Annotated in this window: 56 protein-coding genes, 1 tRNA gene and 1 pseudogene (2 of these 58 only partly in view); 24 read left to right on the top strand and 34 right to left on the bottom strand. The window is 59.8% G+C overall.

The features are described 5' to 3' along the window. On the top strand, positions 1-970 hold the 3' portion of the coding sequence (locus EL18_RS15385; protein WP_081871258.1) for an aspartate kinase. Its footprint begins 521 nt before the window's first position; 970 of the gene's 1491 nt are visible here — the last part of the coding sequence; its start codon lies beyond the left edge, outside the window; the stop codon is at positions 968-970. A gap of 11 nt (positions 971-981) precedes the next feature. On the opposite strand, the gene EL18_RS18315 is transcribed toward EL18_RS15385, so the two are convergent. From EL18_RS18315 to EL18_RS15370, 4 genes and pseudogenes are all read right to left on the bottom strand, one after another. After that, entirely contained in the window at positions 982-1251 is a 270-nt protein-coding gene (locus EL18_RS18315; RefSeq protein ID WP_425277159.1) for a GNAT family N-acetyltransferase, read from the bottom strand. A gap of 21 nt (positions 1252-1272) precedes the next feature. Continuing rightward, positions 1273-1881, bottom strand: a pseudogene (locus tag EL18_RS15380) (alpha/beta hydrolase); the annotation flags it as partial. Continuing rightward, positions 1881-2813, bottom strand: coding sequence for a VOC family protein (locus EL18_RS15375; RefSeq protein ID WP_036486147.1), 933 nt, complete (start codon positions 2811-2813; stop codon positions 1881-1883). The gene EL18_RS15375 and the pseudogene EL18_RS15380, both read right to left, overlap by 1 nt. A 178-nt stretch (positions 2814-2991) precedes the next feature. After that, positions 2992-4161: a PRC-barrel domain-containing protein gene (locus EL18_RS15370; RefSeq protein WP_036486504.1), complete on the bottom strand. Its 1170-nt coding sequence runs from the start codon at positions 4159-4161 to the stop codon at positions 2992-2994. A gap of 224 nt (positions 4162-4385) precedes the next feature. Here EL18_RS15370 and EL18_RS15365 point away from each other — a divergent pair, with 224 nt between their 5' ends. Next, positions 4386-5294 carry a diacylglycerol/lipid kinase family protein gene (locus EL18_RS15365; protein ID WP_036486145.1) on the top strand — a complete coding sequence of 303 codons (909 nt, stop codon included), beginning with the start codon at positions 4386-4388 and terminating at the stop codon, positions 5292-5294. Between the two features lie 55 nt (positions 5295-5349). On the opposite strand, the gene EL18_RS15360 is transcribed toward EL18_RS15365, so the two are convergent. Genes EL18_RS15360 through EL18_RS15345 form a run of 4 tightly spaced genes read right to left on the bottom strand, consistent with a single transcriptional unit; the run spans position 5350 to position 6865 of the window. Beyond that, positions 5350-5853, bottom strand: coding sequence for a Dps family protein (locus tag EL18_RS15360; RefSeq protein WP_036486136.1), 504 nt, complete (start codon positions 5851-5853; stop codon positions 5350-5352). Between the two features lie 9 nt (positions 5854-5862). Beyond that, positions 5863-6099, bottom strand: a complete 237-nt coding sequence (locus EL18_RS15355; protein ID WP_051914350.1) for a hypothetical protein — start codon at positions 6097-6099, stop codon at positions 5863-5865. Between the two features lie 18 nt (positions 6100-6117). Beyond that, positions 6118-6558, bottom strand: coding sequence for a hypothetical protein (locus EL18_RS15350; RefSeq protein WP_051914348.1), 441 nt, complete (start codon positions 6556-6558; stop codon positions 6118-6120). A gap of 13 nt (positions 6559-6571) precedes the next feature. Continuing rightward, entirely contained in the window at positions 6572-6865 is a 294-nt protein-coding gene (locus EL18_RS15345; protein ID WP_036486134.1) for an ElaB/YgaM/YqjD family protein, read from the bottom strand. Positions 6866-6979: 114 nt separating this feature from the next. Between EL18_RS15345 and EL18_RS15340 the strand changes: the two genes are divergently transcribed. Together EL18_RS15340 and EL18_RS15335 are read left to right on the top strand one after the other, a co-directional pair. Next, positions 6980-8086, top strand: coding sequence for an AI-2E family transporter (locus EL18_RS15340; protein ID WP_036486498.1), 1107 nt, complete (start codon positions 6980-6982; stop codon positions 8084-8086). Between the two features lie 109 nt (positions 8087-8195). After that, complete coding sequence (locus EL18_RS15335; protein WP_081871257.1) at positions 8196-8624, top strand: response regulator; 429 nt, start codon at positions 8196-8198, stop codon at positions 8622-8624. Here EL18_RS15335 and EL18_RS15330 read toward each other — a convergent pair whose 3' ends face one another. Then, positions 8625-9176 (bottom strand): sigma-70 family RNA polymerase sigma factor, encoded by a 552-nt coding sequence (locus tag EL18_RS15330; RefSeq protein ID WP_036486129.1) that lies wholly within the window; start codon positions 9174-9176, stop codon positions 8625-8627. Between the two features lie 3 nt (positions 9177-9179). Continuing rightward, positions 9180-9383, bottom strand: coding sequence for a NepR family anti-sigma factor (locus EL18_RS15325; protein WP_036486496.1), 204 nt, complete (start codon positions 9381-9383; stop codon positions 9180-9182). A gap of 222 nt (positions 9384-9605) precedes the next feature. Here EL18_RS15325 and EL18_RS15320 point away from each other — a divergent pair, with 222 nt between their 5' ends. From EL18_RS15320 to EL18_RS17990, 3 genes are all read left to right on the top strand, one after another. After that, complete coding sequence (locus EL18_RS15320; RefSeq protein ID WP_036486127.1) at positions 9606-10403, top strand: response regulator; 798 nt, start codon at positions 9606-9608, stop codon at positions 10401-10403. A gap of 114 nt (positions 10404-10517) precedes the next feature. Then, on the top strand, positions 10518-10685 hold the full coding sequence (locus tag EL18_RS17670; protein ID WP_036486125.1) for a DUF1328 domain-containing protein: 168 nt from the start codon (positions 10518-10520) through the stop codon (positions 10683-10685). 35 nt (positions 10686-10720) lie between these two features. Next, a complete protein-coding gene (locus EL18_RS17990; RefSeq protein WP_161782009.1) occupies positions 10721-10894 on the top strand; it encodes a hypothetical protein in 174 nt (57 codons plus the stop codon). A gap of 56 nt (positions 10895-10950) precedes the next feature. On the opposite strand, the gene EL18_RS15310 is transcribed toward EL18_RS17990, so the two are convergent. Genes EL18_RS15310 through xylF form a run of 4 tightly spaced genes read right to left on the bottom strand, consistent with a single transcriptional unit; the run spans position 10951 to position 14221 of the window. After that, positions 10951-11739 carry an ATP-binding cassette domain-containing protein gene (locus EL18_RS15310; RefSeq protein ID WP_036486116.1) on the bottom strand — a complete coding sequence of 263 codons (789 nt, stop codon included), beginning with the start codon at positions 11737-11739 and terminating at the stop codon, positions 10951-10953. A gap of 19 nt (positions 11740-11758) precedes the next feature. Further along, positions 11759-13063, bottom strand: coding sequence for a sugar ABC transporter permease (locus EL18_RS15305; protein ID WP_036486494.1), 1305 nt, complete (start codon positions 13061-13063; stop codon positions 11759-11761). Beyond that, positions 12987-13151, bottom strand: coding sequence for a hypothetical protein (locus EL18_RS18240; protein WP_244444629.1), 165 nt, complete (start codon positions 13149-13151; stop codon positions 12987-12989). The genes EL18_RS15305 and EL18_RS18240 overlap by 77 nt, the downstream gene beginning before the upstream one ends. Positions 13152-13177: 26 nt before the next feature. Further along, positions 13178-14221, bottom strand: a complete 1044-nt coding sequence (gene xylF, locus EL18_RS15300; RefSeq protein WP_036486114.1) for a D-xylose ABC transporter substrate-binding protein — start codon at positions 14219-14221, stop codon at positions 13178-13180. Between the two features lie 158 nt (positions 14222-14379). On the opposite strand from xylF, the gene EL18_RS15295 reads away from it, so the two are divergent. Genes EL18_RS15295 through EL18_RS15285 form a run of 3 tightly spaced genes read left to right on the top strand, consistent with a single transcriptional unit; the run spans position 14380 to position 18856 of the window. Continuing rightward, on the top strand, positions 14380-15594 hold the full coding sequence (locus EL18_RS15295) for an ROK family transcriptional regulator (protein WP_036486112.1): 1215 nt from the start codon (positions 14380-14382) through the stop codon (positions 15592-15594). 23 nt (positions 15595-15617) lie between these two features. Beyond that, on the top strand, positions 15618-17042 hold the full coding sequence (locus tag EL18_RS15290; protein ID WP_036486110.1) for a di-heme oxidoredictase family protein: 1425 nt from the start codon (positions 15618-15620) through the stop codon (positions 17040-17042). Continuing rightward, complete coding sequence (locus tag EL18_RS15285) at positions 17042-18856, top strand: FG-GAP repeat domain-containing protein (protein WP_244444615.1); 1815 nt, start codon at positions 17042-17044, stop codon at positions 18854-18856. The genes EL18_RS15290 and EL18_RS15285 overlap by 1 nt, the downstream gene beginning before the upstream one ends. Before the next feature lie 157 nt (positions 18857-19013). On the opposite strand, the gene phoB is transcribed toward EL18_RS15285, so the two are convergent. The 10 genes from phoB to EL18_RS15235 form a co-directional block, all read right to left on the bottom strand. Continuing rightward, positions 19014-19700, bottom strand: coding sequence for a phosphate regulon transcriptional regulator PhoB (gene phoB / locus EL18_RS15280; RefSeq protein ID WP_200875546.1), 687 nt, complete (start codon positions 19698-19700; stop codon positions 19014-19016). Between the two features lie 16 nt (positions 19701-19716). Next, positions 19717-20424, bottom strand: a complete 708-nt coding sequence (gene phoU / locus EL18_RS15275; protein WP_036486105.1) for a phosphate signaling complex protein PhoU — start codon at positions 20422-20424, stop codon at positions 19717-19719. Between the two features lie 38 nt (positions 20425-20462). Continuing rightward, a complete protein-coding gene (pstB, locus tag EL18_RS15270) occupies positions 20463-21278 on the bottom strand; it encodes a phosphate ABC transporter ATP-binding protein PstB (protein ID WP_036486104.1) in 816 nt (271 codons plus the stop codon). Positions 21279-21293: 15 nt separating this feature from the next. Continuing rightward, a complete protein-coding gene (gene pstA, locus EL18_RS15265) occupies positions 21294-22883 on the bottom strand; it encodes a phosphate ABC transporter permease PstA (RefSeq protein ID WP_036486102.1) in 1590 nt (529 codons plus the stop codon). Next, positions 22876-24264: a phosphate ABC transporter permease subunit PstC gene (gene pstC / locus EL18_RS15260; RefSeq protein ID WP_036486101.1), complete on the bottom strand. Its 1389-nt coding sequence runs from the start codon at positions 24262-24264 to the stop codon at positions 22876-22878. Before pstC ends, pstA begins: the two co-directional genes overlap by 8 nt. Positions 24265-24423: 159 nt before the next feature. Next, a complete protein-coding gene (locus EL18_RS15255; protein WP_036486099.1) occupies positions 24424-25422 on the bottom strand; it encodes a PstS family phosphate ABC transporter substrate-binding protein in 999 nt (332 codons plus the stop codon). 250 nt (positions 25423-25672) lie between these two features. Next, positions 25673-30286 (bottom strand): PAS-domain containing protein, encoded by a 4614-nt coding sequence (locus tag EL18_RS15250; protein ID WP_161782008.1) that lies wholly within the window; start codon positions 30284-30286, stop codon positions 25673-25675. 157 nt (positions 30287-30443) lie between these two features. Continuing rightward, positions 30444-30518, bottom strand: a tRNA-Glu gene (locus EL18_RS15245). Positions 30519-30590: 72 nt separating this feature from the next. Next, on the bottom strand, positions 30591-30983 hold the full coding sequence (locus EL18_RS15240) for a VOC family protein (protein ID WP_036486090.1): 393 nt from the start codon (positions 30981-30983) through the stop codon (positions 30591-30593). Beyond that, positions 30980-31354: a hypothetical protein gene (locus EL18_RS15235; RefSeq protein WP_036486088.1), complete on the bottom strand. Its 375-nt coding sequence runs from the start codon at positions 31352-31354 to the stop codon at positions 30980-30982. Before EL18_RS15235 ends, EL18_RS15240 begins: the two co-directional genes overlap by 4 nt. A 23-nt stretch (positions 31355-31377) precedes the next feature. On the opposite strand from EL18_RS15235, the gene EL18_RS15230 reads away from it, so the two are divergent. Both EL18_RS15230 and rpoH read left to right on the top strand, forming a co-directional pair. Beyond that, positions 31378-32409, top strand: coding sequence for an RluA family pseudouridine synthase (locus EL18_RS15230; RefSeq protein WP_036486086.1), 1032 nt, complete (start codon positions 31378-31380; stop codon positions 32407-32409). Positions 32410-32591: 182 nt separating this feature from the next. Next, complete coding sequence (rpoH, locus tag EL18_RS15225) at positions 32592-33506, top strand: RNA polymerase sigma factor RpoH (RefSeq protein WP_036486084.1); 915 nt, start codon at positions 32592-32594, stop codon at positions 33504-33506. 85 nt (positions 33507-33591) lie between these two features. Here the strand turns inward: rpoH and EL18_RS15220 are convergent, their stop codons facing one another. Next, entirely contained in the window at positions 33592-35214 is a 1623-nt protein-coding gene (locus tag EL18_RS15220) for a hypothetical protein (protein ID WP_036486070.1), read from the bottom strand. Positions 35215-35323: 109 nt separating this feature from the next. Next, on the bottom strand, positions 35324-36622 hold the full coding sequence (locus EL18_RS15215; RefSeq protein WP_036486490.1) for an adenylosuccinate synthase: 1299 nt from the start codon (positions 36620-36622) through the stop codon (positions 35324-35326). A 197-nt stretch (positions 36623-36819) separates the two neighbouring features. On the opposite strand from EL18_RS15215, the gene EL18_RS15210 reads away from it, so the two are divergent. Next, positions 36820-37746, top strand: coding sequence for a DMT family transporter (locus EL18_RS15210; RefSeq protein ID WP_036486066.1), 927 nt, complete (start codon positions 36820-36822; stop codon positions 37744-37746). Between the two features lie 51 nt (positions 37747-37797). Here the strand turns inward: EL18_RS15210 and serA are convergent, their stop codons facing one another. Together serA and EL18_RS15200 are read right to left on the bottom strand one after the other, a co-directional pair. Beyond that, on the bottom strand, positions 37798-39393 hold the full coding sequence (gene serA, locus EL18_RS15205) for a phosphoglycerate dehydrogenase (protein ID WP_036486065.1): 1596 nt from the start codon (positions 39391-39393) through the stop codon (positions 37798-37800). Between the two features lie 142 nt (positions 39394-39535). Beyond that, complete coding sequence (locus tag EL18_RS15200; RefSeq protein ID WP_036486064.1) at positions 39536-40705, bottom strand: phosphoserine transaminase; 1170 nt, start codon at positions 40703-40705, stop codon at positions 39536-39538. Positions 40706-41158: 453 nt separating this feature from the next. Here EL18_RS15200 and EL18_RS17400 point away from each other — a divergent pair, with 453 nt between their 5' ends. From EL18_RS17400 to EL18_RS15185, 3 genes are all read left to right on the top strand, one after another. After that, positions 41159-41884, top strand: coding sequence for a helix-turn-helix domain-containing protein (locus EL18_RS17400; RefSeq protein ID WP_051914343.1), 726 nt, complete (start codon positions 41159-41161; stop codon positions 41882-41884). Next, complete coding sequence (locus EL18_RS17395) at positions 41877-42200, top strand: HNH endonuclease (RefSeq protein ID WP_051914341.1); 324 nt, start codon at positions 41877-41879, stop codon at positions 42198-42200. The genes EL18_RS17400 and EL18_RS17395 overlap by 8 nt, the downstream gene beginning before the upstream one ends. Before the next feature lie 90 nt (positions 42201-42290). Beyond that, positions 42291-43916 (top strand): terminase large subunit, encoded by a 1626-nt coding sequence (locus EL18_RS15185; protein ID WP_051914339.1) that lies wholly within the window; start codon positions 42291-42293, stop codon positions 43914-43916. Here the strand turns inward: EL18_RS15185 and EL18_RS15180 are convergent. Next, positions 43913-44146, bottom strand: a complete 234-nt coding sequence (locus tag EL18_RS15180; RefSeq protein WP_036486061.1) for a hypothetical protein — start codon at positions 44144-44146, stop codon at positions 43913-43915. The genes EL18_RS15185 and EL18_RS15180 overlap by 4 nt on opposite strands. Next, complete coding sequence (locus tag EL18_RS17665) at positions 44143-44367, bottom strand: helix-turn-helix domain-containing protein (RefSeq protein ID WP_036486058.1); 225 nt, start codon at positions 44365-44367, stop codon at positions 44143-44145. The genes EL18_RS15180 and EL18_RS17665 overlap by 4 nt, the downstream gene beginning before the upstream one ends. 67 nt (positions 44368-44434) lie before the next feature. Between EL18_RS17665 and EL18_RS15170 the strand changes: the two genes are divergently transcribed. The 8 genes from EL18_RS15170 (at position 44435) to EL18_RS15135 (ending at position 50599) form a co-directional block, all read left to right on the top strand. Then, positions 44435-44887 carry a hypothetical protein gene (locus EL18_RS15170; RefSeq protein ID WP_036486056.1) on the top strand — a complete coding sequence of 151 codons (453 nt, stop codon included), beginning with the start codon at positions 44435-44437 and terminating at the stop codon, positions 44885-44887. A 7-nt stretch (positions 44888-44894) separates the two neighbouring features. After that, the gene (locus tag EL18_RS15165) at positions 44895-45629 is read left to right on the top strand and encodes a hypothetical protein (RefSeq protein WP_036486054.1); all 735 of its coding nucleotides are present in this window, start codon (positions 44895-44897) and stop codon (positions 45627-45629) included. Continuing rightward, positions 45626-45922, top strand: a complete 297-nt coding sequence (locus EL18_RS15160) for a hypothetical protein (protein WP_036486052.1) — start codon at positions 45626-45628, stop codon at positions 45920-45922. The genes EL18_RS15165 and EL18_RS15160 overlap by 4 nt, the downstream gene beginning before the upstream one ends. Before the next feature lie 156 nt (positions 45923-46078). Then, complete coding sequence (locus EL18_RS15155; RefSeq protein ID WP_161782007.1) at positions 46079-47323, top strand: phage major capsid protein; 1245 nt, start codon at positions 46079-46081, stop codon at positions 47321-47323. Between the two features lie 3 nt (positions 47324-47326). Continuing rightward, positions 47327-47602, top strand: a complete 276-nt coding sequence (locus EL18_RS15150) for a head-tail connector protein (protein ID WP_036486048.1) — start codon at positions 47327-47329, stop codon at positions 47600-47602. Further along, positions 47599-48132 (top strand): HK97 family phage prohead protease, encoded by a 534-nt coding sequence (locus EL18_RS15145; RefSeq protein ID WP_036486046.1) that lies wholly within the window; start codon positions 47599-47601, stop codon positions 48130-48132. Before EL18_RS15150 ends, EL18_RS15145 begins: the two co-directional genes overlap by 4 nt. Next, positions 48129-49361 carry a phage portal protein gene (locus tag EL18_RS15140; RefSeq protein ID WP_051914337.1) on the top strand — a complete coding sequence of 411 codons (1233 nt, stop codon included), beginning with the start codon at positions 48129-48131 and terminating at the stop codon, positions 49359-49361. The genes EL18_RS15145 and EL18_RS15140 overlap by 4 nt, the downstream gene beginning before the upstream one ends. A gap of 242 nt (positions 49362-49603) precedes the next feature. Further along, on the top strand, positions 49604-50599 hold the full coding sequence (locus EL18_RS15135; protein ID WP_036486044.1) for a tyrosine-type recombinase/integrase: 996 nt from the start codon (positions 49604-49606) through the stop codon (positions 50597-50599). Between the two features lie 171 nt (positions 50600-50770). Here EL18_RS15135 and EL18_RS15130 read toward each other — a convergent pair whose 3' ends face one another. The 4 genes from EL18_RS15130 to ftsH form a co-directional block, all read right to left on the bottom strand. Then, positions 50771-51613, bottom strand: a complete 843-nt coding sequence (locus EL18_RS15130; protein ID WP_051914334.1) for an outer membrane protein — start codon at positions 51611-51613, stop codon at positions 50771-50773. A gap of 194 nt (positions 51614-51807) precedes the next feature. Continuing rightward, positions 51808-52650, bottom strand: coding sequence for an outer membrane protein (locus EL18_RS15125; protein ID WP_081871255.1), 843 nt, complete (start codon positions 52648-52650; stop codon positions 51808-51810). Positions 52651-52853: 203 nt separating this feature from the next. Further along, positions 52854-54206 carry a phosphoglucosamine mutase gene (gene glmM / locus EL18_RS15120; RefSeq protein WP_036486042.1) on the bottom strand — a complete coding sequence of 451 codons (1353 nt, stop codon included), beginning with the start codon at positions 54204-54206 and terminating at the stop codon, positions 52854-52856. A gap of 232 nt (positions 54207-54438) precedes the next feature. Beyond that, a protein-coding gene (gene ftsH, locus EL18_RS15115; RefSeq protein ID WP_036486040.1) for an ATP-dependent zinc metalloprotease FtsH crosses the window boundary here: on the bottom strand, positions 54439-56000 show its 3' portion. It continues 376 nt past the right edge of the window; only the last 1562 of its 1938 coding nucleotides appear in the window; its start codon lies off the right edge, out of view — the gene reads right to left on this strand; it ends in the stop codon at positions 54439-54441.

Below are 56000 nucleotides of genomic sequence, written 5' to 3'. Positions count from 1 at the left end.
TCTGACGCTGCTTCTGCGTCGTCGCGGCGTCAATGCGCGCTTTATCGATCTGACTGGCTGGCGCGACGAAACGCAGCCGGATCTGCATGAGCGGATCGAACGCGCCTTCGCCGACGTGAAATTCGAACGGGAACTGCCCATTGTCACCGGCTATACCCAGTGCCGCGAGGGCCTGATGCGCGAGTTTGACCGTGGCTACTCCGAAGTGACGTTCGCAACCATCGCTGCCCTGACGGCAGCACGCGAGGCGATCATTCACAAGGAGTTCCACCTCTCCAGCGCGGATCCTCGCCTGGTGGGCACAGACAATGTCCGCAAGATCGGTCGCACGAATTATGACGTGGCCGATCAGTTGTCCAATATGGGCATGGAGGCAATCCACCCCAACGCGGCCAAGACCCTGCGTCAGGCCGGCGTGCCGCTGCGCGTTGCCAACGCCTTCGAGCCGCATGATCCCGGCACCCTGATCGATGCGGAGCCTGCAACCGAAGCCGGTGTCGAGATGGTCACCGGACTGCCCATCACCTCCTTCGAGCTGTTCGAACAGGATATGGTGGGCGTAAAGGGGTATGACGCTTCCATTCTGGAGATGCTGACCCGCCACCGTGTGCGCATCGTCTCCAAGACCTCCAATGCCAACTCGATCGTCCACCACGTCGAGGCTCCGCTGAAGGCGGTTCGTCGCGTGGAGCGCGATCTGAAGGAGCGTTATCCCTCAGCCCGCATCACGACGCGCCGCGCAAGCATCGTGTCGGTCATTGGCCGCGAGCTGAAGGGCCTCGGCGTTATGCTGAAAGGTCTGCAGGCGCTGGACAAGGCCGGCATCGAGCCGATCTCGTCCCATGAGACCGGACGCTGCGTTGATGTTCAGTTCGTGGTGCGCAGCGAAGACTGCGACGAGGCCGTGAAGGCGCTGCACAGCGCCTTCATCGAGAGCCAGGAAGAAGCACCAATCAGGAAGGCGGCGTAAAAGCCGCCTCCTCAGGCCAATAGGTCCTGCCATTCCCTGTGCCGCCGGAACTGTGCGGCGGCATAGGAGCAAAGGGGCGTCACCTTCAAGCCCCTCTCCCGCGCATCTTCGACCGCACGCTCGACCAGCTTCAGTGCGATTCCCTTCTCTCTGAGATCAGGTGGCACATAGGTGTGGTCGATAATCATGCGTCCGTCGCTGAGCGCGTAGGTCAGTTCGGCTTCGTCGCCCTCAATGGAGTAGACATATCGTCCGCGCCGAGGCCCGCTTTCCTGCCGGATAGGCGCGGGCTCCTGCTGACCTGCCGCAGAGGCGAAAAAGCTACGCGCTGCATCCACCTCGCTTTCGCGCAGTTCATGCCCGCCTTCGTGCCATTCCGTAACGACATCACCTTCTGCTGCTTCCAGCCAGCTGACGAGACGGTTGGTCAAGTCCGGGGGGCAGATCGGGTCACGCCGCCCTGCGGTGAGCAGAATGCGCGTCGCCAGGTTTCCGCCTATCTCGGGCTTGAACGGAATGAGCGGATGCATCAGCACCGCCTGATCGAACATGTTCGGCTGCGCGAAAATCACGCTCGCCAGGATATTCGCACCATTGGAATAGCCAAGCCCCAGCACCCGTTTGGCCTGCGTCTCCCCGATATGCGCCGCGATGAACGCTCCCATCTTGTCGACTGCGCGGCGCAGATCGTCCATGTCATAAACACCCTCGCCCGTACGCCGGAAGAAGCGTGCAGCCCCGTGCTCGCTCACATCCCCAAGTGGGGCGATGATCGTTGCGCCGGGCACAACCTGCTGCCCCAGCGCGACTAGCTGACGCTCGTCTCCACCAGTGCCGTGAAAGAGAAACAGAAGCGTCTCCCCGGCCGCATCGCCGGGGAGCTTGACATGTTCATAGAAGCTGACGGCCATCAGTTGTCTCCAATTGCGGGCAGCACTTTCTCGAGATGAGGTTTCAGATGAGCGTGCTGGGCGGGAACGCGCAACTGTTCGCCCAGATGCTCGGGATCTTCATCGCGGGCGAAGCCCGGCTGATTGGTGGCAATCTCGAACAGGACTCCGCCAGGCGCCCGGAAATAGATCGAATGGAAATAGTCGCGATCAATCACCGGAGTTATGCGCATCCCCGCTTCGACGAGTGCCGCGCGGACCTGGAGCTGCGCCTCATCGTCGGCCACGGCGAACGCGATGTGGTGGACCGAACCGGCCCCTTCGCGCGAGCGCGGCAGATCAGTGCGTGTCTCCACGTCAATGATTTCGGCAGCGTTGCCGTCACGACGCTCGAAGCGCTCCACGGCGCCTTCGGTGCCCACTGATTCAAACGACATGTACTTGAGCAACTCCTTGGTTGCTGTACCGTCGGCAAGCACCATCTTCGCACCGTGGAAACCCCGTATCGCCTGGTCCCCACCGACACCGCCGCCCAGCCATGCTTCGCGTGGGTCTTCTGCCTGCTCCATGAGGACGAAGCCATCACCGTCAGCGCCGGTGAATGTCAGTGCCTTCCGATCGAACCGCGTGGCAAGTTCCGGGTTCGCGTCCGCCTCCTGCAGGCGTTGTTGCCAGAAGTCGAGAGCGCCTTCAGGCACGGCAAAATAGGTCTCGCCCACCTCGCCGGTCCCGCGCACTCCCTTGATGATGTTGGGAAACGGGAAATAGGTCATGACACTGCCCGGCTGACCTGAACTGTTTCCATAATAAAGGTGATAGATATCTGGAGCATCGAAATTCACTGTCTTCTTGACCCTGCGAAGGCCAAGAATCCTGGTGAAGAAGCGATCTGTCGTATGCGCGTCACGGGACATCGACGTCACGTGATGTATTCCCTGGATCTGGTTGAGCATTTGATACGCTCCCTGTTGCTGATTTTCATCAGATCACATGGCGTGGATGTGGCAAGAGGTACAGATCGATAAGCGGCGATGGATTGTTCACGATCACGAAACAATGGGCTGCTCAGAACAAACAAAAGCCCCACGCAGGGATGCGCGGGGCCTTTGCCTTGGCTAAGTCGGTAACCGATTATTCAATGCGCATCAGCTGTTCTTCGCGCTTCTCGGCATAGCTCGTTTCATCATACTCAGGCTGACCTTCGAGCTGCTCCTCGGTGAACTCGGTGTAAAGATAGAGTTCGCCATCGTCATCGGCCATGAAGACAAGGTTCTCCATGCTGATGGCAACTTCCTTCTCACCAAGACCCAGGAAACCGCCCACGTCAACGATGATGGCTTCCACCTGGCCGTCGCTCGAAAGGATCACGTCACCGATCTCGCCGACATCTTCCTCATTGGCACCATAGACGCTCGTGCCCATGAGATTATCGGCGCTGATCTGGTCGCTGGAAGCCTCAGCAAGGCTGTTGCGGTCGATCGCAGCGGTCTGGGTCTCGTCGGTCTGAGCGTCCTGCTCAGCCTCTGCAGCCTCCTGATCGACGCGGTCCTGGGTTGGCTCCGCTACTTCAGCAGTCTGATTCAGATCGCCGGACTGATCCTGATCGCGACCCGCCATCTCCTCATCAGCAGCTTCGTCACCGGTGACCGTCTCACCGTCAGCTTCCGCCATCTGCTCGTCATCATTCACGGCATCGCGAGCTGGCTCGGCGTCGGCAGCCTGCTGCTCTTCAGCCTGCTCCGGACGATCGGTCGGAACGGCAGCCATCTCGCCATCCGTACCTTCCGCATTCTCGGCATCCTCAGGCTGGGGAGCATTTGCCAGGTCTTCCTTCGTGGCCGGCTTCGTCTCTGCGACATCGGCGTCAGCCGGCATCGGACGATAGGCAGCGCGGTCGAACTCTTCCTGCGCCTTCAATGCGTCAGCGGTGGTTTCAACAACCATGAAGCGGTCACCCTCGCGCTCGACCCATTCAACGAGGTCGTACTCAAGGGCCACTTCCTTCTGGCCAATGCCGAGGAAGCCGCCTACGCCAACGACGATGGCCTGTACCTTGCCTTCCTGGTCAAGCACCAGATCGTTGACTTCACCGATGCTCTCGGCTTCATCGCCGGAACCGTTATACACATTCTCGCCCATCAGGTTGGAGGCGAGGTGCCCTTCGGCACGAACAGTCATCTGCGTTTCCTGCTGAGCAGGCGCGGTTGTGGCAGCCGGGTCGGCAGGCTGGGACGTCTGAGCGAATGCGCCGGTGGAAACCAGCGTAGCAATCGCGGTAGTCGCCAAAAGGTTACGGATCATGATATAGGTCTCCATGTGCAGCGTTTATCTGTACAAAGGCCGTGCCACTTTCTGATCTTGGCAGTGACGTTCAGCGGCGCGGCCATCACCTGCCTACAACGCGGCCATATGAAAACAGTTCCGCCACTTACTTTCGCAGTGCGTGCATCGTGGAGAGTCGGCGCGGGAACCTAATTGTTCCATGCCCCATTGTGTGGCGTCTGCACCCGATACAAAGTAGCGCCATGCAAATTCTGGCTATTCTCAACCGCGACGGCGGCACACTCTCTTCACTGGACATCGAGATCTTTTCCACCCGCCTTACGGAGCTGTTGCGGGAAGAAGGACACGAGATCGAGGTTCGTGCCGTGGCCGGACGCGACATCGTCTCGGCAATCGACGAAGCCGCGGTGGCGCCGGATGTCGAGGTGGTCATCGCCGGTGGGGGTGATGGAACGATTTCACTGGCCGCAGGAAAACTTGCCGGCACCGAGAAAGCCTTGGCGGTCCTGCCGGCGGGCACCATGAATCTTTTCGCACGCAGCCTGGGCATGCCACTCGACCTCGACCTTGCGATCAAGGCCTTCGCCAAAGGACAGGTCAAGCAGGTCGACCTTGCAAGCATGAATGGCCGATATCTGGTGCATCAATTCTCGATCGGAATGCATCCGCAACTCATAGACCTGCGCAAGAAGCTCTCATTCCGGGGCCGCATCGGGAAAATTCTCGCCTCCTCGCGTGCGGCACTGACCACGCTGAAGCATCCGCACAACATTCTGGTGAAGGTGGAAACCAACAAGACCAGGTTTGAGGCCGTGACCCAAAGCCTCAGCGTTACCAACAACCTCTATGGTGAAGGCCATCTGCCCTTTACGGATCAACCCGACGGGGGAACGCTCGGCGTCTATGTGACGCGAGCGGCACGCCGCAGTGATCTTTTCTTCTTTTTCGCGAATATGGCGATCGGGCGCTGGCGCAGGAATGACAAGGTGGAAATTCACGAGGCCACCGAGGTGAAGATCACGCTGCCTTATCTCGATCCACGGTTCAAATGTGCGATCGACGGCGAACTTGAACCGCTCTCAGAAGAGATCGTCGTGAAGCTGCATCCGAAGGTGCTGCGCGTTTTGGTGCCCGACACGAAGCAGGAATGAAAAAACCGCCGGACTTGTCCGGCGGTTTGCACTTGGCAGGCGCTTTAACACCTGCTCAGTCGGCAATCGTGGCACGCAGCATCCACAAGGCCTTTTCGTGAAAGGTCAGACGCGCGGTCAGCATGTCTGCAGTGACGAGGTCGCCCTTGTCATCGGCGGCAGTGCCGACTTCGCGCATCTTCCGCACTGCTTCTTCATGGTCTGAAATGAGGTCTTCGACCATCTCTAGTGCCGAGCGGCCTGAGGCGTTAAGCGTGACAGTCTGCTCCTTGCCTTTGCCCAGGGGGGCATGATGGCCAAGAGCGCGTATCCGCTCCGCAATGATGTCGGTGGCCTCGAAAAGCTCGTTGTACTGCTCTTCGGTCAGCGTATGGATCGTGTGGAAGAGTGGCCCCACCACGTTCCAGTGATAGACATGGGTCTTGATCAGAAGCTGATAGGTATTGGCCAGGATCTCGGACAGCCCCTGTGCCAGCTCCTTGCGATCACCATCCGTAAGGCCGACATTCATCTTCTCACGACGCGTCTTAGGCTGGAGAACTTCTACAGCATCACTCATGTTAAACTCCTACTGGTTCGGTTCAGGATCGAGCTCTGCGTCGACCTCGTTATCAACTTCGGCGCCGACCGGCGTGTCTTCCGATGCCGGCGTCTCAACGGGCTGGGATTCGTCAATCGCCACGCCGTAGATTTCGGCACCCCACCACGCGATGGCGGCCAGGATCAGTGCGGCGATAAGCACGATCAGCACGGGAAAGCCCCTGCGGCCCTGTCGAGCCTTGTTCTCCGACAGCTTCTCTCTCATTTTCTGCTCCTTGCAGATCTAACGACGATTATGGGAGCGCCGCTCATATTCGCGCCATGCCATATAGCCGGCAAAGCCGGCCATCGTGACCAGGGCGGCGCTGAAGCCGCCTTTCTTGCTCATGAGGGTCGGCAACATTGCCATCGCCGAAGCACCGGCAACCATGTTCCGATCCGCAGCGAGCTTTCGGCGCTGCGCGCGACGCATCATTGCGGAAGCAATCCGCAAAACAATCAGCGTCACGACAACGAGGGCAAAGAAGCCGATCCCGAAATAGATGGCTGCTGCCATCGGACCGATTTGTTCAGCCGTCCACATGAAGCCTGCCATTACCAGAAAGACGAGGCCGAAGATCGCAAAGATGCCCGCCAGCCCATAGGCAATGGACGACACCATGATGCGGCGCTTCAGGATCGACACTTCGCCTGTAGTCAGCAGCGTCAGGAGTCGTGCAAGCATAAGATCGTGTCCGTCAGCGGCGGAACATCATGGCGAGAAAAAAGCCGGCTCCTGCCGCCATGGCAAGCGCATGGAGAGGCTTTTCGCGCACCCGGTTTTCCAGATCACGCTCAATGCTATTGACCTGCGCCTTGGCCGCGTCCGTTGCCCGAGCGATCGAATTGTCGCCGGTCTCCTTGAGATGGGCCGTCAGTTGGCTGATATCATCGCGCAAACGCTGGATATCGCTCTCAAGGTCGCGCGTCCGCGCATCGCTGGTTGCGGCTTCAGATGCTGAGGATTTCGCGGTGGAAGTCGTGTTCGGCATGAAAGAGCTCCTTTGAAAAGCTGCCTCATCAACGCCTGACGCTCGCCCTGGTTCCCTCTTCTGGAACCGGTTGCAGATGAAGCCGTTGATGAGTAGCTCTAGATGGAAGCGTTCATGCCAGCTCAATCCCGCAAGAAACCGCCAGTTGTAAGACTCCCGCCCAAGTCCAACCTCGAACTGGTACTGACACGCGGCGCCCAAATCGCAATAATCTTCATTGCGCTGTTGGCGGTCATCTTCATTCTGCAGGCGGGCCGTTTCCTGCTCGCTCCCTTCGCCCTGGCCATCGTGGTTGGACTGATGATGGGGCCCGTGGCGAACAAGCTCGAAAGCTGGCGGCTGCCGCCAACCGTATCAGCCGCCATTTCGGTCCTGTTGTTCATCTTCATCATCATAGTTGTCGGCGCAGCCGTGGTGGCCCCGTTGGCCTCATGGAGTGAACGCATTCCTCAGCTCTGGGGCGAACTCCAGCTCAAATTGAGCAGCCTGCGCGAGCCCCTTGAGACCGTGCGCAATCTGCAAAAGGAACTGCAGAGCGTGACGGGTGCGAGTGAAGGCATGACAGTGAACGTCGACGAGGAAACAGCCGTTGAAAGTGTCGCAGTGCTGGCACCTACGCTCCTGGCACAATTGCTCATCTTTCTTGCAAGCCTCTATTTCTTTGTGGCAACACGCCACCAGACGCGCGCCGCGATCCTGACAATCTTCATCGACCGCAGGCTGCGCTGGCGTGCCGCCCATATCTTTCGTGAGGTCGAAGACCTCGTCTCGGGTTATCTGCTCGCCATAACCCTCATCAATATCGGCCTCGCAATCGCTGTCGGGCTCGGGCTGCTTATGATCGGCGTACCCTCGGCACTGCTATGGGGTGCATTGGCCGGAATATTGAACTTCGTCATCTATATCGGCCCGGCAATCATGGCGGTGATCTTGTTCGGCGTTGGTCTCATGAGCTTCGACACATTCGCCGGAGCGTTTCTCCCGCCGCTCGTCTACCTGACCATCAATGCGATCGAAGCGCAGTTCGTGACACCCACGGTGATCGGCAGGCAGATGACCATGAACCCGTTCCTCGTGTTCCTGGCCGTAGCGTTCTGGCTGTGGCTTTGGGGACCGGTTGGTGGCTTCATTGCAATCCCGGCATTGCTCATATTCATCGCAATAGCGCGCAACCTGATGCCCGGCATCAATTGGGGCTTGCCGCCTGAAAGCGAGCGCTGACGCGGCTGCCATCAGCAGCCCACCGGGGTCGCGATTCAGGCTTTTCGGTGATGGTCACATCACAAAACAGTTCGGCGATAGTATTATTGTTAAATGACATACTGCGCGAATGGTGAAATGCAGCGAGGTAAGCCATCTCGTTCTTGCTAAGGATTCAGTATTGAATAACCCACCGCTCTCCGGAATGCGCGTTCTGATCGTGGAAGAAGAGGCCATCGTCGCGATGGACATCGAAGAACTGTGCAAGGAGTGCGGTGCCGAAGCTGTGACGATCGTCACCAATCGTTCGCACCTGACCGAAGATCTGCTGCAGCCAAGGCCTCATGTCGCCATTCTTGACACGAAGATGAACGGTAATTCGACGCACGAGTTTGCGTCTTTGCTCCATGCGGCCTCGGTGCCCTTCGTCTTTGCTTCAGGCTACACGGCCGACCAAGCCTATTTTCAGGAATTTCCGGATTCGCCGGTACTCGAAAAACCATTTGCAAACGAGCACCTGCTTGAGGTGCTCGTTTCACTGACAGCTGTACGCAGCTGATCAGGCGACACTGGCTGCGCTGGTCACCTGCGCGGCGATGGGATCCGGGCCGAATTCACCCTCACCCTCGATTGAGAGGATTTCCTGCAGACGCGTACGCGCGCGGCTTACGCGGCTCTTGATGGTGCCCACCGCGCAGCCACAGATCTCGGCAGCTTCCTCATACGAGAAACCATTTGCACCAATCAGGATGATTGCTTCGCGCTGATCTTCAGGAAGACGTGCGAGCGCTTTCTTGAAGTCGTTGAGATCTGACGAACCGTCCTGGCTGGGATGAATGGACAGGCTCGCGGTGATCGAGCCATCACTGTCTTCCACCTCCCGCTTGCGCTTGCGCATCTGGGAGTAGAATTCATTGCGAAGAATGGTGAAGAGCCATGCCTTGAGATTGGTGCCCGGCTGGAAGCTTTCCTGCTTGTCCCATGCCTTCACCAGGGTCTCCTGCACGAGATCATCTGCACGATCGGCATTCTTGGAGAGAGAAAGCGCGAAAGCGCGCAGAACCGGAACCGCTGCAAGCAGTGATTCACGGAAACCTGGAGCGTCACTCATGCGCTACTCCTTCTCCGGTGCTTGAGGCTTCTCTTTTTGCTCCAGCTGGCTCAGCAACGACGCAAACCGGTCGGGAATATCTTCGGAAACCAGGTCGTCGTAATATTGCTTCAACTTACGACCGATTTCGGAATTGGCGCCCAGCGGATCGCCATCTCTACTGTCTGCACCTGCCTTGCGGCCTTTCTCAAATGACTGATACTTCATTTCGTTCGCTTCTTTTGCAGCGTCTCGCCCCAGTTCAGTTGGCATTATAGCGGAGCCTTCCTGCGCGCGCAGCTTTGCCTGTTTCGATCATTGCATCCGAGCCTAAACGGCAGGGGCAGAATTATGTTCCAAACTTTTCGGAACTTTTTTCTCGCCTACCCGTTCCTCAGTTCGCTATTTTCATAAAACACGGTGTTCATTGCCGAGGGAGATTGAAAGAAAATGAGTCTGTCAGCCCGTATTACCCCGCACTTGCCCTATCTGCGCCGCTTCTCGCGTGCAGTATCCGGCTCGCAGACGAGCGGGGATGCTCTGGTGGCTGCCACCTTGGAAGCGCTCATCGCCGATCCTTCGGTGTTCCCGGAAGCCTCGACCGACCGGATAGCGCTCTTCAAGCTGTTCGCCAAACTGTTCGGCTCACTCGATCTGCGCATCCCGGAAGAAGCGCCTACCTCCGCGTGGGAGCAGCGCGCGCTGACCAATCTGTCATCCATGGCTCCTCTGCCGCGTCAGGCATTCCTGCTCGTGGCTGTCGAAGGCTTCGATGTCACGGAATCAGCCGAGATCCTCGATGTCGAGGAAAAGGAACTCAACGAGCTTCTCCGCCAGGCCAGTGACGAGATTTCCAAGACCGTCGCGACCGATATCATGATCATCGAGGATGAGCCGCTTATCGCGATGGATATCGAGGAACTGGTGGAAAGCCTTGGCCACAACGTGGTGGGCACGGCGCGTACACACAAGGAAGCGACCGAGCTCTTCCAGAAGACCAATCCCAGCATGGTTTTGGCAGATATCCAGCTGGCCGATGGCAGCTCGGGTATCGACGCAGTAAACGAGATCCTTGCATCGCATCCGGTGCCGGTGATTTTCATCACCGCTTTCCCCGAGCGGCTGTTGACCGGCGAACGTCCTGAACCGGCCTTCCTGGTGACGAAACCCTTCAACCCCGACATGGTGAAGGCACTTATCAGTCAGGCCTTGTTTTTCGATCATCAGGCGAAGGCTGCCGCCGCCTGATCGATTGCTTCCACTGCAGTGGACCTGAAAAGCCGCCTCCGGGCGGCTTTTTTCTTGCCTCGGAACCAACGGTTGAAGCTGGCGTTGTACGCTCAGTTAACAAGGAGAGGTATCATGCTTTATTGGGCACTCGTATTTCTGGTCGTTGCCTTGATTGCAGGCGCACTGGGCTTCGGTGGCATTGCAGGCGCATCTGCCGGCATCGCGCAGATCCTGTTCTACATCTTCCTCGCACTGCTCATCATTTCGCTCGTGCTCGGCCTGTTCAGGCGCGCACGGTAATGCATGGCGGTGTTTGAGACCGGGAGGGAAAGCTGATGGAAAAGCTGCTGCAGAATGCCGAGGAGGCAGCCCGCATGGCGATGGTCAATATCGAGGAGCGCGACCCTCTGCCGCCGGGACCGAATTACGGGCCCTTCGGCTATTTTCGCCTCGCGCTGCTTATACTGGCAGCACTGATAGCAGCGCTCCTGATCTTCAGCATCCTATAGAATTGACAGCACAGAACTGATGAAGCCGCTGGCATTGCTGCAGCGGCTTCTTTTTTTCAGGCGGCAGCAGCCTGTATGGCACCGGGCCCGGGTATGGCTCCGGGCGGGCACTTGCCCAGAATGATCATGCCCAGGACCTCGTCCTCGGTTACATCCTTCGTGTGAGCGGTTCCGACCACCTGACCGTTCTTCATCACGACCACCCGATCGGCGAGATCAAACACGTCATGTATGTCATGGCTGATCAGGAAGATGCCGATTCCATCCTTCTTGAGCTGGCGTACCAGGTCAGAGACCTGCGCCGTTTCCTGAGGACCAAGTGCTGCAGTCGGCTCGTCCATGATGAGCACACGCGCATCGAAGTAGATCGCACGGGCAATTGCCACCGACTGGCGCTGGCCACCCGACAGGCGGCTCACCGGCTCCTTGAAGCGCTGGAAGCGAGGGTTCAGACGAGCCATCACCTTGCGCGTCTCCGACTCCATCGCGACATCGTCAAGCGTGCCCCACGGTGTCATCAGTTCACGCCCCAGGAACAGATTGGCCGCCGCATCGACATTATCCGCCAGCGCAAGCGTCTGGTAGATGGTCTCGATGCCATACTTCTTGGCATCGCGCGGATTGGTGATCTGTGCCTCTTCGCCATTGACGAAGATCTGTCCGTTGTCGCGCTTGTAGGCGCCGGACAGGATCTTGATCAGCGTGGATTTGCCCGCCCCGTTATGGCCGAGCAGCGCAACGACTTCGCCCTCATGCAAGTCGACAGACGCGTCTTCAACCGCGTGAATACCACCAAACGCGATCGAGATATTCTTCATCTCGACGAGGGGTGTCTTGTTTTCCATTGCTTTCACTCCCTCTGCTTTACGCGACGCGTTTGCGGTAGATCGTGTCGAGCCAGACGGCCACCACAAGCACGAGACCCACGACGATGTTCTGCAGTGGAGTGTCCACGCCAAGCAGGATCATGCCCGTTGCGAGCGACTGCATGAGTACCGCGCCGATCATCGCACCGGCGATTGTGCCCACACCTCCGCCAAGCGAAGTGCCTCCGATAACCGCAGCGGCAATGACCAGAAGCTCATCGAGCGTGCCTTGCGCATTGGTTGCCGCATTGAGGCGTGCCGTCGAAATGGCTGATGCGATGGCTGTGAGGATGCCCATGAGGATGAAGATCTTCATGATCACCCAACGCGTGTTGATACCCGCCAGTTCTGCGGCTTCCTGGTTGCCGCCAATAGCGAAAACATAGCGACCAAAGCGCGTGCGGGTCGCAATGAAGGTCATCACGATGCCAACACCGATGGCAACCAGAACCGGTATGGCAATGCCATGGGCGATGAAAAGACCACCTTCGGGCACGGTGATGTTGTTCGCTTCGGCATAGCGGCGAACAATACCGCTCGGCCACGGATATGAATTTGCAATCGCCACGGCGCCGAGCACCAGCCCGCAGCCGACGAGGCCCAGAAAACCTTCGGCCCACAGGGGGCGCAGCGGGAAATTGAACTTGCGACGCTGTTTGCGGCCGCTCACCAGCATGGCGATGATGGCCAGGCAAAGGATGATGCCGAGGATCCAGCTCCAGGTGGCACCGATGGCTCCTTCGGGTCCGCCCCCGATCAGGCGGAAAGTGGGGTCCATCGGCGCAACCGTACGCCCGCTCGTCACCCACCAGGCTGCCCCGCGCCAGACGAGAAGCCCGCCCAGCGTGACGATGAAGGCAGGCACACCGAGAAAGGCGATGATGTAGCCTTGAAATCCGCCAACAATGGCCCCCACGATGATGCCGACAATGAGCGCCAGCACCCAGATCATTGGATGACCGAAACCGAGCAGTTCGGGCAGATACTGCGCCTGGGTCACGCCGACGATCATGCCGATGAAGCCGAGCAGCGAACCGACGGACAGGTCGATGTTCCGCGTCACGATGACAAGCACCATGCCGGTGGACATGACGGCGATCGATGCCGACTGTACCGACAGGTTCCAAAGATTGCGGGGTGTGAGGAACAGTCCGCCCGACAAGAGGTGGAAACCGATCCAAATAACGACCAGCGCGCCGAGCATTCCCAGCATGCGCGTGTCGAGTTCAGTAGCTTTCAAGAAGCGTGCCACGGGCCCTGTGGCAGAAGCCGATGCGCCCTGCGGCGCGGCCTGGATTGCCATATCCGTCATCCCAATATTCTCCCTCGCCGGGCGCGTCACCTGCCCCCGACCTGGCCGCGATGTGAAGAACGCCGCGACTGGAGGTCACGGCGTTCATCCTATCACATTCGATGATCAGTCGCAGGCTGCGACCTTGCCGGCTTCAACGCCCTGGCAGACAACGTCCTTCGACACCCAGCCAGCATCGATGACAACGTCGAGATTGTCGGCGGTGATCGGGATTGGCTTGAGGAACGTTGCGGTCATCTCAACGCCGTTCGGGCCGTCCGACCACTTTTCCGCACCTTCGACCTCATCCATGGCCGCACCGTCTGCAAGCTGCGCGGCAATCTTGGCGGCAGCCTTTCCAAGCTCACGGGAGTCCTTCCACACGGAGACGGTCTGCGTGCCGAGAGCGATGCGGTTCAGTGCAGCGTGATCGCCATCCTGGCCGGAGACAGGAACGGTGCCAGCCAGACCCTGTGCTTCAAGAGCGGCAATTGCGCCACCGGCAGTGCCGTCATTGGAAGCGACAACGGCATCAACCTCGTTGTTGTTGGCCGTCAGGATCTGCTCCATGTTCTTCTGCGCATTGGCCGGAAGCCACGCATCCGTATAGGCCTCGCCCACATTCTTGATCTTGCCGGAATCGATGGCTTCCTTCAGCACTTCCATCTGACCGGAGAAGAGGAAGTCCGCGTTCGGATCGGCCGACGAGCCCTTGATGAAGGCGTAGTTGCCTTCCGGCTGGGCCTCGAACACGGCGCGAGCCTGCATGCGACCGACTTCCTTGTTGTCGAAGGTCAGGTAGAACGCATCCGGGTTCTCGATAAGGCGGTCATAGCCAACAACCGGAATGCCTTCGTTTGCAGCCTTTTCAACTGCCGGGCCGATTGCCGAGGAATCCTGCGAAAGAATGATGAGAGCGTCGGCGCCCTGGGCGATCAGCGATTCAACATCCGTCAGCTGCTTGGAAGCAGAGGACTGTGCATCCGCGGAGATATAGGTGTTGCCGTCAGCCTCGATCTGCTCCTTCATCGCGGCTTCATCGGTCTTCCAGCGTTCTTCCTGGAAGTTGGACCAGGAAACGCCAATGACCTTGCCTTCGGCAAGCGCAGCAGTCGAAAGGGTGAGCGAAAGGGTAAGACCTGCCAGAACGGCAGTCACAGACTTCTTCATGATTTCCTCCCGGGCGCCGGAACGGCGCGACTAGTACCGAGGTCGATTTTTTCGAGCCTCGAAAAAAATAATGACTCAACCTCGGGGGCGTGTCAATATTGCTGATAGGCGGTATCGGCTAGGGAACAAGAAGGCGCCGAACTGCGGGAGGAGTATGCATGACGGCAGGTATCCGTCACGACGAGATGCGCAAGCGCAATCGTACCATGGTGATCTCTGCCGTGCGTCAGGCGGGTCGCGCGTCGCGTACCGAAATTGCGCGCATGAGCGGCCTGAGCCACTCTACCATCTCGGCAATTTCATCCGATCTGATCGAAGAAGGCATCATGCGCGAATTGCGCGACGAGGAGGCAGCGCCCGCCCGTCGCGGACGTCCGCAGGTGGCACTCAGCCTGTCGCCGGATGCGGGACGCATAGTTGTGCTGGTCCTCATCTTCAACAGGCTCACTGCCTCCCTGGTTGACTACTGCGGCAACAAGGTCCGCGAAAAGACATTCCGCCTCGAAACTCTCGAAATGTCGCGCCGGGAACTTTGTGACGCAGCAATCAGGGCTGTTCGGGAGATAGCGGGCGACGAAGGTCCGATCCTGCATATCAGTTTCGGCGTCCAGGGCCTGACGGATTCAGCCGGACGCGAAATGCTCTGGTCACCGATTACGGTCCACCGGAACATCGCCTTCGCCGAAGCCCTGGAAAACGCTTTCGGCGTGTCCGTCAGCATCAACAATGACTGCAACCTGATCGCGCTTGCCCTTCGCTGGCGAAAACCCGATCGCTACCGCGACAATTTCGTGGCGATTCTGCTTTCCCACGGCATAGGCATGGGCCTGATGGTCGATGGCCGCATGTTTACCGGAAAGAACTCGTCCGGCGGAGAGCTTGGTCACATGACCTACATGCCTCGCGGAGCTCTTTGCCGCTGCGGTCGCCTGGGCTGCGTGGAAGCCTATGCGGGAAACTATGCGATCTGGCGCAAGGCGACCGGGCAAAGCCCCATGGCCATGCCGGTTACCGATATGCGAGCCGCCGAGATGGAGAAGCTCGCCGCAGAAGCGCGCGAGGAAGATGGTCCGGCCCGCCAGGCCTTTCGCGAGGCAGGCGAGGCCATTGGCTATGCCATCGGCAACCTCTTCGCGCTCATAGATCCGGCTCCGATTGCGATGATCGGCCAGGGAACGGCGGCATTCGACATTCTGGAACCAAGCATTCGCCACGCGCTGGCCCAAACGCTGGGCGGCCAGAATGCGCAGGTGATCAGCTTCGAGACAGAGCCCGAAGAGACACCACTCATAGCGCAAGGCAGCGCGATGCTTGCGCTCGCGGAGCTGGATCGAAGTCATTTCGGTGCGGGTGCAGCCGCGCTGTCGGCGTGAATGAATTCGGGAGGAGACGGAGCATGGCACGAGCGGGCCTTGCCCTCGCAATTTTGCTTTCAGCGGCGAACGCTGCCATAAGCGCGGAAACAAGCCCACCCTGGGCGGAGAGCATCCTTTCAGGCACGCAGCCGGTTGCAGGTCTTTCCGGCAAGATCGACCCTGACACGCTGAAAGCGCTGCGCGACCGCGGGGAGCATCTCTTCACGGGTCATTTCACCACCGCCGACGGCGTGGGCCGTCCCTTTGCCACGCAGGCGATCGTACCCACAAAGCGAAAGCGCCCGCCGCAGAACCAGTTCTTCCGCTCCGCCGGCCTCGACGCGAATGCCTGCGCAGGTTGCCACAACATGCCGGTGGCTGGCGGCGCCGGTGAATTTGTCACCAATGTTTTCGTCTCCGAAGGCTTCGAAAGCGCCGATTTCGAAAGCCTCGATCCGCAATTTTCCAACGAGCGCGGGACCAACCATCTGTTTGGTGCCGGACTGGTGGAATTGCTCGCCCGCGAGATGACGCGTGATCTGCAGGCGATCCGACGCAGCACGCTCGACAGCGCGCGCATCTCGGGCGAAACCGTGACCGGCAAACTTGTCTCCAAGGGCGTCCACTTCGGCACGATCACCGCCCATCCCGACGGCATGCTGGATCTGACAGAGGTTGACGGCGTGGATGCCGATCTCGTCATTCGGCCCTTCACCCAGAAAGGCGTGATGACCTCGCTGCGGCAGTTCACGGTCAATGCCCTGAATCATCATCATGGTATTCAGGCCGTGGAACGTTTCGGCAAGCGCTGGACCGGCGAAGACGATTTCGATGGCGACGGTGTGGCAGACGAGATTGCCGACGCCGACATCGCTGCACTCGTTGCCTGGCAGGCAGGGCTTCAGCCGCCCGTGCGCAGGGCACCCGAGGATGAAGCCTGGCAAAAGGCTGCAGAGCACGGCAATGCCGTCTTCGACGAGCTGCAATGCAGCGCCTGCCATATCCGAGCCCTGCCGCTGTCCTCGCTTGAATTTGTCGATCCCGGTCCCGTGGACATGGCAGGGACGCTGCGCAGCGGCGAGGCTGAAGCCGACGCCGTGTATGATCTCGCCTTGCTTGAGTGGGCGAAAGATCTGCCGCGTGATGAAGAAGGCAACTGGCTCGTCCCGCTCTTCGGCGACCTCAAGCGCCACGTGATCGCAGACCAGGAAGTCTCCGCCTTCGGCAATGAGCTGCTCGCCCAGCGCTTCGTCGAGCGCAATGTCTTCATGACCACAGAACTCTGGGGCCTGGAATCAACCGCGCCCTACGGCCACCGAAACGATATGACCACCATGGACGAAGCCATCCGCGCCCATGGCGGCGCGGCCCGCGCATCGCGTGACGCCTATATCGCAGCCGAAGAAGCAGACCGCAGCGCATTGATCGCTTTCCTGCGCACGCTGGTGATTGGGGAGGCAGAGTGATGTTGAAGCGCTGGCGTATCGACACCCCCCTCTGTCCTGCCGGACATCTCCCCCACAAGGGGGGAGAATGGCTGTCATCTGGAACCGCACAAACATCGCCGAATGCGTCGGCCAAGGCGAAACGACTGATCTCCCCCCTCGTGGGGGAGATGCCTGGCAAGGCAGAGGGGGGTGAACATCGCCACCATGCATTGAGCCTGGTGATCCTCGCAGCCACCCTCCTCCTCACCCACCCAACCATCGCTGCGCCCCTCGCCGACATCCCCGTGATGCACGAGGAAGCCCAATCCGCTGGCCTCACCCACGCCTATCGCGGTCCGTGGGAATATTTCGTGGGCGGCGGAGCCGCTTCATTCGACTGCAATGGCGATCGCATGCCCGATCTGTTCATCGCAGGCGGGCGTGATGATGCTGCACTCTTCGTCAGTGAAAGCACCAGAGGCAGCGCGCTGAAATTTTCCCGTCGCGACCATGGTCTTGGCCGCGATGGCACGCGTGTGCTGGGCGCCTACCCGCTCGACATCGACAATGACGGCCACAAGGATCTCGTGCTCCTGCGCCTTGGCGAAAACATCATCCTGAAGGGCGGACCAAACTGCAGTTTCGAGAGGGCCAATGACGCCTTCGCTTTCGACGGCGGGCGCGCCTGGACAACCGCATTCTCGGCCATGTGGGAGCCGGACGCCCGCTTCCCCACGCTTGCCTTCGGAAACTATGTCGACCGCTCCGCCCCCGGCTCTCCCTGGGGCACCTGCCACGACAACGCGCTCTACCGGCCGGAGCAAGGCACCAACGGCCCGCTCTACGAGGATCGCCGCGCACTCACCCCAGGCTACTGCGCCTTGTCCATGCTGTTTACGGATTGGAACCGCTCCGGCACGCCGGACCTGCGCATCACCAATGACCGCCACTATTATCGCGGCGGCGAGGAGCAACTCTGGCATGTGGAGCCGGGCCGAAGCCCGCGGCTCTACTCCCGCTCCGAAGGCTGGCGACACCTGACCATCTGGGGCATGGGCATCGCCGAAGCCGATATCGACGCCGACGGCTATCCCGAATACGCGCTCACCTCCATGGGCGACACCAAGCTGCAGAAGCTCGATGAAGAGGCCGAGGAAGACCGTCCGATCTACAGAGACATAGCCTTTGACCGCGGCGCAACCGCCCATCGCCCCTATCAGGGCGACGACCTGAAACCCTCCACCGGCTGGCATGCCGAGTTCGCCGACTTCAACAATGACAGCCTCGCCGACCTTTTCATCGCCAAGGGCAATGTTGAAGCCATGCCGGATTTTGCGGCTACCGATCCCGACAATCTGCTGATCGGCCAGTGGGACGGTTCCTTCGAGGAAGCCGGCGGCACAAGCGGCATCGGCCTGCCGACCAAGGGCCGCGGTGCGGTTGTCACGGATTTCAACGCCGACGGTCTGCTGGACCTCTTGGTGGTCAACCGCGAGCAGAATGTCTCGCTCTTCCGCAACAAGGGCATGAAGCAGGGCGATCGCGCAATTGCGGGCGGCAATTTCGTCGCCGTCGAACTCGCCCAGAAGGGGGCAAACCGCAACGCGGTCGGCGCGCTCATCTCGATCAAGATCGGCACCAGAACCGTCAACCGCACCATCCAGCTCGGCGGCGGGCACGCCTCCGGCCATGCAGGCTTCATCCACGCAGGCCTCGGCACCTCCGAACGCGCTGAAATCCGCGTAAAATGGCCCGACGGAGAATGGAGCCACCCCTACCGCGTCTTCGCCAACAATTTCGTCAGGATCGAGCGCGGGGAAGCGGAAGCAAGGTATTGGTATCCGGTGGAGTGAGGAGAATTGCGCTTTAGCGACATTCTACTGACACCAATCTGGCGAATACTAATATTCACACTATTCGTGGTGCTCGCAGGAGTATTTACTTCCCGAAAGGAAGTGACTTGCGAAGGGAGCCTTTGGCTCCCTTTCGTTTGTATGGCTAAACAGCCCCTCAAGCTTCCCTGATCGCATAGCCCGCGCCGCGGATTGTCCGTATCACATCCGGCATCTTGCCGTGGTTCACGGCCTTGCGCAGGCGTCCGACATGGACGTCGACGGTGCGTTCGTCGATATAGATGGTCTCGCCCCAGACATTGTCGAGAAGCTGGGCGCGGGAGAAGACGCGACCGGGATGCTGCATCATGAATTCCAGCAGGCGGAACTCGGTTGGCCCCAGGCGGATCTCGTTCTTGCGGCGATAGACACGATGGGATTCGCGGTCGAGCGTGATGTCTCCGACACTTAGGACCGTCGAAAGCACTTCCGGCTTCGCACGGCGCAGAAGCGCGCGCACGCGGGCGACGAATTCGGGCGTCGAAAAAGGTTTGACGAGATAGTCGTCGGCACCTGTTGAAAGCCCCCTCACCCGGTCGCTTTCCTCGCCGCGCGCAGTGAGCATGATGATCGGCAGGCGCTCGGTCTCGGGCCGCATGCGCAGGCGGCGGCAGAGCTCTATGCCGGAGATGGCAGGCACCATCCAGTCGAGTACGAGCAGGTCAGGCACATTCTCCTGAAGCCGCATTTCGGCCTCGTCACCACGCGTGACGACTTCGACCTGATAGCCCTCCGCTTCCAGATTATAGCGCAGGAGGACGCATAGCGGTTCGTCGTCCTCGACCACCATCACTTTCGGCGCAATCATTGGCTGACACCCTTTATTCGGCGCTGACCGTCATCTGCGTCTCGTCCAGCTTTGGCCGCTGGACGGGCAGTTGCTCGCCGGTCATCACGTAATAGGCATTCTCGGCGATATTGGTGACATGATCACCGATACGCTCAAGATTCTTGGCGCAGAAGAGAAGATGCGTGCATGCCGTGATGTTGCGCGGATCTTCCATCATGTAGGTGAGAAGTTCGCGAAACACCGAAGTGTACTGGATGTCGATCTTCTCGTCCTCGTCGCGCAGGGAGGTAAGCCCCTCACTCTGGCGCGCGACATATTGGTCGATGACCGATTTCACCTGCACGATGACAAGCTGCGCCATCGCATCGATGGAATGGGCAAGGCTGCGCGGGGTGGCGCTGTCGCCAACGGCACCGACGCGCTTTGCAACATTCTTCGCCAGATCGCCGATACGCTCGAGATCGCCTGCCATGCGTATGGCACCAACCACGGCGCGCAGATCCTGCGCCATGGGCTGGCGCTTGGCGATGAGCGTGATGGCGCGCTCGTCGAGCTCGCGCTGCTTGGCATCCATGATCGCATCATCGGAGATGACACGCTGCGCCAGACCGTTGTCGGAGCTTATGAGTGCCTTCGTCGCCGACTGGGTCATGGCCCCGGCAAGGTCGCCCATCTCGCAGAGAAGCTGGTCGATCCGGTTCAGTTCCTCGTCAAAGGAGGTGACTGTATGTTCGCCCATGTGACTGTTCCTCGTAACCGCTGAAACCACGGATAAAATCAGCCGAAGCGGCCGGTGATGTAGTCCTGGGTGCGCTTGTCTTCGGGGTTGGTGAACATCTTGTCCGTCGGCCCCTCCTCGACAAGATTGCCGAGATGGAACATCGCCGTGCGCTGCGACACGCGGGCCGCCTGCTGCATGGAGTGTGTGACGATCACGATCGTGTAGTTCTCGCGCAACTCGTCGATCAGTTCTTCCACCTTTGCGGTCGCGATCGGGTCGAGTGCCGAGCATGGCTCGTCCATGAGGATGACTTCCGGCGAAACCGCAATGGCGCGCGCAATGCAAAGGCGCTGCTGCTGACCGCCGGAAAGCCCGGTTCCCGGTTCATGCAGACGGTCCTTTACCTCGTTGAAGAGGCCTGCCTTCTGCAGGCTCGTTTCCACAATGCCGTCCAGCTCGCTTTTGGAGTTGGAGAGCCCGTGGATGCGCGGACCATAGGCGATGTTCTCATAGATCGACTTCGGGAACGGGTTGGGCTTCTGGAACACCATGCCAACGCGTGCGCGCAGTTCCACCACGTCGATCGCCGGATCGTAGATGTCCTCGCCATCAAGCGTGATGTCCCCACGCACGCGACAGATATCGATCGTGTCATTCATGCGGTTGAGGCAGCGCAGGAAGGTGGACTTGCCGCAGCCGGACGGACCGATCAGCGCCGTCACCTGGTTCTGGCGAACATCCAGATTGACGTCGAAGAGAGCCTGCTTCTCGCCGTAGAAGACGCAGACATTCGAGCCGCGCATCTTGACGGTATAGTTCTCGCTATCAGGCTGGATCGCGTTCTCTACTTGAGCTTCTGTGAGCATGTTCATATCCCTTGGCTCCACCTACCAGCGACGCTCGAAGCGCTTGCGCAGGACCACGGCTATTGCATTCATCAGGACCAGGAAGCCCAGAAGGATGAGGATAGCCGCAGAAGTTTTCTGTTGGAATGCGGGTTCCGGAAAATCCGCCCACATGAAGATCTGCACCGGCAGCACCGTGGCCGGAGAAGTGAACCCGCCCGGCACATCCACGATGAAGGCGACCATGCCGATCATGAGAAGCGGAGCGGTTTCACCCAGCGCCTGCGCCATGCCGATGATCGTCCCCGTCAGGATGCCGGGCATCGCCAGCGGCAGCACGTGGTGAAACACGGTCTGCACCTTCGACGCTCCGATCCCCAATGCAGCCTCGCGGATGGAGGGCGGCACGGCGCGCAATGCTGCGCGCGAGGCGATGATGATGGTCGGAAGTGTCATCAGCGCCAGAACGAAACCGCCGGCAAGGGGTGCCGAACGCGGGAAGGAGAACCAGTTGATGAAGACAGCCAGGCCGAGCAGACCGAACACGATGGACGGAACGGCAGCCAGATTGTTGATATTGACCTCGATGATGGCCGTCAGGCGGTTCTTGGGGGCAAATTCCTCCAGATAGATCGCAGCTGCAACACCGATCGGGAAAGCGAGTGCAAGCGTCACAAGCATTGTCAGGGCAGAGCCGACAACCGCACCCCAAATGCCTGCCATTTCCGGTTCACGGCTCGCACCGGAAAAGAGGAATATCTCGTTCCAGCGGCTTTCGGTGAGCCCCTGAGCCGTCAGTGAGTCGACCCACACGATTTCGCGGTCGGTAAATTTACGTTGCGACTCGGGTGTCTCGACAATGCGAATGGCTGCTTCGTCAGAAACCTGGGGCGCATCGCTCAGGAGAACATTGCCGGTTGCGGTTGCACCACCGTCCGCGGCCTGCACCTCAAGCAGCTTGACGATCCGGCCGTCGGCTTGAAGCAACAGCGATGATGCACCCGAGGTGAGACGCAGCACGCCATCTTCTTCTATGGCACCAGCCTCACGAGCCAATTCAACAACCGACCGATCGCTGAACGTGATTTCCGCGGCACCATCAGTCGCTACGATCTGAGGCGCTGCCGCGAGCGCTTCCCGTCCACCATCCTTGGCCACGAGGCCCTTCAGGTAGAGATCGGAAAAGTCATCGAGTGGCAGAGCGACCTGGCGGGTATCACCTGCTTCAACCTCGCCGCTTTCAAGCGCCTTGCGCAGCAGGGTCGGTGCGCCGGTGGAGACCAGTCCGCGAAGGGCGCGCTGTTCCTGGCGACCTTCCACTGATGGAAACTGCCCCATGATGGCGTCGTTGACGATGCCGGAAAAATTGGTCGCGCTGAGATTTTCCATGTCCACCTGCTCTGCCGACAGATCAAGCGGCAGGGTGACATAATTCATCCGGAAGGCAGGCAACGCCTGCGTCACGATTGTGGAAAGCAAGATCACCAGGAACAGGCCTGAGAGTGCTACAGCGCCCGCACCCATCCACTTGAACCGGCGCTCGGCCGCATAGCGGGCCTTCAGCCGTGCCTTGGCGGCATCGTTGGTGTGCAGGCTGGTCGAGCCCGCTTCGGTGGGTGTCGTATCAGTCATATTGCTCACGATACTTCTTCACGACCCGAAGGGCGATGATGTTCAAGACAAGGGTGACGCAGAACAGCATGAGGCCGAGCGCAAAGGCAGCAAGCGTCTTGGCGCTGTCAAATTCCTGATCGCCGACGAGAAGCGTGACAATCTGAACCGTGACCGTGGTCACGGCCTCCAGCGGATTGGCCGTCAGATTGGCCGCCAGCCCCGCAGCCATGACTACGATCATGGTCTCGCCGATTGCACGCGACACGGCCAGAAGCATCGCCGAGACAATGCCAGGCAGTGCGGCAGGCAGCACCACCTTGCGGATCGTCTCCGACTTCGTCGCGCCAAGCCCGGCAGAACCGTCACGCAGCGACTGCGGCACGGCATTGATCACGTCGTCGGAGAGCGATGACACGAAGGGGATGATCATGATGCCCATGACGATACCGGCAGCAAGCGCGGACTCGGAGGCAACATCAAGCCCGATTCCATCGCCCATGCGCCGGAAGAACGGCGCCACAGTAAGCGCGGCGAAAAAGCCGTAGACCACGGTCGGAATGCCGGCGAGGATCTCCAGAACGGGCTTGGCTATGGAGCGCACGCGCTTGGATGCGTAGTCGGAAAGATAGATGGCCGACATGAGCCCCACAGGTGCAGCAACGATCATCGCGATCAGCGTGATGAGCAGCGTTCCGACGAAAAGGGGGATGGCGCCGAAGATATCTTCATTGACAGCGCCCGCTTCCTGCCCCGCACCGGTAAAGGCGCTCTGCGGGCTCCAATGCGTGCCGAACAGGAACTTGTAGATCGGCACCTGCTGGAAGAAGCGAAGGCTTTCGAAGATCAGGGACAGAACGATGCCCACCGTGGTGAGAATGGCCACGATGGAGGCAAGGATCAGGAAGACGCGAACAACGCGCTCTACCTTGTGGCGTGCGCGGAAGCGCGGCGAAATCAGTCGATGCGCCAGGAAGAACCCGGCAGCGGCAAGAGCAAGCGCAAGCACGGCAGCAACCCACTGGCTCGTCGCGTGAACACTCTTGAAAACTTCGGCAGCCGCGTCTTTGGTCTCGTTCGGAAACCCTGCAATGCCACCGAATGCAGTGGCGCGGGAATCGCGAATGAAGGCCTGCTGTTCAGGCAGGTTCAACGTCGCCAGATGATCTGCGAAACGCGTTTCCACGACCGACGCCTCGATAGAGGGCGTGGCGATGCTCCAGGCAAACAGCAAGAGCAGCGCAGGTCCTGCAGCCATGAGCGCGAGGAAAAGGCCATGCTGGCTTGGAAGTGAATGAAGATTGGCAGCACGTCCGCCGCCGACCGTCATCGCACGGGAGCGGCCGATGTAGAATGCCGCAAAGAACAGCAAAATTAGCGCGATGACTACGTAAGTGATCATACCGGTCCCGCCTGTTTCTAGCGCTTGCCAGCTTCCGGCAGCGCCTCCGGGATGCGGCGCTCAGCCTTGAAGCTGGCACCTCCTATTATCCTGTCCCGGAGCAGTCTGAAAACCCGCCGGCTGATAAAGCCGGCGGGGAAAGTCATGATGAGGATCCGATTAGGAACCCATGCCCTTCAGAGCAACAGCATTGTCACGCTGCGAAGTGCGGTCGGCTTCCGGAAGCGGGATCAGACCCTTGTCGGCGAGATAGCCTTCAGGACCCCATGCTGCCTCGGAGGTGTATTCCTTGATGAACTCTTCCATGCCGGGAATGGCACCTACATGCTCTTTCTTGGCGTAGATGAAGAGCGAGCGGGAGACGCCGTAGTCGCCGGATGCAATATTGTCGAAGGTCGGCTCAACGCCACCGATCGAGGCACCCTGCAGCTTGTCGGCATTCTGGTCGAGGAAGGAGAAACCGAAGATGCCGTATGCGTCTGCATTGGCTTCGAGTTTCTGAACGATCAGGTTATCGTTTTCGCCGGCTTCAACGAAAGCGCCGTCTTCACGGATCTCGGTGCAGCCGTCAGCTTCTTCGATCGCTTCCGGGCAAGCTTCTTCCATGACCAGTTCAACGAAGGCGTCACGGGTGCCGGAGGTCGGGGGCGGGCCGAGAACCTCGATCTTCGTGTTTGGCAGGCCTTCGTCGATATCGGACCAGTTGGTGTGCGGGTTCGCGACCACTTCACCGTCGACAACGACATTCTTGGCAAGAGCCGCGAAGATCTGCTCCTTGGTCAGGTCAACCTGCTCGCCGCCCTTGGAGTTGGAAAGCACGATGCCGTCGAAGCCGACCTTGATCTCGATCGGCGTCACGCCATTGGCCTTGCACTCTTCGAGCTCGCCGTCCTTGATCGGACGCGAAGCATTGGTGAAGTCGGGGTGGCTTTCGCCAACGCCGCCGCAGAAAAGCTTCATGCCGCCACCGGTGCCGGTGGACTCGACGACTGGCGTCTGGAACTGGCCGCTCTGACCGAGGCGTTCAGCAACAGCGGTGGTGAACGGGAAAACGGTCGAGGAACCGACGATGCGGATCTGGTCGCGTGCGGCTGCCGTACCGGCGGACATCGCAACAGCAACAGCTGCTGCTGACGTCATCAGGATGAACTTCTGCATTAGGGCTACTCCCTGTTCGGAATTCGTCATAGCCACCACCATGTGGCGACGGGGAGTCGCTTAAAGCCCCTATGTAACAGTTGCATGACAGTTCCGTGTCATCGCGATTAAGATACTGTTCAATAAGCAACAGCTTGTTCGCGCAACACCGATCCGCGGGGCCTGAACACCTCTCCGCAATATGCGAACCGCCATCCGGGGAAATTGTTCCTGCAACAAGTTCCCCTTGGCATCGGGTGAATATCGAGCTTTACCCCCGCTGCGACTGGAGCGCCGGCTGATGATTCTCTTCCGCCCAGCGATTGATCTTGTCGACGAGAGCCTTCGGGCTGATCGGCTTCGAGAGATAGTCGTTCATGCCTGATTCCAGGCATTTCTCCCGATCACCTTTCAAGGCATGCGCCGTGACGCCGATGATCGGAACCGCTTTTCCTTCCGGCCCGGTATTGCGTATGGCCTTGGTCGCTTCCAGCCCGTTCAGCTCGGGCATGGAGACATCCATCAATATGAGGCGTGGGTTGAGCTTCTGGAAAGCCTCCAGTGCCTCCCGGCCATTGTTGACGATCTCGAAGCCAAAACCGCTCTCGCTCAGTATCTGCGTAAAGACGAGCTGGTTCACCTCATTGTCTTCGGCAACAAGGATATCGACGCCGTGTTGCGAAGCTTCGCCGTCAGCTTTCTCCTTCACTGACGCGCAGGTGACCGCACCCGCCTCGACTGTCTGCACTTTTGGGTGAGGCTCCGGCTGCACTTCAATCGGCGTGATGTCCGGCTCGGGCAACGAAAATTCACCGGCCACATGGCGTGCACGCTGTATTGCCGAGACGAGAGCGCGCAACAGGCTGCCGCCGCGTGCCGGCTTTATGAGCTGCGTGTCGATCGCCAGATCACTCGCCATGCTGAGCGAAGGCGACTGATCAACCGAAGTAAGCAATATGATCGGCGTATCGGCGATGCTGGCGTCCTCACGAATGCAACGGGCCACCTCGCCGCCATTCATGCCCGGCATCTGGTAGTCGAGAATGACACAGTCGACCTTCACGCCCAGTTCTGCAGCGGCTCGAAGGACAGCGACGCCTTCATCGCCACTGCTGGCCGCGCACGCATCAAATCCCCAATGCGCCATTTGCTCGGAAAGGATCGTGCGATTGGTCTCGTTGTCGTCGATGACAAGCACGCGCGATCCGGAAATGTCGCTTGGTGCGATGTTTGGCTTGGTGCAGCCTTTCGCCATGGGCAGCTTCATCGTGAACCAGAAGGTCGATCCCTCACCCTCGGTGCTGCTGACCCCGATTTCGCCATTCATCAGTGCGACCAGTCGCGAAGTGATGGCCAGGCCCAGACCGGTGCCTTCATGCCTGCGCGTCGAGGAAGCATCCACCTGACTGAATTTGTCGAAGACCAGCTCAAGCTTGTCCGAAGGTATGCCAATGCCGGTATCTTCGATGCGCGCTTCGAGGAACACCTCGCCATCTTCCGCACGACCATTGATGTCGATGAGAACATGACCGCTTTCGGTGAACTTCACCGCATTGCCGACAAGATTGGTGATGATCTGTCTGAAACGGCCGATGTCGCCGACAACAGCTTCCGGCAGTGCAGGCGCAACCCGCACGATCAGCTCCAGATCCTTTTCCTTCGCGCGCGACGAGAAGAGCGTCGCCACATCCTCGACCGCCTCGGCAAGGTTGAACGGCTGGGCATCAAGCTTGAGTTGACCTGCATCGATCTTCGAGAAGTCGAGAATGTCATTGATGATATTCAACAGCGCATTGCCGGATTTCAGTATGATCTCGGCAAAGGTTCTCTGCTTTGAGTTCAGCTCCGTCTTTACCAGAAGCTCCGCCATGCCCAGCACGCCGTTCATCGGAGTACGGATCTCATGGCTCATATTGGCCAGGAATTCGGATTTGGCCTGATCGGCGGCAACCGCCTGTTCCTGCGCTTCACGCAGTTCCTCTTCGCGCCGCTTCATCTCCGTCACATCGGTGGTGGAACCGATGAGATAGACCGAGCCGTCAGAAGCCTGAAGGATGTCCTTGCGAGCGATTTGATGGCGCAGAACCCCGTTGTGATCCAGCCGCTCTTCCTCGATTTCCTGCCGCTCGCCACTCTCCAGCACATGGCGGTCGCTTTCCGTGAAGGCGATACCGGTATCACCGAATACCTCGATATCGGTCTTGCCGATCGCTTGTTCGGCCGGAATGCCGGTCAGATCGCTCCAGCCGCGATTGACGTAGGCAAGACGCAGATCGTCCTTCTTGGCATAGATCGCGACAGGAACATTATCGACCAGATTCCGGAAGATCTCGTTCTCGCGCATCGAATCCTTGAGCTGCTCCTCGCGCTCCTTGATCTCGGTGATATCCACGCGAACGCCGACAAAGGTGCCGTCATCCGTGCGCGTGTCGAATACCTTGTACCAGCGCCCGTCGGGATGCTGTCGCTCATAGACGCGTCTTTTCTCGTGAAAGAGCCTGCAATAGCGTTCGATCCAGCTTTCGCGATCGGCATCATAGATCGCATCGATTTCCGGATCACCGCTGTTGCGGAAATAGCCGTTGGCATGCGCTGCAGATATGGCATCGCGCAGCGGCAGGCCCGGCTGCAGCGTCGGCACAAGACCCGGCAGGGCTGTGTGGATCACATCATTGGCCAGCACGAACCGATCATCGCGGTCATAGATCACCACACCTGCAGGCAGGGAGTTGATGACATAGGCAAGCTGGCGCCTTGCTTCCTCCGCATCGCGCTCGCGCTGCTTGAGATCGCTCACGTCGAAGATGGTGCAGGCCAGATAGTGTTTTCCGGAGAAGGAACTTACCCTGTTCTTGCGCACGATGCGCGTCTGACCCATGCCGGTCTCTTCGAAATCCTCTTCGAAATCCTCTTCGACACGATATTCGGTGCCCGTGGCAAGGACCTCTTGCTCACTCGGCTCGAACAGCTTTGCGTTCCTGGCGCCGACCACCTCTGCCGCTTGCCTGCCGACAATCGCTGCCGGCTCCATCCCGTGAATATGAGCGAAGGCCTTGTTCGCAAGAACGAACTTCAGATTCTCATCCTTCACGAAGATCGGGCTGGGCAGCTCGTCCAAAACAGCCTGTGCCAGTTTTGACTGCTCCAGGGCAGATGCAAGATCCGCCTCGCGCCGCTTCAGATTGGTGATCTCGTAATAGGTCAGCATGCGCCGACCGCGCGAAAGCCGCGTGATCGAAAACAGCATGGTTCGCCCATCCGGGCGCGTCACTTCGCGCGGCGCCATCTCGCCGACGCGGATCTCGTCAAGCCGCTGGTTCTTGTAGTCTTCCCAATTGGCAGCTTCGACCGGATCGTAGAGCCCCCGCTTTCGCGAATGCTCCATCAGATCGCCGGCATAGGTGCCCGAAAGCTGCTCGTCCTCGCCGTAACCCCAGAGTTCACGATAGGTGCGATTGACGATGGAAGCCGTCAGATCGGACTCCATCACGATCACGCCCATACGCAAGCTGTCGATGCTGCGCCGAAGATCCGAGAAAGCAAGCTCTGCTTCTTCCTTGGCGCGCGCCAGCTCCTCTTCGCGGCGCATTCGGTCGGTCACATCACTGCGGATGCCAACCCGGTCCCCCTGCTCGGTAAGCTGATCGCGGCGCAGCATATATCGGCCGTCAGGCAGTTTGAAGACAATGTTCTGGCCAAGTTCTTCTGCCTTGTTGCCGGCATGTTCGTGGAGAACGGAGATGTCGCCGAGCACGCCCGTGCGCTCAAGCTCTTCCACCACGGCCGACAGGCTGACGCCAGGTTGCAGTATATCCGACCGGCCCAGTCCGTTGCGGAACGCCTTGTTGCAGGCTACCAGCCTGTCCTTGTCATCCCACAGAACGAAGCCGTCATCGAGCGCGTCAATGGCTGATTGAAGTCGGCTGCGCGCGGCCTCGGCCTCATGCCTGGCCTTTTCCAACGCCGCTTCGTGCCGTTTCAGTTCGGTAATATCCGTGCAGATGCAGACGGTGCCGCCGTCCTCCATGTGCATCTCGCGGTGGAGCACATAGCGCCCGTCAGTGAACGCGAGAATGCTTTCGCGCTCGCCTGGTTTGCGGCGCTCTTCGACGAAATGCTTCTTGAAGGTTTCGCCATCGCCTTGCACGACCCACATCTGGCGTTCAAGCACCGCATCGAGCAGTGTTTCCAAACGCACACCGGGCCGGATGATATGCTCCAGACCCGGAAACATTTTCACCATCGCTTGGTTGTAAAGAACCAGCCGGTTATCCGCGTCATAGCAGGAGAAGGCTTCGCGAGTGACGTCGAGACCGGCAAGGAGCCGCTCGAAATGTCCCTCGCCGCTCAACTTGTCGCGCAGCGCCCGCTCATGGCTCTCGCGTAGTGAAATATGCTGATTGGCTTCGGCCAGCTCGCGCGCGATGCGCAAGGAATTGTCGGCGCGATGGCCCAGGCCACGATATCCGGCGAAATCTCCCGCCTCGTCGAATTGCGGGATGCCGCTGACCGCGATCCAGAGGGGATCTTTCCCAGGCCTGTGCAGCTCGAGAATGTGATTGTGAAAAGGCAGGCGTTCTTTCACGCGCCCCCAATGCGCACGGTCGGCTTCGCGATTGTTCCCGGCTCCGCGCAGCATGTCCAGCCGGGCTTTCCCGATAAGGGTCTGCGGGTCTACCTCCGTGGCGCGTTGAAATCCATCGGTCAGGCGCGTAACGCGCAGTTCACTGTCGGTTTCCCAGAACCAGTCCGCCTCCAGCGAAATGAGAGCAGACTGCACCTCAACGTCAAACGGGCAGTCCTCCCGCTCCACATCTCTGCTGCTGAATGGAATCCCGCGGTCCGGCACGTGCTCCGGACCCTGTTCATGCTCATGCGCTTCCAAGAAGCCTGCCCCGTTAGATTCTTCCCCCATGGGGCCACAATCGCAATCAAGGCTTAACGATCTACTAAGGATAACGAATTCCCAACCGTAACCCGATGCGGTCGCAGGACAGCATTTGGTGTGGCCAGGATAGTCAGCTGAATTTCAAGGAAAAAACTGGTACTCCCAAGGGGAATCGAACCCCTGTTTCCGCCGTGAGAGGGCGGCGTCCTGACCGCTAGACGATGGGAGCAGCAGACGGACGCGATATAGGGCTGATTTCCATGGATTGCAACAGAAGAAAAAGACTGGCGTCCAACTTTATTCAGCGCGGCTCGATCAGATCCCACTTGTTCCCGTAGAGGTCCTCAAATACCACCACAATTCCGTAGGGCTCGTGGCGCGGCTCCTCCAGAAAAACCACGCCCTTACCGCGCATTGCAGCAAAGTCGCGCTCGAAATTGTCGGTGTGGAGAAAGAAACCGACGCGTCCGCCGGTCTGATTGCCGACAGCCTGCTCCTGCTTCGCATCCGATGCCAGGGCGAGAAGAAGGTCGGCTCCCTGCTCCGGACCGACAACCAGCCAGCGCTTTCCGCCGCCAATATCCGTGTCGGCCTTGAGATGGAAACCGAGCTTGTAACAATACCAGTGCAATGCTTCCTGACAGTCGTCGACCACCAGCGTCACCAGCGCGAGTATTTGCGTCCTGCTGCTCACTGATCTTCGCTGAGCGCAATGCGTGCGACCACGCCCTGTTGTTCCAGGTCGTAGATGATGATCTCGCGTGAGCCACCCCGGCTCTCGACGATGATGGACACTCTCGGTCCGTTAATGGCGTGAGAAAGGACGGTGCTGCCGGCTGGCAGCGGCAAGCTGCCTTCGCTCGGTGATGCGATGCTGGCGGAAGGCTCCCCGCCTTCCATCGTTAGCGACTTGTAGACAAAGGCGAGCACGACAGCCATAACCGCGGCAAAGAGAATGCCCAGATTGATGGCCATGAAGCGAATGAGCTTGCGTCTCACCCGCTCCACCGCCGGGTCCAGCGGTTCTTCTTCCTCACGATCCTCGATCGGGTCCTGGGCGGTCATGGTTTTACTCACGGAAAGAATGAATGAGCGGTCCTGATAACGAAGCAGACCACGAAATGAAAGCTTTGCTTGTAGCTCCTGAAGAGGCGGGGCAGCGCCTCGACCAGTGGCTTGCTACCAAGCTGGCGCCGGAATTGTCGAGAAGTCGTCTGCAAACGCTCATCAAGCAAGGCGCCGTGTCCAGCTCGGGCACGACCGTCAAGGAGCCCAAACGCAAGGTCGGCGCTGACGAAGTCTATGAGCTGAAGCTGCCCGAACCAGAAGCCCCGGAACCATTGCCGGAGGATATTCCGCTGGCCATCCTCCATGAGGATGAGGCGCTTATAGTAATCGACAAGCCCGCCGGCCTCGTCGTGCATCCGGGACCCGGCAACTGGACGGGAACGCTTGTCAACGCGTTGATCCACCATTGCGGTGATACGCTGTCGGGGATCGGTGGTGTCCGCCGACCGGGCATAGTCCACCGGCTCGACCGGGAGACGAGCGGCGTCATGGTTGTCGCCAAAACCGATACTGCCCATCGCGCTCTTGCCGACGCCTTTGCGGATCACGGGCGGCAGGGCGACCTGGAACGCGCCTATGTGGCCCTTGTGTGGGGCAAGCTGCCACGCAAGGTCGGAACGGTGGAAACACATCTCGGGCGCTCATCCAGTGACCGCACGCTGCGCTCGGTGGTATCGCAGCACCAGCCTGACGCGCGCGAAGCAATCACCCACTACCGCGTGCTGGACACTTTCGGCCTCGACAGTTCCGGTGAGGCCCTGGCTTCGCTGGTGGAGTGCAGGCTGGAGACGGGGCGCACCCATCAGATACGTGTCCACATGGCCCATCTCGGCCATCCGCTGATCGGGGACCCCGCCTATGGCCGTGCATTCAAGACCAAGGCGAACCGGCTTGAAGAACCTCTGGCTTCGGCAGTCAACGCGTTTTCCCGCCAGGCACTTCACGCTCAACTGCTGGCCTTCCGCCACCCGATCTCGGGCGAGGTGATGCGCTTCGAGGCACCATTGCCCGAAGACATGGCGGAACTTATGAGACAATTTGCCAGTTTGTGAAGCAAGACCGAGGCGAGCATAGTATCATCGTCAACGTGGCGGTAACGCATTGTTGAGCGTTCCGGTATGCTTTTGGACTTCGGAATTTGTTCCTATATGTGCTAGGGGAGTGGTGCGTTTAAGCGGCCACAGCAATGGCTCGCCTCTAGTGAGGGAGCTGCTATCGATCAGGAGGGTGCTCCATGGCCCAGACTTTACCAAGCATTGTTTCGGGCGAAGGCGGCCTGACACGTTATCTCGAAGAGATACGTCGCTTTCCCATGCTTCAGCCCGAAGAAGAATACATGCTCGCCAAGCGATACCATGAGCATGGCGACACGAATGCGGCCCACCGGCTCGTTACCAGCCATCTGCGTCTCGTTGCGAAGATAGCAATGGGCTATCGCGGCTATGGCTTGCCAATCGGTGAGGTGATCTCCGAAGGCAACGTCGGCCTGATGCAGGCGGTAAAGAAGTTCGAGCCCGAACGTGGTTTCCGTCTTGCGACCTACGCCATGTGGTGGATCAAGGCTTCGATACAGGAATACATCCTGCGCTCCTGGAGCCTTGTGAAGATGGGGACGACCGCCAACCAGAAGCGCCTGTTCTTCAACCTGCGCAAGGTGAAGGGCAAGATCCAGGCGCTCGACGAGGGCGATCTGAAGCCCGACCAGATCAAGGAAATTGCCACCCGGCTCAATGTCAGCGAGGAAGAGGTGATCTCGATGAACCGCCGCCTTTCCGGCGATGCATCATTGAACGCCCCCATACGCGCGACGGAAGGTGAATCGGGTGAATGGCAGGATTGGCTCGTTGACGACCATGAAAGTCAGGAAGACATGCTCGCCGAGCAGGATGAGCTGGAATCACGCAGGCGCATGCTGGAAAACGCGATGGATGTCCTGAATGAACGCGAAAAGCGCATCTTTCTGGCCCGTCGCCTTTCCGAAGATCCGCTGACGCTGGAAGAACTTTCCGGAGAGTTCGACATCAGCCGCGAGCGCGTGCGCCAGATCGAGGTGCGGGCGTTCGAAAAGGTTCAGGAAGCCGTTCAGGCTTCCGCACGCGAGCAGGCACGGGCCGCTCTGCCTGGTGCCGCAGAAGCAGCCGCGATGTAGCCAGTGCGCATCATCGGATATTGAAAAGGCCCGGACGCAAGCGCCGGGCCTTTTTTATCTGGAGGTCGTCCGGGAGTCGAGCCCGTCAGCCGCCCTCGGCTGCACGCTCCCATCCGGAAATCACGTCGTTGAAGACCTTCGAACCCGGCGCACCTTTCTCCATGGTGAAAAGTGCACGGCGACCGGATTTATAGGCTATCGGGATATCCAGCCAGTCCTGACGGCGCATCACGGTGAGGTTCATCTCCTGATCCGCCTGGCTGTCACTTAACGCCACGAGGAAGAAGCCATCAGCGATCTTGGCGGGAATACCCAGCAGCGGGTTGCCCGTATCCTGCTCGGATCGCTTCATCGCGATGCGCTGAACACTCTCGACACCGCCGCCGCCAAAACCGTCCGGCGTCAGGAAGATCAGCTCGACTATGTGACTGGCAGGCAGTGAATCATCCGCATTGCGCCGGATTGTCATTTTCAGTTGGATTTGCTTTTCCGGAATGGTGGCATCTGCACGAATGGCCGGCTCAGGCGGAAGGTCGGCACCAGGCGACTCCTGCACAATCGACCAGACCACATTGCCGCTCGACGCCGATCCTTGCGCAGAGGAAGTGCTCTCCTCGTAGAAGATCGCGCGCTGGCCGACAGGCAGAGCCTCCGTCGCGGTGGTGTCGGCGTCGTCCGCAGCATCACCTTCAGCCGTTTCGCCGTCGTCGGCAGAACCTGGCGTTGCTTGCGCTACGGAAGTTCCCTCACCCAGTCCCGGTTCGCCACCTGCGGGCCCCTCGTCAACCTCCTCTCCATTGGGAAGAAGGCGCTGGGTGAATTTGGAGGCATCCGGTTCGCCGGCAGCCTCACTCTCGCCTGAAGTTTCCAGCTCGGCTGGAGCAGCAGCCTGCTCCGTTGCCTCGGCAGGCTCGGCTTCTTCATCTGGCGCCGCGCCACCGCCATTGTCCGGCTGCGCTGGATCGATACGAGCGACCAGTGCATCGAAATCATCGAAACCGGCAAGTTGTGAAACATCATCCCGGAACTGCCACAGGCCGAAACCGATAGCGCCAAGAACGGCGAGGAAAATCAGAATGAGACCGAAGCCGCCTACACCCCTGCGACGCGGTTGGTCTTCATAGACCTCATGCGCGGTCTCGCCCGAAGCGCCACCATCGCCCGAACCATCAGGACCACCAACCAGCCCTTCATTCGGTGCGGTTGCTTCGTGCTCGTCGCTTGCGCCCTGTGAAGATCGGTCGATATCCGGAATGACGGCGATCGGCTCTTGATCGCCCTGCGGATATGCTGGCGCTTCATAAGGGTCAGCAACCGCTGGCTCCGGAGGTTCGGCCGTCGCGTCGTCCGCGGCGTTGGCTTCATAGGCTTCCGATTGTGCGGCTTCATCGCGTTCTGCTGCCGCTGGCGAAACGGCTTGAACCGTGGTGCCTGGCTTGTTCAGCTCCGCAAGCACATCATCGAGGTGATCATGCTGAGGCTCTGGCGGTGCTGGTGGAGCCGCGAATTCCGCCTCCACCTTGGCAATGGCGTCTTCCAGAAGTGCCTTTTGCCGCTCGACAACCGCTGCAGGTGGCGGCGGTGAGACAGCGGCAAGCTTGGCATCAATGGTAGCACGAGCCTTCAGATAGACCTTCTCGCGCATTTCCGGCGTGTTTTCCTTCAACCCGCCAATTGTCTTCCGCAAGACTGCAGTAAAATCTGCCATGCTTAAATATTCCGCTCCTGCCTGCGCACCCCGTCGGTGTCTTGACTACCGACGGAGTGGCTCAAGCCCCACCAAACGCATGTTCGCACATCCGAAATCGGGCGCTAGACTAGTCTTGAAACGGATCGGTCACAAGTATCGCGTCCTCGCGTTCGGGGCTGGTGGAAAGTATTGCCACCGGTGCGCCGATCAGTTCTTCGATATGACGGACATATTTGACGGCCTGTGCCGGCAGATCGTTCCAGCTGCGCGCACCCTTGGTCGTGTCCTTCCAGCCTTCAAGCGTTTCGTAGATCGGCTCAAGGCGCGCCTGCGCACCCTGGCTTGCGGGCAGGTAGTCGATCACCTCGCCATCCAGCTTGTAGCCGGTGCAAACCTTGATTTCATCGAGGCCGTCCAGAACATCAAGCTTGGTCAGGGCGATGCCGTGCATGCCATTGGCGATGACTGCCTGACGCACCAGAACCGCGTCGAACCAGCCGCAACGGCGCTTGCGGCCCGTCACCGTGCCGAATTCGTGGCCCTGCGTGCCAAGGAAATTGCCGATCTCGTTGTCCTGCTCAGTAGGGAACGGACCTTCGCCCACGCGGGTTGTGTACGCCTTCGTGATGCCGAGCACATAGCCCACGCCACCTGGACCGATGCCGGTACCGGTCGCGGCCTGGCCCGCAACGGTGTTGGATGAGGTAACGAAGGGATAGGTGCCATGATCGATGTCCAGCATCGTGCCCTGCGCGCCTTCGAACAGGATGCGCTGGCCGGCACGGCGTGCATCGTCGAGAATTTTGGAAACGCGATCCACGAATGGCAGGATCTTGCCGGCGACCGAGCTCAGCTCTTCCATGATCGTCTCATGGGTGACTTCCGGATGACCAAGGCCGCGGCGAAGCGCATTGTGATGGGTGAGCAGACGGTCAACCTTGCGCGGGAGCGTCTCGAGATTTGCAAGGTCCAGCGCACGAATGGCACGGCGACCTACCTTGTCTTCGTAAGCCGGGCCGATGCCCCGACGCGTCGTTCCGATCTTCGTACCGCTGTTGGAGGCCGCATCCTCGCGGAAGCCGTCGAGCTCGCGATGCAGCGACAGGATCAGCGAGGTGTTTTCCGCGATCTTCAGATTGGCAGGCGTGATGTCTACGCCCTGCTCTTTCAGCTTTGCGATTTCGGCCACGAATGCATGCGGATCGAAGACCACGCCATTGCCGATGACCGACAGCTTGCCCTTGCGCACGACACCGGATGGCAGCAGTGACAGCTTGTAGCTCACACCATCGATAACCAGGGTGTGACCGGCATTGTGCCCACCCTGGAAGCGCGCGACCACATCGGCGCGTTCGCTCAGCCAATCGACGATCTTGCCCTTACCTTCGTCGCCCCACTGGGAACCGACGACCACTACATTCGCCATGCTTGCGTCCTCTTCGATGCCCGTCCCGCGGGCGCTATGTCTCAAAGCCCCCGCTCTATATCCTCTGAGTGCGTCACTTGCGACCCTTCTTTGCAGGAGATGAGGATTCTCACGCAAATTTCGCGAACTAACCTGTTTGGTTACTCGCCATTGTGGTGTACCTCACGCTGCCGAAACCAGACGGAGCGATTATTGCCATGGCGAATGCTGCCTATCCCCTCCTGCTGCTGACAACCCTCTTCTGGGGCGGCAATGCCGTGGCCGGCAAGCTGGCCGTCGGGCACATCTCGCCTTTTGCTCTGACATCGCTGCGCTGGATCCTCGCGGTGCTCATCCTGCTGCCCTTCGCCTGGCCGCGCGTGAAACAGGACCTGCCCCTGATCCGCAAACACGCCGTAACGCTTTTCCTTCTCGGCACGGTCGGCTTCACCTTTTTCAACGCCTCGCTTTACATGGCGCTGATACACACGGCAGCAATCAATGCGGCAATCGAGCAGGCTGCCATCCCCATGCTGGTGATCGTGCTCAACTTCCTCATCTTCCGCACCCGCGTCACCTGGCTTCAGATCACCGGCTTCCTGCTGTCGCTTCTGGGCGTGTCGCTGACCGCGAGCCACGGCAATCTCGCGCGCCTGGCGCAGCTTGATGTGAATGTGGGTGACTTCATCATGCTGATTGGCGTGCTCGTCTATGCGCTCTACACCGTGTTCCTGCGTTACAAACCGGCGATCCACTGGCAAAGCACGATCACCGTTCTTGCCGCTGCGGCTTTCATCTCGTCGCTTCCCTTCCTCATCTGGGAGATCGCAAGCGGGCGCTTCATTGCCCCCGATGCCAAGGGCTGGGGCATCGGCGTCTATACCGTTCTCTTCCCGTCGATCATCTCGCAGGTGTTCTACATCCGCGGCAATGAGCTGATCGGACCGAACAGAGCCGGGCTCTTCATCAATCTCGTGCCGATCTTCGGCACCTTATTGTCGGTCGTGATCCTTGGAGAAAGCTTCCAGCTCTATCATGCAGCTGCACTGGCGCTCGTCTTCATGGGCATCGGACTGGCGGAGTACTCGGGGCGGAAGGCCTCCCAGAGGACACCCAGCGTGCGCGCATCCCTCGACGGCAAATGAAAAAAGCCCCGGCATTGCTGCCGGGGCCTGGAACATGACGTTTGAGATCGATCAGGCGCCGATATCGAAACGCAGCGGCTTGGCCGAAATGACCTGTTCCTGCGCCACGAGTTCTTTGAGAACCTCCGACGGGAACGGCGCATCCAGATAGAGAAGCGCGATCGCGTCGCCACCCGGCTTGTTGCGGCCAAGCTGGAAGTTGGCGATGTTCACGCCATGCTTGCCGCAGACCGAACCGAGCATGCCGATGAAGCCCGGCGTGTCGTGGTTGGTCGTGTAGAGCATGTGTTCGCCCACCTCTGCATCCAGGTTGATACCCTTGATCTGGATGAAGCGCGGCTTGCCGTCGGAGAATACCGTACCGGCTATGGTACGTGTCTTGTTCGGCGTCTTGACCGTCAGTTTGATATAGCCGTCAAACACGCCGGACTTGTCGCGCTTGACCTCCGAGAGGATAACGCCGCGCTCCTTCGCCATGATCGGCGCGGAAACCATGTTCACATCCGACACCTGCGGGCGGATAAGGCCGGCCAGTGTCGCCGAGATCAGTGCCTTCGTGTTCATCTCCGAAGTCGCGCCGTCGAACAGCACCTCGACCTCGTCGATGGCTTCGTCGGTGACCTGCCCGACAAATGCGCCAAGCACTTCGGCCAGCTTGATGAACGGCTTCAGGCGCGGCGCTTCCTCAGCCGAGATCGACGGCATGTTGATCGCGTTGGTGACGGCACCCTTGACCAGATAATCCGACATCTGCTCGGCCACCTGGATCGCAACATTCTCCTGCGCTTCCGAGGTGGATGCGCCAAGATGGGGCGTGCAGACGACGTTGGGCATGTTGAAGAGCGGGTTCTCGGTCGCAGGCTCCTGCTCGAAAACATCGATACCGGCACCGGCCACCTTGCCGGACTTCAGCGCCTCGACAAGATCCGCTTCCACGACGAGGCCGCCGCGCGCGCAATTGATGATGCGCACGCCATCCTTCATCTTCGAGATCGCTTCTGCATCGATGATGCCGCGCGTCTTGTCGGTGAGCGGCGTGTGCAGCGTGATGAAATCGGCCTTGGCGAAAAGCTCGTCGAGTTCAACCTTCTCCACGCCCAGTTCTGACGCCCGCTCTTCCGAAAGAAACGGATCGAACGCTGCGACATGCATCTTCAGGCCGATGGCGCGCATTGCGACAACGGAACCGATATTGCCGCAGCCGATGAGGCCCAGCGTCTTGCCGGTGATCTCGACGCCCATGAAGCGGTTCTTTTCCCACTTGCCGGCATGGGTGGAAGCGTTCGCTTCCGGGATCTGGCGCGCGGTCGCAAACAGCATTGCGATTGCATGTTCCGCAGTCGTGATCGAATTGCCGAATGGCGTGTTCATCACGATGATACCGCGGCGCGAAGCAGCCGGAATGTCGACATTGTCGACACCGATGCCGGCGCGACCGATGACCTTCAGATTGGTCGCGGAATTGATAAGCTTCTCCGTCGCCTTGGTGGCAGAGCGGATGGCCAGACCGTCATACTGGTCGATGATGGAGAGCAGCTTTTCCTTGTCCTTGCCGAGATCGGGCTGGTAGTCGACCTCGACGCCGCGCTGCTTGAAGATTTCGACGGCGGTTGGCGACAGCTTGTCGGATACGAGTACGCGTGGCATGGCGTCAGTCCTTCGCTATGACAAATTGGATATCTGAACGAGCGCCGGGAGCAGAAAGAAATGCCCCTCCCCTGCCCCGTGTCTTGTGTCAGGGGCAGGATTTGAGATCAGCGCTGCATGAATTCTCTGATGCTCATGGCCCTCAGGCCTTGAGCGCGGCCTTTTGCGTCTGGAACGCCCAGTCGAGCCAGGGCATCAGCGCTTCCAGATCGGAAGTCTCGACCGTGGCACCGGCCCAGATGCGAAGCCCGGAAGGTGCGTCGCGATAGGCGCCGATGTCATAGGCGACATCCTGCTTGTCCAGAAGGGAGACCATGCCCTTGGCGAAGGCGGCCTTCTCGTCAGCGGGAAGGGCCTCGATCTCGGGGGCGACGATGGTCAGGCAGACGGAAGTGTTGGAACGCGTGGCGGGATCTTCCGCCAGATGCGCAATCCAGGCATGGCTCTCGACGAAACGGTCGATGACGGCGAAATTGGCATCCGCCCGCTTGATGAGCCCGTCGAGCCCACCTTCGCGCTGCGCCCATTCAAGCGCATCGATATAGTCCTCGACGCACAGCATGGAGGGCGTGTTGATGGTCTCGCCCTTGAAGATGCCTTCGATCAGCTTGCCGCCCTTGGTGAGACGGAAGATCTTCGGCAGCGGCCATGCCGGCGAATAGCTTTCCAGCCGCTCAACCGCGCGCGGGCTGAGGATGAGCACGCCATGTGCGGCCTCGCCGCCAAGCACTTTCTGCCAGGAGAAGGTGACAACATCGAGCTTGTCGAATGCCAGGCGCTGCGCGAAAGCCGCGGAGGTGGCATCGCAGATGGTCAGGCCTTGGCGGTCCGCGGGAATGAAATCACCATCCGGAACCCGGACACCGGAGGTGGTGCCGTTCCAGGTGAAGACGACGTCGCGGGAGAAATCGATCGTGGAGAGGTCCGGAAGCTTGCCGTAATCGGCCTCGATGCGGCGGACATCATCAAGCTTGAGCTGCTTCACCACATCGGTCACCCAACCGGAGCCGAAGCTTTCCCAGGCGACCATGTCGACACCGCGTTCGCCCAGAAGCGACCAGAGCGCCATCTCGACGGCACCGGTGTCGGAAGCGGGAACAATGCCGATGCGGTAGTCATCGGGGACCTGCAGCACTTCGCGCGTCAGCTGAATGGCGCGAGCCAGCTTTTCCTTGCCAACCTTGGCGCGGTGCGAACGACCGAGCGGGGCATCGGAAAGCGCATCGAGCGACCAACCGGGACGCTTCGCGCAGGGACCAGAAGAAAAACGGGGGTTTTCCGGACGCTTGTCCGGCATGGGGAGTGTGCTCATGATATTCTATCCTCTCAGATAGCACGCCCCTCGGTGGGGAGGGGTGGCCCACGGACGGCAATACCCGAAGCCCTCGAAAACCGCAAGCCCCATAAGCGATTGCCATGCGGGTTCATGCACGATCGTGCCGAACGAAGATGGAACGCGCGAGAGGAAGTGGCACAAATCTGACACAGGCAGTTCGCTTTCTGTTCGCGCTATTGATGGCTCAGAAAAGAAAACCGCCGTCCCGGCTGGTCCCCGGAACGGCGGCGATACGATAGAAAAGCACTGCCGCGCTTTCGAGGACAGTATCTACCACGAGGGTGCTAGTGCCGCAATGCGCGCTGCACGCTGGTACGCGGAAAATCGCGAAGTTTGTGCGCGTCCAATCGTGCCGACGCTCAGGGCAATGTTTGGCCTGTCGGCAGTTGAAGCCGTCCAGGCGATCCATGAAGCGAACGGGGTGCAGCGATGAGTGCGCCCCTCGAAGTCAGTGCCGCGTTGCTCAATTCGCGACTGGTCAAGGCCAGCGTCTCAGACCCCGAGTTGGTCGAAGCCTATATGTCAGGCGCGATCCGTACGAAGGGGCCGAGCCGCCCGCCTAATCCCCTCAATCGCCATTCCCGCCGCCTGACAGCGCGGTTCAATCGGAAATGGCAGCGCTCACCGGATCGCGCCGCGTCTGTCAAACGCCGCCGCATGTTGGGCGGATCAAGCAGCCTGCCCGATACGATCCGGCATCACTACACCGAAGGTGAGCGCGCCGCCCTGGCCGTCGTCGCCGGTGAGGTAAAGCACCACGGCGTTTGCGACCTGCCGCTTGATCGGATTGCGGCCGTCGCTGGCGTGAGCCGTACGACCGTTCAGAACGCACTACGCGAGGCGAGAGCGCGCGGCCATGTGATTGTCGAGCCCCGACCGCGCAAAGGGCAGAAGAACCTCACCAATCTGGTGCATGTCAGCTCGAAGGAGTGGCTCGCTTGGCTCAAACGGGGCCCCTCCTTGGCGCGATCGATAGGGTTCAAAACGTTCCACCCCACGAAGAACCAAGATCAAAAAACAATCGCTGGCACGTGTCAGGGAGCAGAGAACGGACACGATCATGCCAGTGGAGACGGTGCAAAGGGGCTCAGGAATAGGGAGCGACGGCGAAGCCGCGCCCAACCTGCGATGGCAAAGGAGGTGCACCGTGGCTGATTGGCCCTACAACACACGAATTTGGAAGCGGCTCAGGCTGGCGAAGCTGGCGAGCGATCCGGGGTGCTACGCATGCGAGCTGCGCGGACGCTTTGTGCCTGCCGTAGCTGTCGATCATGTAAAGGCGATTAAAGCTGGCGGCGAGCCGTTTCCGCCACTGGATGGGCTGATGAGCCTTTGCGAGCGCTGCCACAATGAAAAGACGAACGCGGTTGATCGGCCCGACCGTGCATCAACTGGCCGACGCTTCAAAGGCTTCGACGTGAACGGTAATCCCATTGATCCCGGTGATGCTTGGCATGGTGGGGGTGCCTGAAATCACGGGAGACCGGGGGGCCGAGGACCGACGGGGGAGTTGGGAAAATACTTAGTTTCAGATACTTAAACGCATGAAGGGCAAGAGCGGATGGCACTTAGAGGCGTAGGCGCGAAGCCGCTTTCGGAGCGGGGTCAGATCGAGGTTCGCGAGGTCGCGCCGTGGAATGAACCCGGCCTGACGCGCGATCAACGCGTGATCGAGTTCTGCGAAGACCTGCCGATCACGGCTGGCAAGCTCGCCGGCACCAAGATGAAGCTGCGGCCGTGGCAATGCGACTTCATCCGCGCCGTCTACGCCGATGATGCCGAAGGCAACCGACCCGTGCGCACGGCAGTACTCAGCATGGGGCGCAAAAACGGCAAGACGCAGCTCGCAGCGGCGCTGGCTCTCTGCCATCTGCTGGGGCCGGAAGCTGAGCCGCGTGGTGAAGTCTATTCGTGCGCCCTGACCCGTGACCAGGCGGCGAAGCTGTTCGCGGAGATGGTCGCGATCCTGAAGGGCCATCCGGAGCTTGACGATCGGTGCAATGTGGTGCGCTTCACGAAGCAGATCGAAGTTCTCAGTGGCGATGGTGAGGGCTCGATCTATGCCGCCCTGTCAGCCGATGCCGGGAGCAAGCTTGGCCTATCGCCGTCCTTCGTTGTCTATGACGAGCTTGGCAGCGCACCGAACCGTGCCCTGTTCGACGCCATGGACACCGCTTCGGGTGCGCGGGACAACCCGCTGATGATGGTGATTTCCACGCAGGCAGCAGCGGACCATGCGGTTATGTCGGAACTGATCGACTACGGGCTGAAGGTGCAGGCCGGAGAACTGGACGATCCGTCCTTCCACCTGACACTGTTCGCCGCGCCGTCCGACGCCGATCCGTGGGAGCCGACAACCTGGGAGCTGGCGAACCCTGCGATCGGAGATTTCCGCTCGTTCGATGACGTGAAGCGGCAGGCCGCTCAGGCGCGGCTTGTGCCATCGAAGGAAGCGGCCTTCCGCAACTTGATCCTCAACCAACGTGTTTCGGCAGTATCGCGCTTCATCCACAAAGCTGAATGGGATGCCTGTGCCGGCACGGTCGACCTTCCTTCGCTCGACGGGCGCGAGTGCTATGCGGGCCTCGATCTGGGAGCGACGCGTGACCTTACGGCCTTTGTGATGGTGTTTCCTGATGATCAAGGCCACTTCGACGTGGCGGCGCGGTTCTTCATGCCGGAAGCCAACATCGCGGATCGCTCGAATGAGGATCGCGTTCCGTACGACGTATGGGCAAAGCAGGGGCTTATTACGCTCATCCCGGGTGCCACGATCGATCCGGGCTTTGTCGCGGACGTGCTGGCGAATGCGGCTGCGCGCTACAATATGCAGGCTCTCGCCTATGATCGTTGGCGCATTGAGGATCTGAAACGCGAGTTGGGACTGATCGGGGCGAATCTGCCTCTGACGCCGTTCGGCCAGGGCTTCAAAGATTTCTCACCCGCCGTTGACATGCTGGAACGATGCGTTGCCGAGAAGCTCTTGCGGCATGGCGGGAACCCGGTGCTAAATATGTGCGCCGCGAACGCGGTCGTTACACGCGATCCCGCAGGTGGTCGCAAACTTGATAAATCGAAAGCCGCAGGCCGGATTGATGGGCTCGTTGCGTTGGCGATGGCGCTTAGCATCTCGAAGCGACATGAGCCCGAGGCGCTTCCGGCATGCTTGGCTGAGTTGATCGATTAGGCGTCGTCTTCTTTCAGCTTGTTTAGTTCCTTCTGCGCCAATGTGTGAAGTTCCCAGCTAGAAAAGATACCTGCACCAAGGAAGCTAAGGGCAAATACGATACGCTCGAAGTCCATAGTCTGCATGGCTAAGAACATTGGCCCCAGCCCCCCGAGTCCCATGAAAATTAGCGAAATGCCGTTAAGATAATTCGCCCTAAGCTTGATCTTTTCTTTCTCACTGTCTTTCATTTGCGGAGTCTCACACCGGGGCCACTTCCGTTCTCAGGGATAAACTCTACGCCGGCAGCCTCAAGGGCTGCTTGCACAGCAGTCATGGCGTGACCTGGAGCCGTAGCTTCGGTTTCGATACGAGTGACAGTGTTCCGATGAACACCTGATCTCTGCGCTAAATCTCGAACGGTCCAATTCAGCAAACCGCGCGCGGCTCTGATTTGTGCACTTGTCACCATGAAGTTTTTCCTTATAGTGCATTTGTCACCGTCATAGTGCGATTAGCACAATTAATGGAGCGTTACCATGCTGAACAACCTCGTTCGCACGGCCGGCGAAGCTATGCCTGCTGGTGAGAACCTATCCCGCCGCTCAGTACTAGCAGGTGCGGCGAGCACTGCCATTCTGGCAGTGCCGAGGATGGCGGCCGCCACGCCGCTCACACAAAACGAAATCGCTCTTCACGTTCACGATCTTGCTGCGGAAATGTCGATGCTACTTGCCAAGCTCGACGGAGGCAATTGGCAAACCCTCGTGTCAGCTGCCCGCTACGACATACCAATTTACACGGTGCAGCCGCGCCATGTGCCGCCGCGGGTACGTATCGAACAGGCCCTGGCCGTCGCGCGGTCTGCGCTCAACGACCTTCAACCTGGCCACTGGCGAAGCACAATCGAAGTGGAAATGGGCTTCGTGTGGCTCACCAATGACGAATGTTACGACGCAAGTACATTGCGTAAGAACCTTTCATTTGCATGAAACACAAATGAAGTTGACTTCCGCCATTTATCGGCATATCGTTCCGATAAATGGCCGAGGTTTCAATATGGCACTTTTGAGCGAACTGGTAGCGACGTGCGAAGCACAGCGGCTCGACACGCGCGGGACGTTGAGCATCTTCGCGCGCCGTCTGCGCGAGGCGGGCCGCATCTCTCAGGCCGGCCGTGGCCGTGGCGCGGCGCACATGACATTTCTCGACGCGGCCCGCTTCCTGATCGCATGCGCCGCCACCGATCATCCAGAGCGCGCGGCGGACGCGGAGTTTGTATTCAGCAATCTGGTGCACTCCGGCGAAAGAGGCATGGACGCCGATTTCCCTTTGACCAAGGAGGAAGCTCCGACGCTCGACCTGGCACTTGCAAAAACATTAGAATGGTTGGGCACGGGCAAGATCGACGCCGTTGCGTCGGCGCGCTGGAAGGAGAAATTCCCCGAGGGGCCGCATTTCCCTTCTGCGTTTGTCTGGCTAATCCTTCCGCGTAGTGGGGCGGCAGCGCAGCTAAGGGTGCTCGACGGTCGGCACAGCTTTCATCACCCGTCGCTTGCCGCCGTAATGGATAGCGTCAGCGGCGGTGAGCCTGCGGCCCGGAATGTTGCCGAAGAGGCGTTCGAGCGCGAGACGCGGCGTTTCCGCACCGGGAAGAACCTCACCGCCGAGTTCGACAGCAAATTACTGCGCGCCGTTGCCAATCTCATTGCCGGCACCGAGGGCGACAAATGAGCGACCGAAAGGAATGGACTGGAGTTGCGCCAACGGACATGGTCGAAATCGCCAATCGCTACGAGGCGGCTTGTCTCACAGCGATGCAGCGCGCTCGCCAGCTTGAAACCGACGACGCAAAATTCGCGGCGCATTTCATCAAGCTACGCGAAGGCATATGGGCCGGTGTCGCACAAGAGCTTCGCGATCTTGGCTGTCCAGAGCAAAAGTTGGCTAGCGAAGTTGCCAATGTCGTGAATTTCGCTGTCAGAAAGCGCGCTTTCGAAGGGTTGCCGGCGAAAGGGCACGCATGACTTGCCACAGCCCTCTTCTCCCCGTCCTCGATTCGCTGCGCATCATTCGCACCGTGCTTTCGCGTCGTGAGACGCCGTTTCCCTGTGCCGGGTCTACCCGGCCCGATGGACCCTTAACCCGCCGTGAGGCGGCTAATCCCCAAGATGGAGACTGACATGCCGAGACTGCAGGACTTGAAGGAACAGCGCGCCGCGAAAATCGCGGAAATGCGCACGATCAACGAGAAAGCGTCGAACGACAACCGCGACCTTGACGACGGTGAGCGCAAGCAGTTCGACGCGCTCGACAAGGAAGTGCGGGCGCTTGGCGACCAGGTCGACCGCGCCGAAAAGCTTGCTGCCTATGAACGCCTCGAGGCGCAGGGCGAGCCTGTCGACGGCGGCGAAATGCGGCGCGAGCTGCGCAGTTATTCGCTGGCGGCTGCAATCAACGGCGCGCTTTCCGGCCGGCTGACCGGGCGCGAGGCGGAAGTGCACCAGGAACTTACGAAGGGTCGCGAGGCGCGAAGCGGCAGCGGCATTCACGTGGCCGTCCCGTCCGAAATCATCCTGGGCGAAGCCCGATCGCAGACGGTCGGCACGCCTGCGGATGGCGGATACACTGTCGCCACGCAGCTTGCGGCCGTGGCGGATCGTTTCCGGCCGGCTCTCCGCGTCGAGAGCATGGGCGCGACCGTGATGCGCGGCCTTTCCAGCTTCCTTGATCTGCCAAACCTCGCCGCCAGCGGCTCCACGGCTTGGGTAGCCGAGGACGGTAACGCCACCCGCTCGACCGCAACATTCTCAAAGGTGTCCATGGCGCCGAAAACCGTGACCGGAGAATATCGGCTTTCGCGCCGGCTCATCCTCCAGTCGAACACGGCTATAGAGGATCTTCTGCGCCGTGATCTTGGTTTCCTCTTGGCTCAAGCGTTAGACCGTGCCGCCATCAACGGCAGCGGAACGGGACCGGAGCCGCTTGGCATCCTTAACACGCCTGGTGTCGAAAAGGTCACAACCGAAGCCGACTTCTCCGACACGACAGCGAACCTTATCGCTGCGCTTGAGCTCGACGACGTGACCGGCACGGCTGCGTTCCTGACCAATCCCAACGTCATGCAGATCGGGCGTAAGACGAAGGACGCAGATGGCCACGTGATCCCGGCTTCCGAGCTGTTCCATGGCGGACGCGTCGAGGTCAGCACTCAGGTTCCCGCCGACATAGGCGGTGCGTCCGATAAGTCGGCGCTGATCTATGGCCAGTGGGGGCAACTCTACCTTGGGTACTGGAGCGCAGTGGACATTCTCATCAACCCATACCACCCGGACGTGGCCAGCAATGGCGGCGCGCTTCTGCATGCGTTCCTCGACGCCGACGTGGCCGTGCGCCACACCGAAGCGTTTGCCTTCGCGGAGGTTTGAGCCATGGTTACGCTTGCCGCCGCGAAAGCTCACTGCCGCGTCGACTTCGATGACGATGATAGCGTCATCGAAGAAATGATCGCGGCGGCAAGCAACCACCTCGAAAGCATCGGCGTGGACACGACCACCGCACCGGTTCCGCCAGCCGTCGATCACGCCATTCTGATGCTCGTGGCGCATTTTTATGAGCACCGCGAAGCCGTCGGGGACGCCGAAAACGCCGCAATCCAGATCGGCGTTAACCGTCTCATTCAGCCCTACCGGAGCGTTCACCTATGAAAACCGAGCGCCGCGCCCTCGCGATGGAAATTCGCGCCAACGGCCGCAAGCTTGAAGGCTATGCTGCGACCTTCAACAATCCGGCCGATATCGGCGGCATATTCATGGAGACGATCGCGCCTGGCGCTTTCGCGGCCTCGCTCCGCGCGCGGCGCGACATTCTCGCCCTGGTCGATCACGATCCCGGCCGCGTGCTCGCCCGTACGCGCTCCGGCACACTCAGGCTGGCCGAGGACACGAAGGGCTTGGCCTTCTCGCTCGACGTTCCGGACACGAGCGCAGGCCGCGACGTGCTCGCGCTGGCCGAGCGTGGCGACGTGGGCGGCATGTCCTTCGGCTTCACGGCAGTTGATGAGCACCGCGACGGCGATCGCCGCGAGCTGCGCGGCGTGGACCTGCATGAAATCTCCATCGTGCTGGCATGGCCGGCCTATGACGGCACAATCGTTCAAGCCCGCTCGCTCCAGTCGGCCGCGCCACATCGCGCCTATGCCGAGCGTGCGCTGAAACTTCTGGAGCTGTCCCGATGAGCTGGATTGACCGCATCCTTGGCCGCGAGACGCGCGCCACCGAAACCCGCATCCAGTCGGATGACCCCTTCATCGCCGAATGGTTCGGCCTTAATGGCGGCATCGGTTCCTATGTCGATCCGCGCCGCGCCAGCGGCCTTGCGACGGCCGGGGCTTGCATCTCGATCATATCGCAGGCGCTTGCGGCGGTTCCGCTCAACCTTTACCGCCGCACCGACAACGGCGGACGCGAGCGGGCGACTGACCATCCGCTTTACGGCGTCCTGCACAACATGCCGAACGCCAACATGACGGCTTTTGAGGCGCGCGAGGCGCTTCTAACGAGCCTTTTGATCGCCGGAAACGCTTATGCGGCACTCGAATGGAACGGTCGCGGCCAGGTGGTGGCGCTCAACCCGCTCGACCCCGGCAGCGTGGCTGTAGAGCAGTTAGAAAACGGCCGGCTGCGCTATCGCGTGACGGGTCGGAAGGGAACGCGCATCTACTTGCAGGAGGAGATGCTGCATCTCCGCTATCGGCTTGCCCGCGACGGCGTGATGGGCCTTTCGCCTATCCAACTCGCCCGCGAGACCTTCAACCTAGCGCTCACGCAACAGGATACGGCGGCGGGGCTGGCGGCGAAGGGTAACCGGCCATCCGGCGCGCTCGTATTTCCGAACATGTTGGGGCAAACAGGTAAGGATAGCGCTCTCGACAAGCTCAAAGCCAAGATTGAGGCGAACACCGTCACCTCCAACGTGCTCGTACTTGACGGCGGCGCGGAGTGGAAATCCTTCTCTATGACGGCGAAGGACGCCGAGTTCCTGGAAAGCCGAAAGCTCACTAATCTCGATATTTGCCGCATCTGGGGCGTTCCGCCAACCGTCGCCGGGATCCTCGACCATGGCACCTATTCCAACGTCGAGGCGGAAAGCCGTGCTCTTGTTGTGCGCTGTCTCGCACCGATGGCGCGGCGCGTCGAGCAGGCGATGAACGTCGCGCTACTGCCTGAGCAAAGCCGAAAGACGCTGTTCGTAGAGCACGACCTCGCCGGCCTCCTGCGCGGCGACATGAAGGCACGCTACGAGAGCTATCGTATCGGCCGCGAATGGGGTTGGCTCAGCCCGAACGAAATCCGCGGCTGGGAGAACCTGCCAGAGATCGACGGCGGCGGCGAATACCTTTCGCCCCTCAACATGGTGCCGCTCAGTGAGCGCGGCACCTCTGCAAACGGCGAGAGCGCGGAATGATTGCAAACGGCGATGCACGCAGACGCAACCGCTTCCGCGAAATCAGCGTGCTGTCGGGAGGCTGAGGCGATGACAAAGCTACTGCCGGATTACACGACGCCGGAAGACTTGGCGGCGCATCTTGGTGTTTCGGAACGATCACTGCGGCAGTTGGCCCGCGCACTTGGCGCCTGCCGTGAGTTCGGCAAGCGAATGATTTTAACAGAAACCGACGTGCGCACATTGATGGAGGCGACCCGACCATGTCCCTCAAGCTCTACCGCCGACGCGGCGGCAAAATCTGGCACTACCGGGGTACGATCGCCGGAAGGCGGATACGCGGCTCTACAGAAACTGAGGACAAGACAAGAGCGCAACGGATCGCGGCCGAACGCGAACAGCGCGAATGGACGCGTCATCTCGATGGACCGGGCGCAACGCTGACCTTCGCAGATGCGGCAATCGCATACCGGGAAGCGGGCAAGCCGACGCGGTTTCTTGAGCGCGTCGAAGACTATTGGCGCGATACCCTAGTGAGAGACGTAACTGACCAGGCCGTACGTTCGGCGGCGATCAAACTCTACCCGGTCGGAAGTGCAGCCACGCGCAACAGGCAAGCCGTTGTGCCGACGCAGGCTGTCATCAACTACGCTGCAGAAAACGGCTGGTGCGCATATCTTAAGGTGAAGCGTTTTAAGGTGGACGCAAAGATTAAGCAGCCGGCGACACTGGAATGGGCAGAAGCTTTCGCGGCCCATGCGTCCCCGCACCTTGGTGCGTTGTGCCTGTTCATGTTCGGAACCGGCGCGCGCATTAGCGAAGCTGTCGCTGTAACATGGGGTGACGTCGATCTGTCGGCCCGGACGGTCACGATCCGTCAGACGAAGGTCGGAAACGAGCGGATCGCTCACCTGCAGCCACGTCTAGTGGCTGCTCTGTCCAACATTCCGTCGAACCGTAGGCCTGACGAGCGTGTGTTCCGATACATGCACAGGGAGAACGTGCGCAAGGTATGGGACAAAACGATCACGCGAGCCGGTATAAAGCGGCTCTCGCCCCATTCATGTCGGCACGGCTTCGCGACGACGATGCTTCATGCAGGTATCGACGTGAAGACCGTTGCCAAGATGGGTGGATGGAGAGACGTGACTACGCTGGTGAAAACCTACGCACATGCAATGGGAGATCGGACAGTCACAGATGTGGTTTTTGGCACAAATCTGACACAAGAACAAACCGATAAAGTGGCAAGCAGTTGAAAAACAAGGAGAAAAAAATGTCGAACTCTTACCCTCGGTGGGGAGGGGTGGCCCACGGACGGGAATAGGGCCAAGCGTTCCCCGCGTCAAGCCTTTTGACGACGCATCGTCTGCCAGAACGAAAAACGGGCGCCGAAAGCGCCCGTCCTCGAAATTTGCGCTGGGAGCGGACTACCAGAGGTCGAAACGCAGGCCGACCCGAAGCTCGTGCTTGGAAAAGCCCTTGTCTTCGCCCTGAACACCGGATGCACCGGCAGCAGCACTGCCAGCATCCCAATTGAACATGTTGCCACCATCGACATGCATGTAGCGATAGCCGAGGTCCAGCTTGGTGCGCTTGGTCATGTCATAGGAAACACCTGCCATGAGCGCATATGTGAAGCGCCAGTCGCGCTCGCCTTCATGAGGCGTGGAAAAATTCACGAAGCCGGTACAGCTCCCCGCTCCGTCCACGCAATAGGTCGTGTTGTTGAGTTCGTCCCAGCTCACATAGGTGTAGCCGATACCGGCACCAAGATAGGGCGTGATGCCGACAACGGTACCAAGGTCGACATAGGCATTGGCGAGCACCGAATAGGCTTCGAATTCTGCTCCGTCCTCCGAGCGGCAGCTTGTGTCAACCGGCCCACCAGGACAGGGAGCTGCAGATACCGTGGAGCCGAAGAAATCGGTTTCCATCCGCTCGACCGTCAGATCGCCACGCAGCATGTCATTGAAATGATAGCCGAAGCCTGCACCGAAGCTGAAGTCGTCGCCAAACTCGCCGGAAGCGAATTCATTGTCGTAGTAGTTGGTGCCATCAAAGCTACGATAGGTGGGGTTGCCACCCGACCGCGTCTTCACGGCATATCCGATATCACCACGCAGATACCAGCCGGAGCCGATCTCCACGGGCTTGTATTGCGGCACCTCATCGATGACGAGAGGCGGATCATAGTCCGCAGCAAGGGCTTGAGGGGCGCTTGCTGCGCCGAGAAGAACCACCGGCAAGGTGGCTTTGAAAAGCTGGCGCATCTGGTTTTACTCCGCAAATTGCGACGGAGCCGTGTTGCCCCCCGCCGCTGTCTCCACCATTGTTAACCATGGTGGTTAAGCCGCGGTTAAGGCTAACGAAGTCTTGACGCTGTTTTCGTGCGGAAAGAGCAACAAAGAAAAACCGCCCGGAGTTTCCTCCGGACGGCTCTTCTACTCGCTGCCTGAGCTGGAGATTACTTGTAAACCGGCGGCTCGAAGCTTGGCGGCTCATAGGAAACCACCTGTGGCTGAGCGCAGTTCGCGCTGCCCTGACCGCCCAGTGCGAAACGCAGACCGGCGCGGGCTTCATGAACATGCATGCCCTCGTCATAGCCAGGACCGGCACCTTCTGCGATGCCGAACATTTCGCCACCGGAGATATTGGCGTAGCGGTACCCTGCATCAAGCTCGAGGCTGTCGGTCAGGCAATAGGAAGCACCGGCCATCAGTGCCCAGGCAAAGCGCCATTCGGCATTGCCCTCGTGATAGGTCGTCGTGGTGCCGATCGTGTTCGCCAGATCATCCCACTTCACATAGGCGCCACCAATACCTGCACCAACATAAGGCGTGATGCCGTGATAGGTGCCCAGATCCACATAGGCATTTGCCATCAGAAGCAGCGCGCTATAGGCGGAAGCATCGCTTGACACGTCAACGCCGTTGGTGGTCGAGCCGTTGAAATCGGCCTTGAGCCAGTAGTCGGCGGTCAGATCGGTACGGAAATGCTTGCTGATCTTGTAGCCGACACCACCACCAATCGAGAACGCGCCCTTCAGCTCATGCGTCGCGAAGGTCTGCGCCTGGATGGGCGGAGCGGTATAGTAATGGATGCCCCGCAGTTCGGACCAGTGGTAGCCCGCATCACCGCGAAGATACCAGTTGCCGGTGGACACCGACTTCTCCACCACCTGCGGCGGCTGGTATGGCGGCATCTCGACGACTTGCGGCTCGAACGGATCGGCAGCAAAGGCGCTCGTGGTGATGAGCAATGCTCCCACGGCAACAGAATGCTTAACGGCTTTCAGCATGAACCCCATCCTCATGGCCGCGCCCTCGACGCCGCCTTATCTTCACTTAAGCTCGTGGTTAAGATTGAAGGAAAAAGGTTAAGTCGCACTTAACTCTGATTTACCGCGTTGTACGGATATTCTGCGCTTCACTTTCCATGGATGCTGCAGACAAAGAAAAACCGCGATGATGCATCCATCATCGCGGTCTTTGCTTTCGCAACCAGACTGTATCAGGCAGCCGAGCGCACGTCGCTGATGGCGCTTATGATGTCGTCCACCACCGTGTTCACGAGGTCTGGATTGTCACCCTCCGCCATCACGCGGATCAAAGGCTCCGTGCCCGAAGGCCGGATAACCAGGCGGCCACTCTTGCCAAGCTTCTTTTCGGCATCTGCAATTGCAGCCTTTACCTGCGCATTCTCCAATGGCTTGCCACCACCGGTACGCACATTCTTCAAGACCTGCGGAACAGGCTCAAACTTGCGGCAGACTTCACTCGCAGGCTTGTTCTGACGCTTTATGCAGGCCAGCACCTGCAATGCGGTCACCAGACCATCACCCGAGGTGGAGAAGTCCGAGAGAATGACGTGGCCGGACTGCTCGCCGCCGACATTCAGCCCGTGAGCGCGCATATGCTCGACCACATAGCGGTCCCCGACCTTGGTGCGGTGCAGCTTGAGCTCACGCTCCCCCAGGAAGCGTTCGAGACCGAGATTGGACATGACGGTTGCCACCACGCCACCACCGGTCAGTCGACCGGCCTCGTGCCAGGACTGGGCAATGAGCGCCATGATCTGGTCGCCATCGATGACCGAACCGTTTTCATCGACGATGACCACGCGATCGGCGTCACCATCAAGGGCGATGCCAATATCCGCCCGAACCTCGTGAACCTTCTTGGCGAGGCTGGCTGGATGGGTGGAGCCACAGTCGTCGTTGATGTTGAGGCCGTTCGGCTCGTTGTGGATCGTGATGACCTCCGCACCAAGCTCCCACAGCGCAGCCGGTGCGACGCGATATGCCGCACCATTGGCGCAGTCGATCACGATCCTCAGGCCGGAAAGGGACATGGCGCGCGGCAATGTGCGCTTTGCATGCTCGATATAGCGGTCATGAACACCATCAACACGCTTGGCGCGGCCCAGCGCATTCGCGTCCGCCAATGCCAGCTCGACTTCCTTGTCGAGCATTGCCTCGATGCGCCCCTCGATCTTGTCGGAAAGCTTGTAGCCGTCGGGACCGAACAACTTGATGCCGTTGTCGTGGTAAGGATTGTGCGAAGCGGAAATCATCACGCCGATATCGGCGCGCAATGAACGTACAAGCATCGCTACGGCCGGAGTGGGAATCGGGCCGAGAAGGAAGACATCCATGCCCGCAGCGCAGAAACCGGCCACGAGCGCGTTTTCAATCATGTAGCCGGAAAGACGGGTATCTTTTCCAAGCACGACACGGTGGCGGTGATTGCCGTTCTGGAAGGTCAGGCCTGCAGCCATACCAACCTTCATCGCGACATCTGCAGTCATCGGAAAGCGATTGGCACGCCCGCGGATACCGTCGGTGCCGAAATATTTCTTGGCCATTGTGTTTCGTACCTGAACTGGTTTGGAACTCTTCCCCACGAAGCAATCCCTACCCTTTGCCACAAATTGCGCGGCAAAGAGGCATCACATTATGTGAGAAGTTGTAAACCACTCTTATGAACAGCGGCTTGCCATGCATGGTTTGCAAAAGCTTAACAGCGGCTTCTCGCAAAAGAAAAGCGCTGCAACGCGATCACGTTGCAGCGCTCGATATGTGTGAAAGGCTGCGAGCCTAGCCCTGCGGCTGGGGCTCCATGCCTGCATCGGGTTCTTCTCCGCCACTCTTGCCTTCCTTGCGCGCACCGGCCTTGGGCACGGTTGAGCCGCGGGAAGGAGGCGTGTCGTCACCCATGTCGCGGGACGGCTTGTCGCCGCGCATGATGGCCTGGATCTCGTCACCGGAAAGCGTCTCGTATTCGAGAAGACCTTCGGCGATGGCGATCCATTCCTTGTTCTTTTTCGTGAGAATGTCGCGTGCGGTCTCGTAAGCCTCATCGATCAGACGGCGAACTTCGCTGTCGATCTTCTGCTGCGTCTCCTGCGACATGTTCTGCTGGCGCGCGACGGAGTGACCAAGGAAGACCTCTTCCTGGTTCTCGCCATAGGCCACCTGCCCAAGCTCGTCGGAAAAGCCCCACTGGGTCACCATTGCGCGCGCAAGCTTGGTGGCCTGCTCGATATCGGAGGAGGCGCCTGACGTAATGTTCTCCTTGCCGAATTTGAGTTCTTCGGCAACGCGTCCACCCATCATGATGGCAAGGCGCGAGATCATCCACTTGTAGCTCATCGAATAGCGGTCGCCCTCGGGCAACTGCATGACCATGCCAAGCGCACGTCCGCGCGGAATGATCGTGGCCTTGTGCACCGGATCTGCCTTGGGCACGTTCAGCGCAACAATGGCATGACCTGCCTCGTGATAGGCGGTCAGTTCCTTTTCCTCCTGCGTCATGGCATGCGAGCGGCGCTCGGCACCCATCATGACCTTGTCCTTGGCATCCTCGAATTCCAGCATGGTGACCAGCCGCTTGTTGCGTCGGGCAGCCATGAGGGCAGCTTCGTTGACGAGATTGGCAAGATCGGCACCGGAGAAACCGGGCGTGCCGCGCGCAACAATCTTCAGGTCCACATTCGGGGCCAGCGGCACATTGCGAACATGAACCTTCAGGATCTTCTCGCGGCCGGAAACATCCGGGTTCGGCACAACGACCTGACGGTCGAAGCGACCGGGACGCAGAAGCGCGGGATCAAGGACGTCGGGACGGTTGGTGGCAGCAATGAGGATGATACCCTCATTCGCCTCGAAGCCGTCCATTTCGACCAGAAGCTGGTTCAGCGTCTGCTCGCGCTCGTCATTGCCACCGCCGAGGCCGGCACCACGATGACGCCCCACCGCATCGATTTCGTCGATGAAGATGATGCAGGGCGCGTTCTTCTTGGCCTGCTCGAACATGTCGCGGACGCGGGAGGCGCCGACACCGACAAACATTTCGACAAAGTCCGAACCCGAAATCGTGAAGAAAGGCACATTCGCCTCGCCCGCCACCGAGCGCGCAAGCAGGGTCTTACCCGTTCCCGGAGGGCCGACAAGCAGAACACCACGCGGGATCTTTCCGCCAAGACGCTGAAACTTCTGCGGGTCGCGCAAAAATTCAACGATCTCTTCAAGGTCTTCCTTGGCCTCATCGACGCCGGCAACGTCCTGGAAGGTCACGCGACCATGCGCTTCGGTCAGAAGCTTGGCCTTTGACTTGCCAAATCCCATCGCGCGGCCCGAACCCGACTGCATCTGGCGCA

This window comes from Nitratireductor basaltis (assembly GCF_000733725.1).
Taxonomy (GTDB): Bacteria; Pseudomonadota; Alphaproteobacteria; order Rhizobiales; family Rhizobiaceae; genus Chelativorans; species Chelativorans basaltis.
This window is presented reverse-complemented; position numbering and strand designations above follow the sequence as displayed.

Bases quoted from the DNA above. Each gene is read 5' to 3' on its own strand.
- pstC (WP_036486101.1), bottom strand. From the start codon at position 24,264: ATGATCACTTACGTAGTCATCGCGCTAATTTTGCTGTTCTTTGCGGCA.
- EL18_RS15170 (WP_036486056.1), top strand. From the start codon at position 44,435: ATGCTGAACAACCTCGTTCGCACGGCCGGCGAAGCTATGCCTGCTGGT.
- EL18_RS15180 (WP_036486061.1), bottom strand. From the start codon at position 44,146: ATGAAAGACAGTGAGAAAGAAAAGATCAAGCTTAGGGCGAATTATCTT.
- EL18_RS17400 (WP_051914343.1), top strand. From the start codon at position 41,159: ATGAGTGCGCCCCTCGAAGTCAGTGCCGCGTTGCTCAATTCGCGACTG.
- glmM (WP_036486042.1), bottom strand. From the start codon at position 54,206: ATGGCCAAGAAATATTTCGGCACCGACGGTATCCGCGGGCGTGCCAAT.
- rpoH (WP_036486084.1), top strand. From the start codon at position 32,592: ATGGCCCAGACTTTACCAAGCATTGTTTCGGGCGAAGGCGGCCTGACA.
- EL18_RS15150 (WP_036486048.1), top strand. From the start codon at position 47,327: ATGGTTACGCTTGCCGCCGCGAAAGCTCACTGCCGCGTCGACTTCGAT.
- EL18_RS15165 (WP_036486054.1), top strand. From the start codon at position 44,895: ATGAAGTTGACTTCCGCCATTTATCGGCATATCGTTCCGATAAATGGC.
- EL18_RS15345 (WP_036486134.1), bottom strand. From the start codon at position 6,865: ATGCCGAACACGACTTCCACCGCGAAATCCTCAGCATCTGAAGCCGCA.
- EL18_RS17665 (WP_036486058.1), bottom strand. From the start codon at position 44,367: ATGGTGACAAGTGCACAAATCAGAGCCGCGCGCGGTTTGCTGAATTGG.
- EL18_RS15140 (WP_051914337.1), top strand. From the start codon at position 48,129: ATGAGCTGGATTGACCGCATCCTTGGCCGCGAGACGCGCGCCACCGAA.
- EL18_RS15370 (WP_036486504.1), bottom strand. From the start codon at position 4,161: ATGATCCGTAACCTTTTGGCGACTACCGCGATTGCTACGCTGGTTTCC.
- EL18_RS15185 (WP_051914339.1), top strand. From the start codon at position 42,291: ATGGCACTTAGAGGCGTAGGCGCGAAGCCGCTTTCGGAGCGGGGTCAG.
- pstB (WP_036486104.1), bottom strand. From the start codon at position 21,278: ATGAACATGCTCACAGAAGCTCAAGTAGAGAACGCGATCCAGCCTGAT.
- EL18_RS15355 (WP_051914350.1), bottom strand. From the start codon at position 6,099: ATGAGAGAGAAGCTGTCGGAGAACAAGGCTCGACAGGGCCGCAGGGGC.
- EL18_RS17990 (WP_161782009.1), top strand. From the start codon at position 10,721: ATGGAAAAGCTGCTGCAGAATGCCGAGGAGGCAGCCCGCATGGCGATG.
- EL18_RS15215 (WP_036486490.1), bottom strand. From the start codon at position 36,622: ATGGCGAATGTAGTGGTCGTCGGTTCCCAGTGGGGCGACGAAGGTAAG.
- EL18_RS15235 (WP_036486088.1), bottom strand. From the start codon at position 31,354: ATGACCGCCCAGGACCCGATCGAGGATCGTGAGGAAGAAGAACCGCTG.
- EL18_RS17670 (WP_036486125.1), top strand. From the start codon at position 10,518: ATGCTTTATTGGGCACTCGTATTTCTGGTCGTTGCCTTGATTGCAGGC.
- EL18_RS15320 (WP_036486127.1), top strand. From the start codon at position 9,606: ATGAGTCTGTCAGCCCGTATTACCCCGCACTTGCCCTATCTGCGCCGC.
- EL18_RS15135 (WP_036486044.1), top strand. From the start codon at position 49,604: ATGTCCCTCAAGCTCTACCGCCGACGCGGCGGCAAAATCTGGCACTAC.
- EL18_RS15325 (WP_036486496.1), bottom strand. From the start codon at position 9,383: ATGAAGTATCAGTCATTTGAGAAAGGCCGCAAGGCAGGTGCAGACAGT.
- EL18_RS15350 (WP_051914348.1), bottom strand. From the start codon at position 6,558: ATGCTTGCACGACTCCTGACGCTGCTGACTACAGGCGAAGTGTCGATC.
- EL18_RS15310 (WP_036486116.1), bottom strand. From the start codon at position 11,739: ATGGAAAACAAGACACCCCTCGTCGAGATGAAGAATATCTCGATCGCG.
- EL18_RS15335 (WP_081871257.1), top strand. From the start codon at position 8,196: ATGGTGAAATGCAGCGAGGTAAGCCATCTCGTTCTTGCTAAGGATTCA.
- EL18_RS15155 (WP_161782007.1), top strand. From the start codon at position 46,079: ATGCCGAGACTGCAGGACTTGAAGGAACAGCGCGCCGCGAAAATCGCG.
- EL18_RS15295 (WP_036486112.1), top strand. From the start codon at position 14,380: ATGACGGCAGGTATCCGTCACGACGAGATGCGCAAGCGCAATCGTACC.
- pstA (WP_036486102.1), bottom strand. From the start codon at position 22,883: ATGACTGATACGACACCCACCGAAGCGGGCTCGACCAGCCTGCACACC.
- serA (WP_036486065.1), bottom strand. From the start codon at position 39,393: ATGCCACGCGTACTCGTATCCGACAAGCTGTCGCCAACCGCCGTCGAA.
- EL18_RS15365 (WP_036486145.1), top strand. From the start codon at position 4,386: ATGCAAATTCTGGCTATTCTCAACCGCGACGGCGGCACACTCTCTTCA.
- EL18_RS15255 (WP_036486099.1), bottom strand. From the start codon at position 25,422: ATGCAGAAGTTCATCCTGATGACGTCAGCAGCAGCTGTTGCTGTTGCG.
- EL18_RS15220 (WP_036486070.1), bottom strand. From the start codon at position 35,214: ATGGCAGATTTTACTGCAGTCTTGCGGAAGACAATTGGCGGGTTGAAG.
- xylF (WP_036486114.1), bottom strand. From the start codon at position 14,221: ATGAAGAAGTCTGTGACTGCCGTTCTGGCAGGTCTTACCCTTTCGCTC.
- phoU (WP_036486105.1), bottom strand. From the start codon at position 20,424: ATGGGCGAACATACAGTCACCTCCTTTGACGAGGAACTGAACCGGATC.
- EL18_RS15330 (WP_036486129.1), bottom strand. From the start codon at position 9,176: ATGAGTGACGCTCCAGGTTTCCGTGAATCACTGCTTGCAGCGGTTCCG.
- EL18_RS15125 (WP_081871255.1), bottom strand. From the start codon at position 52,650: ATGGGGTTCATGCTGAAAGCCGTTAAGCATTCTGTTGCCGTGGGAGCA.
- EL18_RS15200 (WP_036486064.1), bottom strand. From the start codon at position 40,705: ATGAGCACACTCCCCATGCCGGACAAGCGTCCGGAAAACCCCCGTTTT.
- EL18_RS15290 (WP_036486110.1), top strand. From the start codon at position 15,618: ATGGCACGAGCGGGCCTTGCCCTCGCAATTTTGCTTTCAGCGGCGAAC.
- EL18_RS15340 (WP_036486498.1), top strand. From the start codon at position 6,980: ATGCCAGCTCAATCCCGCAAGAAACCGCCAGTTGTAAGACTCCCGCCC.
- EL18_RS15210 (WP_036486066.1), top strand. From the start codon at position 36,820: ATGGCGAATGCTGCCTATCCCCTCCTGCTGCTGACAACCCTCTTCTGG.
- EL18_RS15375 (WP_036486147.1), bottom strand. From the start codon at position 2,813: ATGCTCAACCAGATCCAGGGAATACATCACGTGACGTCGATGTCCCGT.
- EL18_RS15360 (WP_036486136.1), bottom strand. From the start codon at position 5,853: ATGAGTGATGCTGTAGAAGTTCTCCAGCCTAAGACGCGTCGTGAGAAG.
- EL18_RS15145 (WP_036486046.1), top strand. From the start codon at position 47,599: ATGAAAACCGAGCGCCGCGCCCTCGCGATGGAAATTCGCGCCAACGGC.
- EL18_RS15160 (WP_036486052.1), top strand. From the start codon at position 45,626: ATGAGCGACCGAAAGGAATGGACTGGAGTTGCGCCAACGGACATGGTC.
- EL18_RS15305 (WP_036486494.1), bottom strand. From the start codon at position 13,063: ATGGCAATCCAGGCCGCGCCGCAGGGCGCATCGGCTTCTGCCACAGGG.
- EL18_RS15130 (WP_051914334.1), bottom strand. From the start codon at position 51,613: ATGCGCCAGCTTTTCAAAGCCACCTTGCCGGTGGTTCTTCTCGGCGCA.
- EL18_RS15230 (WP_036486086.1), top strand. From the start codon at position 31,378: ATGAGCGGTCCTGATAACGAAGCAGACCACGAAATGAAAGCTTTGCTT.
- EL18_RS15285 (WP_244444615.1), top strand. From the start codon at position 17,042: ATGTTGAAGCGCTGGCGTATCGACACCCCCCTCTGTCCTGCCGGACAT.